Origin of the sequence: Bacillus sp. GB_SG_008 (assembly GCF_052038115.1) — a bacterium.
Taxonomy (GTDB): Bacteria; Bacillota; Bacilli; order Bacillales; family Bacillaceae_G; genus Bacillus_A; species Bacillus_A rhizoplanae.
Map to the genome: position 1 here is coordinate 1 of NZ_JBPZSK010000012.1, position 57074 is coordinate 57074.

The following is a 57074-nucleotide window of genomic DNA, read 5'->3' on the forward strand; positions in this document are numbered from 1 at the left end:
TAAAGTGTTTGTCTAGCATCATAAATAAAAATTGACGTTTCACGTTGTTTGTTTCGTTCAGTTTTCAAAGAACTTGTTAGCCGCTCATTTGCGACTTCCTTATGTTAACATCTCAACCATCTGATGTCAACAATGTTTTTTATTTCTTTTTTCGCTTGATGAATTCGTTCATCAGCGACGAATATTAATTTATCATATATAAAACTATATCGTCAATACTTTTTAATAAAAAATTCTTTTTCTCATATACCTTGTACAATCTTCAGGTGGAGCAATTCTTGTAAATACAGTAAATAACAATTTATATCGCTCTTCCATCGTCTTTTTTACAATACGATGGATCCTCTTATCCGCAAAGTCAAATAACAATTCATCTAACTCTCTTTTTAATACATATTCTAATTCTTTCTGTTCCTGCTCCGTAATCAATAACCCAATCATTCTGTCACCTCAGCTGTTTCTTATCTACATACCACTTTCCTAATATATGTAAAATTAACTAAAGTTATTTTTTATACTTGGAATCAAGTATCCTCTTCACTTCATACACTTATCTCATCCATTTCTCTAAATATCAAGGCAGGATAAATTATATAAAGCGTTACCGTTCAGTATATCCTTTTCTTACGATGTTAATCGTTTAGTTCTCTTTTCTTCTTTTTCTGCATATAAGTAACTGAAAAGGATTGGACAAAGGGGCGGAGAAACGATGTTTTTCTTCTTTATAACAAGTAAACATAGGTTTAAACAAATTAGTCTTATTATTGTGCTTTCCCTTTTTACGGCATGGCTGCTCTTTTTAAAAACATATTCTTATCAATCGGTTTTTTCAACAACTACTGGTCCAAAAGCAATTTATAAAGGAGACACGACAAAAAAACAGGTTTCTTTAACGTTCGATATTAGTTGGGGGGATGAGAAAGCATTACCTATACTAGATACATTAAAAGAAAAAAAGATTACAAACGCCACATTCTTTCTTTCGGCAGCATGGGCAGAACGCCATCCTGATATTGTGGAGCGTATTATAAAAGATGGTCACGAAATCGGAAGTATGGGATACAATTACAAAGACTATACTTCTTTAGAAGCAGGCGAAATCCGAAGGGACCTCTTAAAGGCACAGGACGTATTTACAAAACTTCAAGTGAAGCAAGTTCAACTTCTACGTCCCCCTAATGGTAACTTTAATAAAACGGTATTAAAAATTGCTGAATCTCTAGGATATACGGTTGTACATTGGAGTAATAATTCAAATGACTGGAAAAACCCTGGAGTCAATAAAATTGTTACCACCGTTTCAGAAAATCTACGCGAAGGAGATATCATTCTACTTCACGCTTCTGATTCGGCACTACAAACAAATCAAGCATTACCAATGCTGCTTCAAAAATTGAAAACGGATGGATTTAAAAACATCCCTGTCTCTCAGCTCATCTCTAATACAAATGCTAAAAGCAAAGACATAGATTGAACTTACACCTTACTAAGGCGTAAGCCTTACTGTCCATTAAACAAAATAAAAGCTGATTCCAATATAGGAATCAGCTTTTTTGTCCTATTAAACGATGTAACATTAGAACTTGATACGCATTGCATAGCAACAACGGCACAACCATTAAGTATAACCAATTTGTATCATTGACCCGCAGCGCTGGAACCCATTCAATAACAGTCACAACAATCATAAAGAATAGGGCCGGGACAAAAGCTTTCTTATTCGTCTCTTTACTTTTTATGTAAGCAACAATTGCTCCAAATACAAAGAGAGTCCCAGCAACTAAAATATTCATCCCAAGTGATTCATTCCCATTTGCAATCAATACAGAGCGCAAATATACAAAATCAAATAATACAAATGCAATTAAGAAAATTTGTATTGCATTCCAAAGAGATGGAGAGCGAAACATCCCTAGTCCAAACCGGTGAATTGTTAAATACGCAAAGAAACCCATCTGACTAATGACACTAAAAATAAAACCTATCCCAAGCAACCAAAAAGAAATCATTAAAATTTCCTTTCCGTCGAAATTTTGAAAAAATTTATTATACTTGTCCCACCCTAAAATAAAACCGATAAAGATTGTACTGCTTCCCCCAAGAAACAATGTCGTCAAAAAGAGTCGTACCCATTTTCGGCTATTCACAGACATATCCCCCATTATCTATATATTTTTACTTAAATTGTAACAATGTCATTTTTAAAAAGCTAGCTATCAATATGTATAAATTCCTTCAAGATATTTATATTAAAAAAGAGAAATATGCGAAAGGAGCCCCGGCTGATGAAACGGATTCTGCTCATTTTGGTCTCTTTTATCCTTTTTATCGGAATAGTTGCATGTGCACAAGAAAAAGAAGCGAAATCCCAATTAGACTATGATCAAACGAAAAAAATGATTATTGATATCTTAAAAACGGATGAAGGCAAAAAAGCAATCCAAGATGTACTAACCGATGAAAAAATGAAACAAGCTCTTATTTTAGATGAATCTGTAGTGAAAAAAACGATTGAAGATACTATGCTATCAGAGAAAGGGCAACAATTTTGGGAAAAATTATTCAAAGATCCTGAGTTTGCTGCTAAGTTTGCAAAAAGCATGGAGAAAGAACAAACAAGTTTAATGAAAACATTATTAAAAGATCCTGAGTATCAAGCAGGTGTTATAGAGATCATGAAAAATCCGGAAGTTGGAAAAATCATGATGCAAACAATGAAAAGTAAAGAGTATCGTCAATATTTACAGCAAGTCTTAACTGAAACTGCCGAAAGTCCACTATTCCAAGCAAAAATGATAGATATTATTAGTAAAGGTGTTGAAAAGGCTCAGAAAAGTGGCGGTGAGCAGAAAAAAGAAGGCGGATCAGAAGAAGGAAAAAAAGAACAAAAATAGCCCTCGTACTGAGGGTTATTTTTGTTCAATTGCCGCTCTCTCAATTACTTGCTTAGCAATTTGTTTATAGATTACTCCAGTGCTATGCTCCTCATCGTATACGGATGGAGCAAATTCTTCTGCATTCCAATCTGGCTGCTGGAGCGGAATTTGCCCAAGTACTACTGTCTGTAGGTCTGCCGCTAACTTTTCTCCTCCACCTTTACCAAAGACATATTCTTTTTCACCAGTCACTTTACTTTCAAAATAAGACATATTTTCCACAACACCAATAATCTCATGCTCTGTGCGAAGTGCCATTGCACCAGCTCTAGCAGCTACAAAAGCTGCTGTTGGATGAGGTGTTGTCACAATGATTTCCTTACAAGACGGAAGCATAGAATGTACATCTAATGCTACATCACCTGTACCAGGAGGCAAATCTAACACTAAGTAATCTAAATCACCCCACTCTACTTCTGTGAAGAAATGATTTAACATTTTCCCAAGCATTGGGCCTCTCCAAATAACAGGTGCATTGTCTTCTACGAAAAATCCCATCGAAATAACTTTTACACCAAAACGCTCTACCGGAATGATTTTATCACCACGTACAACAGGCCGTTTTTCAATCCCCATCATATCCGGCACACTAAATCCGTATATATCAGCATCAACGATTCCAACCTTTTTTCCTAATCTAGCAAGAGAAATCGCTAAGTTTACAGAAACAGTCGATTTTCCAACTCCGCCTTTTCCACTTGCTATTGCTAGGAAAGTTGTTTTTGAATGCGGCGATAATAAAGATTCACTCTGCTCTTCTTGCGGAGCAAATTGCAATTGTTCCTCTTCGGTAAATTCCGTAAAGCGTAAACCAACTGTTGCTGCTCCTAATTCTTTCACTAATTTCACAATTGCTCCTTGCAGCTGCATTTGTTCGGCTGTTCCTGTTTTCACAATCGCAATTTTAATACTCACATGTTCTTTTTCCGGTTTCACGGTGACTTCTTTAATAGCATTTGTTTCTTTTAATGTTTTATTTAGAAACGGATCTACAATCCCTTCAAGTGCTCCCACTACTTGTTCTTTCGTTACCATAACCTGTCCCGCCCCCTGTTATAAAAATAAGATAAAGTAAATTAAATTAAGTTCTTACAAGCGTGTAATAACTCATTAGAACAAAATAAATGCGTTTTCATTGTAAGTATAGCATATTTTCGGAAAACTCCGTTACAAAGAAGACCCTCCCTTAATCGGGAGGGTTTCCTTTCTCAGTAAAATATCGCAATATCCCACGATATATAGCAGCAGAAACTTTTTGCTGATATTTCTCTGAGTTTAATAAATATCTTTCGTTTACATTGGATAAAAAGCCAGCTTCAACTAATACACCCGGTGTTTTCGCATGCTTCAATAAATAAACACGAGAAATTGTTTTTGCCGAACGCTTCGTATTCTCGAGACTTGTTCGTAATTCAGCTTGAATAAATTTTGCTGCTCGCTCATTTTCTACTAAAGAACGATAATAAAATGTTTGTGCTCCTTTCGAATCACCACTTGGGAGGGCATTCAAATGCACACTAACAAAAAAGTCAACATCAGACTTATTAATGATATCAACACGTTTTTTTAAGTCCTCTGCTTTGCGGCGACTATATCCCTTGGTGCTTTTGTCTGCTAAATCATAGTCTCCATTGCGTGTCAAAATAACGAGCGCTCCTTGTTCTTGTAAATAATCTCGCACTTTTTTTGTAATTTCCAGTGTAATATCTTTTTCAACAATATCTCCCCCGCCAACTGCCCCTCCATCCGGGCCACCATGACCAGCGTCTAATACAATAATTTTTCCAGACAAAGGCAAGTTCCACGCTCTCCACGATTTTGTAATTTGAAAATCCTGCCTTACTAAGAAAAAGAGTACAACCGCTGCTAACATAAAAGAAATAATCCGAATTCTTTTCATACCTTTCCCCCTCTAGCTAGTCCCTCTACTTACTTATATGGGACAAGAGGAAAGTTTATGATTTTCTTAATGCAGCTTCATGCGATATCTTCTCTCACCCTTTTCATATCCTTGTTGCCACCAAGCATTAATAAAGCGCTGGCACAATTGATATAACTGCTCATCTTCATTTTCTTCTAAAGTATGCAAAAGAACACTTGTCAAAAAATGAAACAGCATTTCTGTTAATTGAACTTCTTCATGAGACGACCTGCTTTTCACATCTAAAAGTGATTCTCCATAATAACCAAACTTACTATACCTAGCTCCTAATAAATAGGACTCAATACCTACCTCTATACAATAATCTTCATAATGACGATGGAATGTATCCATAAAAAAGCAATCACGAATATTTTCTCTGAGTGTTTGTAAGGATAATTCTCGCAGTATTTTACGTTCATACTTCAGCTGCTTTTCTCTTTGTTTTTCTTTCAGGCTTACAATAACATTCATAGTACTTAAAACCTCCCTATGTACGTATTAGTCTAAACTTCTCAGTAGGAAGCATACACAAGAAGGCAACACTAAAATATTCCAAAGAAGAGGATGCTAATAAAAGATGTTTACGAACATAATAAAAAAACCCCAGCCAAAAGGCTGAGGTTTGAAGTTCGCAAAAATTAACGTTTTGAGAACTGAGGTGCACGACGAGCACCTTTAAGACCGTATTTTTTACGCTCTTTCATACGTGCGTCACGAGTTAATAGACCTGCACGTTTTAATGTTAAACGGTATTCTGGATCAGCTTTTAATAAAGCGCGAGAAATACCGTGACGGATAGCACCAGCTTGACCAGTGTATCCACCGCCATGTACGTTTACAAGTACATCGTAGTTACCTAAAGTTTCTGTTGCAACTAGAGGTTGTTTCACTACTTCACGTAATGCAGCAAATGGGATATAGTTTTCAAAATCACGACCGTTAATGATAACGCGTCCTTCGCCTGGAACTAGGCGTACGCGTGCTACTGAACTCTTACGACGTCCAGTACCATTGTATTGTACCTGTGCCAAAGTAAGCCCTCCTTTAATTAATTATCCGCGAAGTTCGTAAACTTCTGGTTTTTGTGCTTGGTGTGGATGCTCAGATCCAGCATACACATTTAACTTTTTAGACATTTGACGTCCTAAACGTCCTTTTGGAAGCATGCCTTTAATAGCAAGCTCTAACATTTGTACAGGGTAGTTTGTACGCATTTCTAGAGCTGTTCTTTGTTTAAGTCCACCTGGGTGATTTGTGTGACGGTAGTAAATTTTATCGTTTAATTTATTACCTGTTAAGTGAACTTTCTCAGCGTTAATAATAATTACATGATCACCAGTATCAATATGTGGTGTAAATGTTGGTTTGTTTTTACCGCGTAAAATGGATGCTACTTCAGTAGCAAGGCGACCTAAAGTTTTATCTTCAGCATCAACCACATACCATTTACGCTCAACTTCGTTAGCTTTTGCCATAAAAGTCGTACGCATTTGTTTCCCTCCTACTCAATATCTTTTCATAGAAAAAATTCTATTGTTTATCTTAAACACGATTTCCTTCCGGGGCTAATCGTGGTCTTAGAAACAATACCATATGTTATGATATCCTTTTGAGTTTCTAATGTCAAGCAAATGTTACACCAGGATTAGTTGTTATAGTTTACCTGCCATAAATAAAGGCCTTGCCCCGGTACCATCTTCCCAGCAAAACGGCGGTCTTGTTTTTTAAAAATATCTGGAATGCTTTCAGGAGCAATCTTTCCTTTACCGACGCTAAGCAGCGTACCAACAATAATTCGAACCATGTTATATAAAAAACCATTTCCAACAAAACGAAAGACTAGCTCATCACCTTGTTCTATTAAATCTATTTCATAAATTGTTCGCACTTTATCCTTTTTATCAGTTTTTGCCGAACAAAATGAAGTAAAATCATGCGTTCCAATAAAATAAGGAATTGCTTTTCGGATGGATTCTACTTCTAATGCATATGGATACTGATATACGTAATTTCTACGGAATACATCAGCTTTTTTAGATAATAATACACGATAGCGATATTCCTTTTTTACAACACCATATCGTGCGTGAAAATCTAAAGTTTTTTGCTCAGCCTGCTCCACAGCAATATCATCTGGCAGCATTGTATTTAAAGCTGCCATCCATTGCTCTCCTGTTAATGATAGTGGTGTATCAAAATGAATGACTTGGCCTTTGGCATGGACAGTGGAATCTGTTCTTCCTGACGCTTGTACACGAACAGCTTCCCCTTTATGCACCTTTTGCAAAGCTTTCTCTATTTCTTGTTGAACAGTACGTTGATTCGGTTGAATTTGATATCCGCAAAAGTTAATTCCATCATACGAAACTGTGCATTTTATTCTTTCCATATTCATACTCTCCATTACGATCGAACTAAAATTAAAATACACGCTAAACCAAATAGGCTTAAGAGTGTTAATGTATCGATCCATTTCCATTCTAGCTGCCGGAATTTCGTACGGTATCCGTTGCTTTGATAACCTCGTGCTTCCATAGCAATCGCTAAGTCTTCTGCACGTTTAAACGCACTAATAAATAGTGGTACAAGTAACGAGATAATCGCTTTCAACCTATCTTTCATTGGACCACCTGCAAAGTCTATACCACGAGAAGCTTGTGCTTTCATAATTTTACTCGTTTCATCCATCAAAGTTGGAATAAAGCGCAGTGAAATAGACATCATAAGTGCAATTTCATGAACAGGAACTTTTATACGTTTTAAAGGATGCAACAGCGTTTCCATACCATCTGTAATTTCAATTGGCGTTGTTGTTAACGTTAATAGAGTGGTCATTAAAATAATGACCAAAAAACGAATGGAAATATAAATTCCCTGCTCCAACCCTTTCTCATATATAGAAAACCATCCAAATTGAACGAGTACAGCACCTTCTTTTGTTGTAAAAATATGCAGAAAGAAAGTGAATAAGAAAATCCATAAAACAGGTTTTAATCCAGAAAGAACATAGCGAATCGGCACTTTTGCAAAGAACAAAGCAATGAGTGCATACAAAAATAGCAAGCCATATGAAATTGCATTATTTGCTAAAAATACAACAAATACATATAAAAAGACCATTAACAGTTTTGTTCGAGGATCCAGTCTATGAATGGCAGATTCTCCTGGAACATATCTTCCAATAATTAACTGCTGCATGATGAATCCCCACCTTTTCTAAACAGTTGTATGACTTCATCTGCTAAATCTTCTAAAGACAAGGTGGCTTTCGGGATAGAAATGCCTAATTTCTCTTCAATTTCTCGCTTATACTTCAGCGGCATCGGAAGAGACACACCAATTTGTTCAAGCTCATCTGCATACGTAAAGACTTCTTCTGATGTTCCTTGCAAAAAGACCGTTCCTTTATGCATGACAACAATGTTGTCTGCATATTTTGCAGCATCCTCCATATTATGTGTCACAAGAATCACCGTAAGATTGTTTTGCTTGTGAAGATGATAAAACATCTCCATAAGCTCATTCTGGCCCTTCGGATCAAGTCCTGCCGTTGGCTCATCTAATACTAATACCTCCGGCTCCATTGCTAATACACCAGCAATAGCAACACGTCTCATTTGTCCTCCGCTTAATTCAAACGGAGATCGTTCTAATAGTTCTTCTGATAGACCAACCAATCGAATGGCATCTTTTGCTTTTTGTTTCGCTGCTTCTTCAGATACACCAAAATTTGAAGGCCCAAAGCAAATATCTTTTTCTACCGTTTCTTCAAATAATTGATGTTCTGGAAATTGAAAAACAACCCCTACTTTTTTTCGAAGAGGTTTTAATTTCTTCGCTTTTTTTTGAGATGAAATTCTATATTCCCCAATTTGAACAGTACCACTCGTTGGTTGCAATAAGCCATTTAAATGTTGAATCATCGTTGACTTACCCGACCCTGTATGACCGATAATGGCATAATAGCCACCACTAGGAAGCGAAATATCTATATCGTAAAGGGCACGTTTTTCAAATGGGGTTTTATATTGATAACGATGCTCTACTTTTTGGAATGTAATCTCCAAAGTTCGCTCACCAAACTTTCCATTGTAAGATGCATTGATTGTAAAGGAATTTTATTGCTTTTCAATAATTCTGCCATTTTCACTGAAAATGGCACATCTAAACCGATTTCTTGCAGCATTTTCGGTGATTGAAAAATGTGCTCAGGTGTTCCTTCTTCTAATAGTTCTCCGCGATTTAAAATAATAATACGATCTGACTGCGCCGCTTCTTCTAAATCGTGAGTAATCGAAAGAACTGTAATTCCTTTCGTACGAACAAGATCTCTTACTGTTTCTACCACTTCTTTACGGCCTTGTGGGTCAAGCATAGATGTTGCCTCATCTAATACTAAAATAGACGGCTGAAGTGCTAATACACCTGCAATTGCAACGCGCTGCTTTTGTCCACCCGATAAGTAGTGAGGTTCTTCATTTTGAAAATCTTCCATTCGAACGAGCTCTAAAGCGTGCTTCATACGTTCTACCATTAGCTCCCTGGGTATTCCGGCATTCTCAAGTCCAAAGACAACATCATCCTGTACAGTTGTTCCGACAAATTGATTATCTGGGTTTTGAAAAACCATTCCAATCTGTTTTCGAATATCCCATACAGTTTCTTCAGATAAAACAAGAGTTTCATTTACAGTAATTGTTCCTGCTGATGGTAAAAACAAGCCATTTAATAACTTTGCAAGCGTGGATTTTCCTGACCCATTTTGCCCAATAACAGATACCCATTCTCCTTCATATAAAGAGAATGAAACGTCATGCAGGGCGTAAGAAGCAGCTTGAGGATATTGAAATGATATGTTCTCAGCACGAAGCTTCTCTTTTTTCACTCGTGGGCACCCTCTTCCATTATTCAGCCGAATAAAGTTCAACTAACCATCAGTGAGGGGTTTTTCATCCCCCACTGATGGTTAGTTGAACTAATCGGGCTTTTACGGGCAGTTATCTCCCGCCTAGCTTCCCCGCTTCTCTCTGAGTCTTGAGGTGGGAGTCTTACTACCCGCAAATAGCGGGATAAGCGTTTTCTTCTATACTTAAAAAAAAGGGCCATGACCAGTTACTTAAAAAGTACTGTCCTGCCCTTTTGCTTGTCATTATACTAACTCGATAATTACCATTGGTGCAGCGTCACCGCGACGTGGACCAATTTTTGCAATACGAGTGTATCCGCCTTGACGCTCAGCATAGCGTGGAGCTACATCAGCGAATAATTTTTGTAATGCATCTTGACCAGTCTCAGCATTAGCAACTTCATTACGAATGTAAGAAGCTGCTTGACGACGAGCATGAAGATCTCCGCGTTTACCTAAAGTGATCATTTTTTCCACTACAGAACGAAGTTCTTTTGCACGAGTTTCTGTCGTTTGGATGCGCTCGTTGATAATTAAATCAGTAGCTAAGTCACGTAACATAGCTTTACGCTGCGCACTTGTACGGCCTAATTTTCTGTATGCCATTCGTAGTTCCCTCCTTTGTTGATGAGTTTAAATCCTCAGTCGTCTTTACGTAAGCCTAAACCTAGTTCTTCTAGCTTATGCTTAACTTCTTCTAAGGATTTACGTCCTAAGTTACGAACTTTCATCATATCTTCTTCTGTTTTGTTCGCAAGCTCTTGTACAGTGTTAATACCTGCACGTTTTAAGCAATTATAAGAACGAACAGAAAGATCAAGTTCTTCAATTGTCATTTCTAGAACTTTTTCTTTTTGATCTTCTTCCTTCTCGACCATAATCTCAGCATTTTGCGCTTCGTCAGTTAAACCAACAAAGATGTTTAAATGCTCTGTTAAGATTTTGGCACCTAAAGAGATAGCTTCTTTTGGCCCGATGCTTCCATCCGTCCATACATCAAGCGTAAGCTTATCATAATTTGCCACTTGTCCAACACGTGTCTTTTCCACTTGGTAAGTCACACGTGATACTGGAGTATAAATAGAATCAATAGGAATTACACCTATTGGTTGATCCTCGCTCTTATTTGCATCAGCTGGCGTATACCCACGGCCACGCTTTGCAGTTAAACGCACGCGGAAATGCGCATCCTTTGCTAACGTTGCAATGTATAAATCTGGATTTAAGATTTCAACATCACTATCGTGAGTAATATCAGCAGCTGTGACAATACCTTCGCCCTGTACATCGATTTCGAGTGTCTTCTCTTCTTCAGAGTAGATTTTGAGAGCTAACTTTTTCAAGTTTAAGATGATCGTTGTAACATCTTCTACTACACCCTCAACTGTCGAAAATTCGTGTAATACGCCATCGATTTGGATGGCAGTAACAGCGGCACCAGGGAGTGAGGATAAAAGGATACGACGTAAGGAGTTACCCAAAGTAGTACCATATCCACGCTCAAGCGGTTCAATAACGAATTTACCATACTTAGCATCTTCGTTAAGCTCAACCGTTTCGATTTTCGGTTTTTCAATTTCAATCATTAACTAAACCCTCCTTCAAAACGTCGAAACCTCGGCTAAACAAAGGAAAAAACCTCTGTCTAACCGAAAGTCCCCCTTAGGCAGTTCCCGATTGTGCACAACAAGCGATGTTTCTGTACGAAATTTCTCGATAATGCATCATATCCATTATAGACAATAGGGAAAAATCTATACAGAAAAATTATACACGACGACGTTTTGGCGGACGACATCCATTATGAGGTACTGGAGTAACATCTCTAATTGCTGTTACTTCTAGACCTGCAGCTTGAAGCGCACGAATTGCAGCCTCACGACCAGCACCAGGGCCTTTTACAGTAACCTCTAAAGTTTTTAAACCATGCTCCATTGCAACTTTAGCAGCAGTTTCAGCAGCCATTTGTGCAGCGAATGGAGTAGATTTACGAGACCCACGGAAACCAAGTGCACCAGCACTAGACCAAGAAAGCGCGTTACCATGAGTATCTGTAAGAGTTACGATTGTGTTGTTGAAAGTAGAACGAATATGAGCGATACCAGCTTCAATATTCTTTTTCACACGTTTTTTACGAGTGTTTGTTTTACGTGCCATTGTTAGTTCAACCTCCTTTACTTATTATTTCTTTTTATTTGCTACTGTACGACGTGGACCTTTACGTGTACGAGCATTGTTTTTAGAGTTTTGACCACGAACTGGTAAACCACGACGGTGACGAAGACCACGGTAAGAACCGATCTCCATTAGACGTTTAATGTTAAGAGAAACTTCACGACGAAGGTCTCCTTCAACTTTGATACGATCGACGATATCACGGATACGTCCTAATTCGTCTTCAGTTAAATCGCGAACTCGTGTTTCTTCAGAAACACCAGCTTCAGCAAGAATTTTTTCAGCAGTTGTGCGACCAATGCCGAATACGTAAGTTAAAGAAATAACAACGCGTTTGTCACGAGGAATATCTACACCTGCGATACGTGCCATTCCGAATGCACCTCCTTCTGATTAACCTTGTTTTTGTTTATGTTTAGGGTTTTCACAAATAACCATTACTTTTCCACGTCTACGAATAACTTTACATTTTTCGCAGATCGGCTTAACTGACGGTCTTACTTTCATGTCTCGAACCTCCTTAAAGATTACGGAGTGCTATATTATTTAAAGCGGTACGTGATACGACCACGATTTAAATCGTACGGTGATAATTCTACCGTAACTTTATCTCCTGGTAAAATACGAATGAAGTTCATACGGATTTTACCAGAAACGTGAGCCAACACAACATGCCCATTCTCTAATTCTACTTTGAACATAGCATTTGGCAACGTTTCAATAACGGTACCTTCGACTTCAATTACATCATCTTTAGCCATTCAATGTTCTCCCTTCTTCAAATCAGTAACATTCTACACTGTTCTGAAATTCCGGAGAGCCAGCTACCTATAAAGTGGTAAGGATTTCGTATCCTGCTTCTGTAAGAGCAATCGTGTGCTCAAAATGCGCACACCATTTACCATCTACCGTTACCACTGTCCAGTCATCAGATAGTGTTTTTACATATCGTCTTCCTTGGTTCACCATCGGCTCAACACAAATGACCATTCCCGGTTTTAATCTAGGCCCTTGGTTTGGTGGACCATAGTGCGGGATTTGTGGGTCTTCATGTAAGTCTTGCCCGATTCCGTGACCGACATACTCCCTAACGATCGAGAATCCATTATCTTCGACATACGTTTGAATCGCATGTGAAACATTAGATAATCGTTCGCCCGGTTTTGCTTGTTCTAAACCAAGATACAACGATTTTTCTGTGACATCAAGTAGCTTTTGAACAGATTCGGAAATGTTTCCTACTGGATACGTCCATGCAGAATCTCCATGGTATCCATTATATTTCGCACCAATATCGATACTAATAATATCGCCTTCTTGGAGCTTGCGCTTTCCTGGAATCCCGTGTACAAGCTCTTCGTTTACCGAAGCACAAATGCTTCCCGGAAATCCGTTGTATCCTTTAAAAGATGGCGAACCGCCATATTTTAGAATCGTTTTTTCCGCTATTTGATCGAGCTCTTTCGTTGTAATTCCTGGGGCAATATGCTTTTTTAACTCTTGATGAGTTAAAGCAACAATCTTGCCAGCTTCTCGCATAATCTCGATTTCGCGAGGAGTTTTGCAAATAATCATTACGCTAAGCCTCCGATGAGAAGATCGACATCAGCAAATACTTTATCGATATCTTGCTCACCATTAATGCTTTTTAAGTAACCAAGCTCTTCGTAGAAATCAAGCAACGGCTTTGTTTGCTTAATATTCACTTCTAAACGATTTGCTACAGTTTCTTCATTGTCATCAGAACGCTGATATAACTCGCCACCACATTTATCACATACGCCCTCTTTTGCTGGCGGATTGAATTCTAAGTGGTAAGTCGCACCGCACTCTTTACAAATGCGACGACCTGTTAAACGTTTTAACAACAATCCTGAATCCACATTAATGTTTAAAACATAATTAATCTTTTTGCCAAGATCTTTCATGATTTCTTCAAGAGCTGAAGCTTGTGCAACTGTTCGCGGAAAACCATCTAATAAGAAGCCTTTTACGCAGTCTTCTTGACTTAAACGCTCACGCACGATTCCGATTGTAACTTCATCTGGTACAAGTGCTCCTTTATCAATAAAGGACTTCGCTTGTAAACCAAGTTCAGTTTCATCTTTCATAGCAGCACGAAACATATCTCCTGTTGAAATGTGAGGGATGTCATACTTGGCAACAATCTTTTCGGCTTGTGTACCTTTACCAGCACCTGGAAGCCCCATTAAAATTAAGTTCATCTGTATTCCCCCTCATGAATGAGCATGTAGGGAAGATGCCTCTTCCCACTTACTCACTGTTTGATAAACCCTTTGTAATGGCGTCTCACTAATTGACTTTCGAGCTGTTTCATTGTCTCTAAAGCAACACCGACAACAATTAGTAAACTTGTTCCACCAATCTGCGCAGATTGTGGCAGGTTTGCAAATTGAATAAATAAAACAGGTAGAATTGCAATTGCCGCTAAGAAAATTGCACCTACAAAGGTCAAACGATACAAGATTTTTGTTAAATATTGTTCTGTATTCTTACCCGGACGAATACCAGGAACATATCCACCTTGTTTATTTAAGTTTTCAGCCATCTGTTCAGGATTCACTTGAACAAATGCATAGAAATATGCAAAGGCAATAATTAGTGCAACATATATTGTCATACCCACTGGATGAGTATAGTTAAAGTTCTTAATAATCCACTGCGATATTTCATATTTCGGGAAAAACTGTGCAATAGTCGGAGGCGTAATCAAGAATGAAACAGCAAAAATTACTGGAATAACACCAGCACTATTTACCTTAAGTGGTAAATGAGTGTTTTGTGCTCCAGTATAACCACCATTTCCAGTTACGCGCTTCGCATATTGAATCGGGATCTTTCTAACAGCTTGTTGAATGTAAATAACACCAACAATAACCGCTAACACAGCTAACAAAATTAAACCAACTTTTACGATACTAATGAACAAGTCATCTCCGGCATTTTGGAACTGCTGTGCATACACTTGACTTATAGTATTTGGGATAGCTGCGGTAATACCTGCAAAGATAATAATAGAAATACCATTTCCTACTCCCTTTGCCGTAATCTGCTCACCTAACCACATTAGAAATGCAGTTCCGGCAGTCAGTACCGTAGCAATATATAAGTATGTTGACCAGCTAGGATCCGTAATTAACTGTCCACCTGCCATACCGTTAAAACCGATTGACATACCGAGTGCTTGAATAAAAGCAAGAACAATTGTAAAGTAGCGGGTAAACTGATTTAACTTACGACGACCCATTTCCCCTTGTTTTGACCATTCCGTAAATTTAGGAACAACATCCATCTGCAATAATTGCACGATGATGGATGCTGTAATGTACGGCATGATTCCCATCGCAAAGATGGAGAATTTTTTCAAGGCTCCGCCGCCAAATGTATTCAGAATACCCAATACATTCAACTGGTCTTGCGCTCTCAGTACATCTGCATTTGTATGAGGCACTGGGATGAACGTGCCAATCCGAAACACGATTAACATCGCTAAAGTGAACAATATTTTATTTCTTATCTCAGCAACGCGCATAAAGTTGGAGATTGTGCGAAACATTAGATCACCTCAACTGTTCCGCCAGCCGCTTCAATCGCTTCTTTTGCAGTTGAAGAGAACTTGTGAGCTTTAACAGTAAGCTTTTTCTCTACCGCACCGTTTGCAAGAATTTTAACACCGTCATTTAATTTGCTGATAACGCCAGTCTCAAGCAATAATTCAGGTGTTACTTCTGTACCGTCTTCAAAACGATTTAACGTTGTTAAGTTAACGATAGCAAACTCTTTACGGTTAATGTTTGTAAAGCCGCGTTTTGGTAAACGACGGAATAATGGAGTTTGACCGCCTTCAAAACCAAGACGAACACCGCCACCAGAACGTGCGTTTTGTCCTTTATGACCTTTTCCAGCAGTTTTACCGTTACCAGAACCGATACCACGACCTACACGGTTACGAACTTTACGAGAACCTTCTGCAGGTTGTAATTCATGAAGTTTCATTCCCAGGCACCTCCTTATATTGATGAGTTATCATTAAGCTTCTTTTACAGTTACAAGGTGAGAAACTTTGTTGATCATACCGCGAATAGCAGGAGTTTCTTCCTTAACTACAGTTGAATTCAACTTTTTAAGACCTAAAGCTTCTACAGTCGCACGTTGATCTTGTGGACGACCAATTACACTACGAGTGAGGGTAATTTCTAACTTTTTCGCCATTATGTTTTCCCTCCTTCTTAACCTAGTAGCTCTTCTACAGATTTACCGCGTAATTTTGCAACATCTTCAGCACGCTTAAGATCTTTTAATCCATTTACAGTAGCACGGATCATGTTAATTGGTGTGTTAGAACCAAGAGATTTAGAAAGAATATCTTGTACACCAGCTAATTCAAGAACCGCACGAACTGGACCACCAGCGATAACTCCAGTACCTTCTGCAGCAGGTTTTAAGAATACTTCACCCGCTCCAAATTGACCGATAATTACGTGTGGAATTGTTGTACCAACTAATGGTACTTCGATTAAGTTTTTCTTAGCATCTTCGATAGCCTTGCGGATTGCATCTGGTACCTCTTGCGCTTTACCAGTACCGAATCCAACATGACCGTTTTTATCGCCAACTACAACTAGTGCAGCGAAGCGGAAACGACGACCACCCTTAACAACTTTCGCAACACGGTTTATCGTAACTACACGTTCTTCAAGTTCAAATTTACTTGGGTCAATGCGACGCATCTATTTTCCCTCCTTTGACCATTAAAATTGTAAGCCAGCCTCACGAGCAGCTTCAGCTAAAGCTTTAACACGACCATGGTATAAGTAACCGCCGCGATCAAATACTATTTCTTTAACGCCTTTCTCTACAGCACGTTTAGCAACTAATTCGCCAACTTTAGTAGCAGCTTCAGTGTTGCCTGTACCGTTAAGAGTAAGTTCTTTATCAAGAGTAGACGCGCTTGCTAATGTTACACCGTTTACATCATCAATTACTTGAGCGTAAATGTGTTGATTAGAACGGAACACGTTTAAACGTGGACGCTCAGCAGTACCAGCAAGCTTTGCACGTACACGTGCATGTCTTTTCCTACGAACCGCATTTTTATCAGGTTTAGTGATCATTCTTGTCACTCCTTTCTTTCACCTAACGGGTTTACTTAGCAGTTTTACCTTCTTTACGACGTACAACTTCGCCTTCGTAACGAATACCTTTGCCTTTGTATGGCTCTGGAGCACGTACAGCGCGAACGTTAGCAGCGAATTCGCCAACACGTTGCTTGTCGATACCTTTGATTACGATCTTTGTTGGAGCAGGAACTTCAACTTCAAGACCAGCTTCTGGAGTCATCTCAACTGGGTGAGAGTAACCTACGTTTAATACAAGTTTGTCACCTTGTTTTTGTGCACGGTAACCAACACCGATTAATTCAAGTCCGCGAGCGAAACCTGTTGTTACACCTTCAACCATGTTTCCAAGAAGAGCACGAGTTGTTCCGTGTAATGCACGGTGTTCCTTCTGTTCAGAAGGGCGTTCTACTGTTAAGATATTTTCTTCAATCTTGATAGACATATCAGCATTGAAAGTACGAGTTAATTCACCTTTAGGTCCTTTTACAGTTACAGTATTATTTTCTGCTACTGTAACTGTAACACCTGCAGGGATTTCAAGAATCTTTTTACCAATACGAGACATGTGGTCACACCTCCGTTCGTTTAAATATTAATTACCAAACGTATGCTACTACTTCTCCACCAGTTTGTAATTGACGAGCGTCTTTGTCCGTCATTACTCCCTTAGATGTAGAAACAAGTGCAATACCTAATCCGTTAAGTACACGTGGTACTTCATCAGCTTTTGCATAAACGCGTAAGCCAGGCTTACTGATACGCTTTAATCCAGTGATTACACGCTCATTGTTTACACCGTATTTTAGGAAAATGCGAAGGATACCTTGTTTGTTATCCTCGATGTATTCCACATCACGAATGAAACCTTCACGTTTTAGGATTTCAGCGATTTCTTTTTTGATTTTAGAAGCAGGAACTTCTAATTTCTCATGACGTACCATGTTCGCATTACGGATGCGAGTAAGCATATCTGCAATTGGATCTGTCATCACCATGTGTTTTACCTCCTTCCCATTTGTGGGTATTACCAACTAGCTTTTTTAACGCCAGGAATTTGTCCTTTATATGCAAGTTCACGGAAACAAATACGGCAAAGTTTAAATTTGCGGTATACAGAATGCGGACGACCGCAGCGCTCGCAACGTGTATAATCTTGCACTTTAAACTTAGGAGTACGCTTTTGTTTCGCAATCATAGATTTTTTAGCCACGTTTTCGCCTCCTCTACTTAGCGTTGGCTTCCATTATTTTTGGAATGGCATACCGAATTGTGTTAAAAGTTCACGAGCTTCTTCATCAGTTTTCGCTGTAGTAACGATTACGATGTCCATACCACGAACTTTGCTTACTTTATCATAATCAATCTCAGGGAAAATTAATTGCTCTTTAACACCTAATGTGTAGTTACCACGACCATCGAAAGATTTCTTAGAAACACCACGGAAATCACGTACACGTGGTAAAGAAACTGATACTAATTTGTCGAAGAACTCATACATTTGCTCACCGCGTAAAGTAACCTTTGCACCGATAGGCATACCCTCACGAAGACGGAAACCTGCGATAGATTTTTTAGCGCGAGTTACAACAGGCTTTTGACCTGCGATTTGTGTTAATTCTTCTACAGCACTGTCTAATGCTTTAGAATTGGATACCGCGTCACCAACACCAGTGTTGATTACGATCTTTTCGATTTTCGGTACTTCCATTACAGATTTATAGTTAAACTTGCTCATAAGAGCAGGAGTAATTTCTTTTTGGAATTTCTCTTTAAGGCGATTCAATGAAGGGACCTCCTTTCATATAGAACTTATTTATCTAATAATTCACCAGATTTTTTTGCAAAACGAACTTTGTTACCATCTTCCACTTTGTAACCTACGCGAGTAGGCACACCTGTTTTAGGATCTAATGGCATAACATTAGATACGTGGATAGGTGCTTCTTTCGTGATAATTCCACCTTGTGGATTTAACTGAGATGGCTTAGAGTGCTTCTTAACGATGTTAACACCCTCAACGATAACACGGTTTTCTTTTGGGAAAGCTGCAAGGATAACACCTTGTTTTCCTTTGTCTTTACCACTGATTACCTGTACTTTATCACCTTTTTTTACATGCATCTTACTTCTGCACCTCCTTAGCAAGGCAAGACCTTAAATTATAGAACTTCTGGAGCTAAAGAAACGATCTTCATGAAGTTGTTATCACGTAATTCACGAGCTACTGGTCCGAAGATACGAGTACCACGTGGGCTCTTATCATCTTTAATGATAACCGCTGCGTTTTCATCAAATTTGATATAAGAACCGTCTGGACGACGAGCACCGCTCTTCGTACGTACTACTACTGCTTTAACAACGTCACCTTTTTTAACAACGCCACCTGGTGTTGCTTGTTTTACCGTAGCAACGATAATATCACCGATGTTTGCGTATTTACGACCAGAGCCGCCTAATACTTTAATTGTTAAAAGTTCACGTGCGCCAGAGTTGTCAGCTACTTTCAAACGAGATTCTTGTTGGATCATGTTATGAAACCTCCCTTCGGACTTAAAATTCCGATTCGTCTATTTAGATAATAACCGCTTCTTCAACGATTTCAACTAAACGGAAACGCTTAGTAGCAGAAAGCGGGCGAGTTTCCATGATTTTTACGATATCGCCAACTTTTGCTTGGTTTTGCTCATCATGCGCTTTGTACTTCTTAGAATACTTAACGCGCTTTCCGTACAAGGAATGAGTTTTGTAAGTTTCAACTAAAACTGTAATCGTTTTGTCCATTTTGTCAGAAACAACACGACCAGTATAAACTTTGCGTTGGTTACGTTCGCTCACTTTGCAAACCTCCCCTCAATTTATCGATTAATTCCGATCTCTCTTTCGCGAACTACAGTTTTCATACGAGCGATCGCTTTACGCACTTCACGGATGCGTGTTGGATTCTCTAATTGTCCTGTAGCAAGCTGGAAGCGAAGATTAAACAACTCTTCCTTTAAAGCTTTAACTTTTGTTTCGATTTCGGCAGTGGTTAATTCACGAATATCATTAGTTTTCATTAGATTCACCACCATTTTCTTCACGTTTTACGAATTTACATTTCACTGGTAATTTGTGAGCTGCAAGACGTAATGCTTCGCGTGCTACCTCTTCAGATACACCCGCAATTTCAAACATAACCTTTCCAGGTTTTACTACTGCTACCCAACCTTCTGGAGCCCCTTTACCGGAACCCATACGTACTTCTAGAGGTTTAGCAGTGTAAGGTTTAGAAGGGAAAATTTTAATCCAAACTTTACCGCCACGTTTCATATAACGAGTCATTGCACGACGAGCTGCTTCGATTTGACGGTTTGTAATCCAAGAAGCCTCTTGAGACTGTAAACCAAACTCACCAAAATGTACTTCAGCGCCACCTTTTGCACGACCACGCATTTTACCACGATGTTCTCTACGATATTTTACGCGTTTAGGCATTAACATATTATTTTCCTCCTTCCTCAGAAGCTTTCTTTTTTGTAGGAAGGACTTCTCCACGGTAGATCCATACTTTTACACCTAATTTACCGTACGTTGTATCAGCTTCAGCTGTTGCATAGTCAATATCAGCGCGAAGTGTATGAAGTGGAACAGTTCCTTCACTGTAAGATTCTGCACGAGCGATATCAGCTCCGCCAAGACGACCAGAAACCTGTGTTTTAATACCTTTAGCTCCTGCACGCATAGCACGTTGAATTGCTTGCTTCTGTGCACGACGGAAAGATACACGGTTTTCTAATTGACGAGCAATGTTTTCGCCTACTAATTTAGCGTCAAGATCAGCTCTCTTAACTTCTAAAATGTTGATGTGTACACGTTTACCTGTTAACTGGTTAAGAGCTTTACGAAGTGCTTCAACTTCTGTACCACCTTTACCAATTACCATACCAGGTTTTGCAGTGTGAATTGTAACATTTACACGATTTGCTGCACGCTCGATTTCTACTTTAGAAACAGCAGAATCTTTTAAGCGAACATTGATGTACTCACGAATTTTGATGTCTTCATGTAAGAATGTAGCATAATCTTTTTCAGCGTACCAACGAGATTCCCAATCACGAATGATACCGACACGAAGACCAACTGGACTAACCTTTTGACCCATCGATTATCCCTCCTTCTTTTCTGATACCACAACTGTGATGTGGCTTGTGCGTTTGTTAATTTGGCTTGCACGACCCATTGCACGTGGACGGAAACGTTTTAACGTTGGACCTTCGTCAACGAAAACTTTTTCAACAACTAAGTTGTTTATGTCCATTTCATAGTTATGTTCTGCATTTGCAATTGCAGATTTCAAAACTTTTTCTACAACTGGAGAAGCAGTTTTTGGCGTGTGGTTAAGGATAGCAATCGCTTCACCCACTTGCTTACCTCGGATTAAGTCTACTACTAAACGAACTTTACGAGGAGCAATACGAACTGTTCTCGCTACTGCTTTAGCTTGCATTGAAGTGCCTCCTCTCATTATCTTCTAGTTTTCTTATCGTCAGCATCATGACCTTTGTACGTACGAGTTGGTGCGAACTCACCTAACTTGTGGCCAACCATATCCTCAGTTACGTATACAGGAACGTGTTTACGACCATCATATACAGCGATTGTATGACCAATAAACTGTGGGAAGATCGTTGAACGACGAGACCAAGTTTTTACAACTTGTTTTTGCTCAGTTTCATTTAACTTTGCAATTTTGTTCATTAAATGATCATCAACAAATGGTCCTTTTTTCAAGCTACGAGCCATTTTGGTGCCTCCCTTCGTGATTGCCGTACGGCTCTAGAAATGAACCGTACTACAACCCCATTATTTTTTACGACGACGAACGATGAATTTGTCAGACGCTTTATTTTTCTTACGAGTTTTGAATCCAAGAGTTGGTTTACCCCATGGAGACATTGGAGACTTACGTCCGATTGGTGAGCGACCTTCACCACCACCGTGTGGGTGATCAACTGGGTTCATTACAGAACCACGAACAGTTGGGCGCTTGCCTAACCAGCGAGAACGACCCGCTTTACCAATTTTAATAAGTTCATGGTGCTCATTACCTACTTGACCTACTGTAGCGCGGCAAGTAGCTAGAACTAAGCGTACTTCACCAGAAGTTAAACGTACAAGTACGTATTTACCTTCTTTACCAAGTACTTGAGCAGATGTACCAGCAGAACGAACTAATTGTCCACCGCGACCTGGTTTAAGCTCGATGTTATGAACAACTGTACCTACTGGAATGTTGATTAATGGTAATGCGTTACCGATTTTAATGTCCGCTTCTGGGCCAGACATGATTTCCATACCTACTTCTAAGTTTTTAGGAGCAAGGATGTAACGTTTTTCACCGTCAACGTAGTTAATTAATGCGATATTCGCAGAGCGGTTCGGATCGTATTCGATCGTAGCAACGCGTCCAGGAATTCCATCTTTGTTACGTTTAAAGTCGATGATACGGTATTGACGCTTGTGTCCGCCACCTTGGTGACGTACAGTGATTTTACCTTGGTTATTACGTCCAGCCTTTTTACTTAAAGGCGCAAGTAATGATTTTTCCGGTCTATCAGTCGTGATTTCAGCGAAATCATTCGTAGTCATGTTACGACGACCGTTAGTAGTTGGATTATACTTTTTGATTGCCATCTGATTTTCCCTCCTTCTTTAGTAAGAATTAAACTCCTTGGAAGATCTCGATTTCTTTGCTGTCAGCAGTAAGCTTAACGATTGCCTTACGACGACGGTTAGTAAAACCAGCGTGACGACCAACACGTTTTGCTTTTGGCTTGTAGTTCATGATATTTACTTTATCAACTTCAACACCAAAGATAGCTTCTACAGCATCTTTAACTTCCGTTTTATTAGCTTTAACGTCCACATCGAACGTGTATTTTTTTTCAGCCATCATTTCCATAGAACGTTCAGTGACAACTGGGCGCTTAATAATATCACGAGGATCTTTCATTATGCAAGCACCTCCTCTACTTTTTCCACTGCCGCTTTTGTCATGATTAGCTTATCATGATGAAGCACGTCTAAAACGTTTACGCCATCAGCAGTGATTACTGTTACTCCAGGAATATTGCGAGCAGATAACTCAACTGCTTCGTTTACATCAGCAGTTACGATAAGAGCTTTCTTCTCAACAGTTAATCCTTTAAGAACTGCTACCATGTCTTTTGTTTTTGGTGCATTTAACACTAAGTCTTCAAGAACTACGATGTTGTTCTCAACTACTTTAGTAGCTAATGCAGATTTAATAGCTAAGCGACGAACTTTTTTAGGTAGTTTGTATGCATAGCTTCTTGGTGTAGGTCCGAATACCGTACCACCACCACGCCATTGAGGAGAGCGGATAGAACCTTGACGAGCACGTCCAGTTCCTTTTTGACGCCATGGTTTACGACCTCCACCGCGCACTTCAGAGCGAGTTTTTACTTTATGTGTACCTTGACGTAAAGATGCGCGTTGCATCATTACTGCTTCAAAAAGTACAGCTTCATTTGGTTCGATACCGAAAACAGTTTCAGCTAATTGGATTTCACCAACTTCAGAACCAGTTTGGTTAAATAACTTTACTATTGGCATTGGGGTTCCTCCTTTCTTATAGAGAATTATTTGCTAGCCTTAACAGCACTACGAACAACTACAAGAGATTTCTTAGCGCCAGGAACGTTGCCTTTTACTAACAGTAAGTTGCGTTCAACATCAACTTGAACGATTTCTAAGTTTTGGATAGTAACTTGGTCTCCACCCATACGTCCAGCAAGTTTTTTGCCTTTGAATACACGGTTCGGAGCAACAGGGCCCATTGAACCAGGACGACGATGATAACGAGAACCGTGAGACATAGGTCCGCGAGATTGTCCGTGGCGTTTAATAGCACCTTGGAAACCTTTACCTTTAGAAATACCTGTTACGTCTACAGTTTCACCTGCAGCGAAAACTTCTACTTTTACCTCTTGACCAACTTCTTGTCCTTCCACGTCTGCATCGCGAAGTTCGCGAATGAAGCGCTTAGGAGCAGTAGTTGCTTTAGCAACGTGACCTTGTTCAGGTTTGTTAGCTAATTTTTCGCGCTTGTCATCAAAACCTAACTGAATTGCATTGTAGCCATCAGTTTCAACAGTTTTCTTTTGAAGAACAACGTTTGGAGTTGCTTCGATAACAGTTACAGGAATTAGCTCGCCGTTTTCAGCAAATACTTGAGTCATACCGATCTTTTTTCCTAAGATTCCTTTGGTCATGAGTTACACCTCCTACATTTTAACTTATATAAATTATAGTTTGATTTCGATATCTACACCAGATGGTAAGTCTAAACGCATTAAAGAGTCTACTGTTTGTGGAGTAGGGCTCACGATGTCGATTAGACGTTTGTGCGTGCGCATTTCGAATTGCTCACGAGAATCTTTGTATTTATGAACCGCACGAAGAATCGTGTAAACAGTTTTTTCAGTTGGTAATGGGATTGGACCAGAAACTGTCGCCCCAGAACGCTTAGCTGTTTCTACAATTTTCTCAGCTGACTGATCAAGAATACGGTGATCGTAAGCTTTTAAACGAATACGAATTTTTTCTTTTGCCATTATTTTCCCTCCTTCGTTCGCCTATTTTAAAAATAGACATTCTCCATGGAAATTTCCACACACTCGCCATGGCAAAGCGGCCGGGTGTGTCAGCAACCTTCCACTTCATCGCAGTCAAAGACCAACATTGTTTATTATACAATGTTATTCGTCTAGATGCAAGCATCTTTTTCTTTGCATCTGCTTTTCTCTACTTTTGCTATTATACATGGCACTTTAAAGAATTTCAAGTTTTCATCTGTTGTAATTATTTTTACAGTTTCTGGATGAATAATTTTACAATTTATATACTATAGAAGAAACTCGTCAAAACTTAAAAATAGATCTTTATCTATTATAAATTGAAACTTCCATCAGTAGATTTTCTTCCTCTGCCCGTCTTCCTCACTTCTCTCTCAATTTTGAGGTGAAGGCTTACTGCCCACAAATAGCAGGATAAATAAAAAACCCAAGGGAAAATCCCTTGGGTCTCATATATCAGTTAAGATTACTCAACGATAGTTGCAACTACGCCGTAACCTACTGTACGTCCACCTTCACGAATAGAGAACTTAGTTCCTTCTTCGATCGCGATTGGAGCGATAAGCTCGATAGTCATTTCAATGTTATCGCCAGGCATTACCATTTCAGTACCTTCTGGTAATTGGATGATACCAGTTACGTCAGTTGTACGGAAATAGAATTGTGGGCGGTAGTTAGCGAAGAATGGAGTGTGACGTCCACCTTCTTCTTTAGATAAAACGAAAACTTCAGCTTTGAATTTAGCGTGAGCTTTTACAGAGCCAGTTTTAGCAAGAACTTGTCCACGTTGGATATCTTCACGAGCAACCCCACGAAGTAGAGCACCGATGTTGTCTCCAGCTTGAGCTTGGTCAAGAAGCTTACGGAACATTTCTACACCAGTTACAGTTGTAGATTTGTTTTCTTCAGTGAAACCGATGATTTCTACTACGTCACCAACTTTAACTACACCGCGCTCTACGCGACCAGTAGCAACTGTACCACGACCTGTGATAGAGAATACGTCCTCAACAGGCATTAAGAATGCTTTTTCAGTGTCACGTTCTGGAGTTGGGATGTAAGCATCAACTTCGTTCATTAATTCGATGATTTTTGCTTCCCACTCAGCATCTCCTTGAAGAGCTTTAAGAGCAGAACCTTTAATTACAGGGATATCATCGCCTGGGAAGTCGTATTCAGATAATAGATCGCGAACTTCCATTTCTACTAATTCTAATAACTCTTCGTCGTCAACCATGTCGCATTTGTTTAAGAATACAACGATGTAAGGAACACCTACTTGACGAGAAAGAAGGATGTGCTCACGAGTTTGAGGCATTGGGCCATCAGCAGCAGATACTACTAAGATACCGCCGTCCATTTGAGCAGCACCAGTGATCATGTTTTTAACATAGTCAGCGTGACCTGGGCAGTCAACGTGTGCATAGTGACGAGTTTCAGTTTCGTACTCAACGTGTGCAGTTGAGATTGTGATACCGCGCTCTCTTTCTTCTGGAGCAGCATCGATTTGGTCGTAACCTTTCGCTTCAGCACCACCAGCTTTTGCAAGAACTGTAGTGATAGCAGCAGTTAATGTAGTTTTACCATGGTCAACGTGGCCGATTGTACCAATGTTAACATGTGGTTTAGAACGTTCGAATTTAGCTTTTCCCATTCTAAATTCCTCCTTGGTTATATAGATTATTTTATATTCAGACTAGAAAGTAAGGGGCCTAAGCCCCGCTGCTTTCTAAGCTTACATAAGTAGTTATACTTGAACAATCGATAAAAATCAATTATTCACCTTTATTTTTTTTAATAATTTCTTCTGAAATAGACTTCGGTACTTCTTCATAATGATCAAATGTCATTGAGAATGTTCCGCGTCCTTGCGTGTTAGAACGTAATGACGTTGCATAACCGAACATTTCAGAAAGTGGAACCATAGCGCGAACAACTTGCGCGTTACCGCGAGCTTCCATACCTTCTACACGTCCACGGCGAGATGTTACGTCACCCATAATGTCACCCATGTACTCTTCAGGAATTACAACTTCAACTTTCATCATTGGCTCAAGAATTACTGGGTTACATTTAGAAACCGCAGCTTTAAGTGCCATAGATGCAGCGATTTTGAACGCCATCTCAGAGGAGTCAACATCATGGTAAGATCCGTCAACTAATGCAGCTTTAATGTCTACTACAGGATATCCTGCAAGTACACCATTTTTAAGTGCATCTTCAAGACCTGCTCCAACAGCTGGGATGTATTCACGTGGAACTACACCACCGACGATCTTGTTTTGGAATTCGAATCCTTTACCTTCTTCGTTAGGTTCAAACTCAATCCAAACGTGACCGAATTGTCCACGACCACCAGATTGACGAGCGAACTTACCTTCAACTTTCGCAGAAGCGCGGAAAGTCTCACGGTATGCTACCTGAGGAGCACCAACGTTTGCTTCCACTTTGAATTCACGGCGCATACGGTCAACGATGATATCAAGGTGAAGTTCACCCATACCAGCGATGATTGTTTGGCCAGTTTCTTGGTCAGTGTGAGCACGGAATGTTGGATCTTCTTCAGAAAGCTTAGATAACGCTGTACCCATTTTATCTTGGTCAGCTTTAGATTTTGGTTCGATAGCTACAGAGATAACTGGCTCTGGGAATTCCATAGACTCAAGGATAACAAGGCTCTTCTCGTCACAAAGAGTATCACCAGTTGTAGTATCTTTTAAACCTACAGCAGCAGCGATGTCACCAGCATAAACTGTTGAAATCTCTTCACGGCTGTTTGCGTGCATTTGTAGGATACGACCTACACGCTCACGCTTACCTTTAGTTGAGTTTTTCACGTATGATCCAGAGTTTAACACACCAGAGTACACACGGAAGAATGTTAACTTACCAACATAAGGGTCAGTCATGATTTTGAATGCTAATGCTGCGAAAGGCTCTTCATCGCTAGAATGACGTTCTACTTCTTCCTCTGTATCCGGAAGAGTACCTTTAATAGCAGGTACGTCTAATGGAGATGGTAGGTAGTCGATAACTGCATCTAACAGAATTTGAACACCTTTATTTTTGAATGCAGAACCACAGATTACTGGGAAGAATTCTACAGAAGTTGTAGCCTTACGGATACCAGCTTTAAGCTCTTCTACAGTGATTTCTTCACCTTCTAGGTACTTCATCATCATTTCTTCATCAAGCTCTGCTACCGCTTCGATAAGTTTTCCACGGTATTCATCAGCTAGCTCTTTATGTTCTGCAGGAATTTCAATACGTTGAATATCTGTTCCTAAGTCGTTTGTGTACATGTATGCACACTCTTCTACTAGGTCGATAATTCCCGTAAACTGATCCTCAGCACCGATTGGTAACTGAATTGGATGTGCGTTTGCTTGTAAACGGTCATGAATTGTTCCTACAGAGTATAAGAAGTCTGCACCGATCTTGTCCATTTTGTTAACGAACACGATACGTGGTACACCGTAAGTAGTAGCCTGACGCCAAACAGTTTCTGTTTGTGGTTCTACACCAGATTGCGCGTCAAGTACTGCTACCGCACCGTCAAGTACGCGTAAAGAACGTTCTACTTCTACAGTGAAGTCTACGTGTCCTGGAGTGTCAATGATGTTTACACGGTGACCTTTCCATTGAGCAGTAGTTGCTGCAGAAGTAATTGTGATACCACGCTCTTGCTCTTGCTCCATCCAGTCCATCTGAGATGCACCTTCGTGAGTTTCACCGATTTTGTGAATGCGTCCTGTATAGTACAAGATACGCTCAGTTGCTGTTGTTTTACCAGCATCGATGTGAGCCATGATACCAATATTACGAGTGTTTTCTAAGGAGAACTCTCTTGTCATTTGGTGTCTTTCTCCTTCCTAATATGGATTGGATTTTTTTATTTTAAGTAGCAAAAAAGCCACTTTATTTTGTTACATATGTCAGTATGTCTAGTACCCTCATTATGTAAAACGAGCGCCCATTGAAAGGGAGAGGAATTCTCCCTCTCCACACTTCCATAAGCGACAAATAAAGCGGTTTATGCTTATAGTTATTTTTCGTTGAATCCTACCAACGGTAATGAGCAAATGCTTTGTTAGCTTCTGCCATTTTGTGAGTGTCTTCACGTTTCTTAACAGATGCACCACTGTTGTTAGCTGCATCTAAGATTTCGTAAGCTAGACGCTCTTCCATAGTTTTTTCACCACGAAGACGAGCGTAGTTTACTAACCAGCGAAGACCTAAAGTTGTACGGCGTTCTGGACGAACCTCAACTGGAACTTGGTAGTTAGCACCACCAACACGACGAGCGCGTACTTCAAGAACAGGCATGATGTTCTTAAGAGCTTGCTCGAATACTTCCATTGGTTCATTACCAGTACGTTCACGAACGATATCGAACGCATTATAAAGAATTGTTTGAGATTTACCTTTTTTACCGTCAACCATCATTTTGTTGATTAGGCGTGTTACAAGTTTAGAATTGTACATTGGATCTGGTAACACGTCACGTTTCGCAACAGGTCCTTTACGAGGCATATTGAGTTCCTCCTTTCAGTTCAGTTTTATTATTTCTTAGCAGCTTTTGGTCTCTTAGTACCATATTTAGAACGTCCTTGCATACGTTTGTCAACACCAGCTGTGTCAAGCGCACCACGAACGATGTGGTAACGTACCCCTGGTAAATCTTTTACACGACCACCGCGAATTAATACTACGCTGTGTTCTTGTAGGTTATGACCGATACCTGGGATGTAAGCAGTAACCTCGATACCATTTGTTAAACGTACACGAGCGTATTTACGTAACGCTGAGTTCGGTTTCTTTGGAGTCATTGTACCAACACGAGTACATACACCACGTTTTTGAGGTGCAGAGATATCAGTTGCTTTTTTCTTTAAAGAGTTGAAACCTTTGTTTAACGCAGGTGATTTAGATTTCCATACTTTATCAGTACGTCCATTTCTCACTAATTGGTTAATAGTAGGCATTAATTTATCCTCCCTTCGCATGTTTGTATGACCACATATCCAGGTGGTTCATTATTAGTTGAAAACAAAGTTTTTGCAAGGGAGAGCAAATGCTCTCTCCTCACAAAAACAGTTTTAACTTGTTATTCCTATTGCTGAAGCTCCTACCGTATCTCATTCATTTTCATGTTGAGATCCAGTTTTTAAAAAGTACGTTATGTTGCATCGCAAAAGCTACTGCAACGTTCTAACTATACCGTGTTGAATTACATTCAACGTTTATTTAGGAGCAACCTTGCTTATATTAACATTTCGCATTGCATAATGTCAACTAGGATTATCTGTTTTTATACAAAATTTACGACGGAAAATTTTAGTTTTCTACGTAAACCTCGTCATTTTCTACATTTATTTCTTCTTTTGCTGTTTTTACAAGATCTACTCTGCGGTAATGATTCATACCTGTACCAGCCGGAACAAGTTTACCGATAATAACATTTTCTTTCAGACCAAGAAGTTCATCGCGCTTACCTTTAATTGCCGCATCAGTTAACACACGAGTTGTTTCCTGGAATGATGCTGCAGATAAGAATGAATCTGTTTCAAGTGAAGCCTTTGTAATACCAAGAAGGATTGGACGTGCTGTTGCTGGTTGTTTACCTTTAAGCAACACTTTTGCATTTGCATCTGTGAACTGATGAATATCCAGTAATGTTCCTGGTAATACATCTGTTTCACCAGCATCGATTACACGAACTTTGCGAAGCATTTGACGAACCATTACTTCAACGTGTTTATCACCAATTTCTACCCCTTGCATACGGTATACTTTTTGTACTTCACGAAGCAGGTATTCTTGGACTGCTGTAATATCTGTTACTTTCAGTAATTCTTTCGGATCGATAGAACCTTCTGTAAGTTCTTTACCGTGTTCAATGCGATGTCCTGGAGCTACTTTTAGACGAGCGCCATAAGGAATTGCATACGTACGAGCTTCTACATCACCTTGTACAACAACTTCTTGGCGATCTTTCACATCGTTAACCGCTGCAACAACACCGTCGATTTCACTGATAACCGCTTGACCTTTCGGATTACGCGCTTCGAAAATCTCTTGAATACGTGGTAAACCTTGTGTGATATCGTCTCCAGCAACCCCACCGGTATGGAATGTACGCATCGTTAACTGTGTACCTGGCTCACCGATAGATTGAGCTGCGATAATACCAACCGCTTCGCCCACTTCTACATCTGTGCCAGTAGCTAAGTTACGACCGTAACATTTCTTACATACGCCGTGGCGTGTGTTACATGTAAATGCAGAACGGATGTACAACTGTTCAACGCCTGCTTTTTCAATGATATGAGCAATATCTTCTGTAATTAATTCATTTTCACTAACTAACACTTCGCCTGTTTCTGGATGCTTCAAAGTTTTTCTTGCGAAACGTCCTACAAGACGATCGTATAAGGACTCGATAATTTCGTTTCCTTCTTTAATTGCACCGATTAATAAGCCGCGGTCTGTTCCACAATCGTCTTCACGAACGATAACATCTTGTGCAACGTCAACAAGACGACGAGTTAAGTAACCAGAGTCCGCAGTCTTAAGTGCTGTATCGGCAAGACCTTTACGCGCACCGTGTGTAGAGATGAAGTACTCGAGTACCGTTAAACCTTCGCGGAAACTTGATTTGATTGGAAGTTCGATAATACGACCAGATGGGTTAGCCATCAAACCACGCATACCAGCAAGCTGAGTAAAGTTCGATGCGTTACCACGGGCACCAGAGTCACTCATCATGAAGATCGGGTTGCGCTTATCTAAGGTTTTCATCAGTTTTCCTTGGATAACATCTTTTGCATTACTCCAAATAGAGATAACACGATCATAACGTTCTTCCTCTGTAATTAAACCGCGACGGAATTGCTTAATTACTGTATCTACTTTTGCTTGCGCTTCATGCAAGATTTCTTCTTTTTCACCTAATACAAGGATATCCGCCACACCAACTGTAATACCAGCTTTTGTAGAGTATTTAAATCCTAGATTTTTCATGCGGTCAAGCATGCGAGATGTTTCAGTAATTTTGAAACGTTTAAATACTTCAGCAATGATATTACCAAGAATTTTCTTGCTAAATGGTGCCACTTCTTCGCGACTAGCAATAATTTCTCTTACGTTAGCGCCTTTTTCAACAAAGTATTCCACTGGAGTTTCTTTCTCCAAGTTTGTTTTTGTTGGTTCGTTAATGTAAGGGAAAGATTTCGGTAAGATTTCATTGAATATTAACTTACCAACTGTTGTTAACAACAGCTTGCTGTTTTGCTCTTCTGTAAACGTTTCGTTGTTTACAGAGCTTGCTGCAACAGCAACACGAGTATGCAAGTGTACATATCCGTTTTGGTATGCAATTAATGCTTCGTTCGTATCTTTGAAAACCATACCTTCACCAATTGCATCTGCACGTTCAAGCGTTAGGTAGTAGTTACCTAATACCATATCCTGAGATGGTGTAACAACTGGTTTTCCGTCTTTCGGGTTCAAGATATTTTGTGCAGCTAACATAAGAAGACGAGCTTCTGCTTGTGCTTCTGATGATAACGGAACGTGAACCGCCATTTGGTCACCGTCAAAGTCCGCGTTGTATGCAGTACATACAAGTGGATGAAGACGAATTGCACGACCTTCTACTAATGTAGGTTCAAATGCTTGAATACCAAGACGGTGAAGCGTTGGAGCACGGTTTAGAAGTACAGGGTGTTCTTTAATTACAGACTCTAAAACATCCCAAACTTCAGGTTGTACTCGCTCGATTTTACGTTTAGCACTCTTAATGTTGTGTGCTAATCCTTTTCCTACTAACTCTTTCATTACAAAAGGTTTGAACAATTCAAGCGCCATTTCTTTTGGCAGACCGCATTGGTACATTTTTAAGTTCGGTCCTACAACGATAACGGAACGACCAGAGTAGTCAACACGTTTACCTAATAAGTTTTGACGGAAACGTCCTTGCTTACCTTTTAACATATGAGAAAGAGATTTTAATGGACGGTTACCAGGTCCAGTAACTGGACGGCCACGACGACCATTATCGATTAAAGCATCTACTGCTTCTTGTAACATACGCTTTTCGTTTTGGACGATGATGCTTGGTGCACCTAAGTCTAATAAACGTTTTAAACGATTGTTACGGTTAATTACACGACGGTATAAGTCGTTTAAGTCAGAAGTTGCAAAACGTCCACCATCCAACTGTACCATTGGGCGAAGTTCTGGTGGGATAACTGGAAGAACATCTAGAATCATCCAAGATGGTTCGTTTCCAGAGTTACGGAATGCTTCTAATACTTCTAGACGTTTAATAGCACGAGTACGACGTTGTCCTTGTGCTGTTTTTAACTCTTCTTTTAAGAAGTCTACTTCTTTATCTAAATCGATATCTTGTAATAACTTCTTAATCGCCTCTGCGCCCATAGAAGCTTGGAAAGAGTTTCCGTATCTGTCGCGATACGCACGGTATTCCTTCTCCGAAAGAAGTTGCTTCTTATCAAGCGGTGTATCACCGCTTTCTGTTACCACATAAGAAGCGAAATAAATTACTTCTTCAAGCGCGCGAGGGGACATGTCTAAGACAAGTCCCATGCGGCTTGGGATACCTTTGAAATACCAAATATGAGATACAGGAGCAGCTAATTCGATATGACCCATACGTTCACGACGAACTTTCGCACGCGTTACTTCAACGCCGCATCGATCACAAACTACACCTTTATAACGGACACGTTTATATTTACCACAATGACATTCCCAGTCTTTTGTTGGACCGAAAATACGCTCACAGAACAAACCGTCTTTCTCTGGTTTCAATGTACGATAGTTAATCGTCTCGGGTTTTTTAACTTCCCCATATGACCAAGAGCGAATTTTGTCTGGTGATGCAAGTCCAATCTTCATATATTCAAAGTTGTTTACATCTATCAAGGGGCCTACCTCCCTTTTAGTCTACAGGTTATCCCAATTATTCCTTCGTTGTCTCAACTTCGACATTTAATTTATCTGCAGATTGATGATCATCGTCATCAGTATCACGCATTTCAATTTCAGTATCGTCGCTAGACATCATCTTAACATCCATACCTAAGCTTTGTAATTCCTTAATCAATACTTTGAATGATTCAGGAACACCTGGTTCTGGAACATTTTCGCCTTTTACAATCGATTCGTACGTTTTCACACGACCAACAACATCATCGGACTTAACTGTTAAGATTTCTTGAAGAGTATAAGCAGCACCGTAAGCTTCAAGTGCCCAAACCTCCATCTCACCGAAACGTTGTCCACCGAACTGTGCTTTACCTCCAAGAGGTTGTTGCGTTACAAGTGAGTATGGTCCAGTAGAACGAGCATGAAGTTTATCATCAACCATGTGTGCAAGTTTAATCATGTACATGACACCAACAGATACACGGTTGTCGAATGGTTCACCAGTACGTCCATCGTATAGAATTGTCTTTGCATCACGTGCCATACCAGCTTCTTCGATTGTTCCCCATACATCTTCCTCGCGAGCGCCATCGAATACCGGTGTTGCAACGTGGATACCAAGATATCTTGCTGCCATACCAAGATGAAGCTCTAACACCTGACCGATATTCATACGAGATGGTACCCCTAATGGGTTTAACATGATATCGATTGGTGTGCCATCTGGTAAATAAGGCATATCTTCTTCCGGTAAAATACGGGAGATAACACCTTTGTTACCGTGACGACCGGCCATCTTGTCGCCTTCAGAAATTTTACGTTTTTGAACGATATATACACGTACAAGTTGATTCACACCTGGTGGTAATTCATCGCCATCTTCACGGTTGAATACTTTTACGTCTAAGATAATACCGCCGCCACCGTGTGGTACGCGTAGTGATGTATCACGTACTTCACGAGCTTTCTCACCGAAGATTGCATGCAATAGACGCTCTTCTGCTGTTAATTCTGTTACACCTTTTGGCGTTACTTTACCAACAAGAAGGTCTCCGTCTTTTACTTCTGCACCGATGCGGATAATACCGCGCTCATCAAGGTTGCGAAGTGCATCTTCCCCTACGTTTGGAATGTCCCGTGTAATTTCTTCTGGTCCTAGCTTCGTATCACGAGCTTCAGATTCATATTCTTCAATATGAATAGAAGTATACACATCATCTTTTACAAGGCGCTCACTCATAATGATCGCATCCTCGTAGTTATAGCCATCCCATGTCATAAAGCCAACAAGCACGTTACGACCAAGTGCAAGTTCACCTTTTTCCATAGAAGGGCCGTCTGCAAGAATCTCACCTTTTACAACTTCATCGCCAACACTTACGATTGGACGTTGGTTGTAACAAGTTCCTTGGTTAGAACGGATGAATTTTAACATTTTATAGCGATCTAAATCACCTTTTACTTTTTGGCCGTCTACTTCGATGTAACGACGTACCCAAACTTCGCGAGCTTCTACGCGTTCAACGATACCAGGATGTTTACAGATTACCGCAGCACCTGAGTCCTTCGCTGATACGTACTCCATACCAGTACCTACAATTGGAGATTCTGGGTTCAGAAGTGGAACTGCTTGACGTTGCATGTTCGCACCCATTAGCGCACGGTTCGAGTCATCGTTTTCTAAGAACGGAATACAAGCTGTCGCAGCAGACACAACCTGTTTCGGAGAGATATCCATGTAGTCAATACGTTCGCGTTTTACTACAACGTTCTCATCGCGGAAACGCGCTACAACATCCTCATCAAGGAAATCTCCATCTTCAGATAAACGTGCGTTTGCTTGGGCAACAACATAGTTATCTTGTTCATCAGCTGTTAAATAATCTACACGTGTTGTTACACGTCCAGTTTCTGGATCAACACGACGGTATGGTGTTTCAATGAAGCCAAATTCATTTACTTTCGCAAATGAAGATAAAGAGTTAATCAAACCGATGTTTGGTCCCTCTGGCGTTTCAATTGGACACATACGACCATAGTGAGAGTAGTGAACGTCACGCACTTCAAAGCCAGCGCGCTCACGCGTTAAACCACCAGGTCCTAATGCAGATAGTCTTCGTTTATGCGTTAACTCTGCTAATGGGTTTGTTTGATCCATAAACTGAGATAACTGCGAGCTTCCGAAGAACTCTTTAATAGATGCAATAACCGGGCGAATGTTAATTAACGCTTGTGGTGTAATTGCATTTGTATCTTGAATCGACATTCTCTCACGAACAACACGCTCCATACGAGAAAGACCGATACGGAATTGGTTTTGTAACAATTCACCTACAGAACGTAGACGACGGTTTCCTAAATGGTCAATATCGTCTGTGTCTCCTACTTTGTATAGAAGGTTAAAGAAATAGCTAATAGATGCAATAATATCGCCTGGTGTAATATGTTTTACTTCGCGATCAATGTTCGCGTTACCAATGATATTGATGGAACGCTCTCCATCTGCATCCGGAGCATAAATTTTAATAGATTGTAATTCAACATTACCTTCTACCACTCCGCCTAACGGCTTCGCTGTTTTAAAACCAATGTTCTTTTCTAAGTAAGGTAAAATGCGATCTAATGTACGACGATCTAAGATTGTTCCTTCTGCCGCTAAAATTTCACCTGTTTCAGGATCCACTAAAGTTTCAGCTAAACGTTGGTTAAACAATCTGTTTTTAATGTGTAATTTCTTATTAATCTTGTAACGACCTACATTTGCTAGATCATAACGTTTTGGATCGAAGAAACGAGAAACAAGCAAGCTCTTCGCATTTTCTACTGTTGGCGGTTCACCTGGACGTAGACGCTCATAAATTTCAAGCAATGCTTTCTCTGTGCTATCCGTGTTATCTTTTTCTAGCGTATTGCTTAAGTACTCGTTATCACCTATAAGCTCGGTGATTTCTTGATCAGAGCCAAACCCTAATGCGCGTAACAAAACAGTTACAGGTAGTTTACGCGTACGGTCGATACGCACATAAACAACATCCTTAGCATCTGTTTCATATTCCAACCAAGCTCCGCGGTTTGGAATTACAGTAGCAGTAAATCCGCGTTTTCCGTTTTTGTCCACTTTGCCGCTGTAGTATACGCTTGGTGAACGAACTAACTGAGAAACAATAACGCGCTCTGCACCGTTAATTACGAATGTTCCTGTCTCTGTCATGAGCGGGAAATCCCCCATGAACACATCTTGTTCTTTCACTTCACCAGTTTCTTTATTGATTAGACGCACTTTTACACGAAGTGGTGCTGCATACGTCACATCACGCTCTTTACATTCTTCTACAGAATATTTCGGTTCGCCTAAACTGTAGTCGATAAACTCAAGCGATAGATTTCCCGTAAAGTCTTCAATCGGAGAAATGTCTTGGAACATTTCTCGCAAACCCTCATCAAGAAACCACTGATAAGAAGAGGTTTGAATTTCGATAAGATTTGGTAATTCTAAAACCTCACTAATACGGGCATAACTTCTTCGTTGGCGGTGTCGTCCGTATTGAACTAGTTGACCTGTCAACTGCTTCACCCCTCAAATCAAGAGTATTATAAATGCACAAAAATGTGCAAAATCACAACTAAATACGACTAACGCAAATTACGTAGCCTTTTTTCTCTAAAAAGATAGATACGTTGAGTATTTCCACCTACTCAAAAAAGAAAAATGGCTTCTAAAAGAAAACCATCATTCTGTTTCATAATCTGCTGATTTTACTATCTTTTCCAAGAAAAGCAAAAATATACATCGTTCTCAACGCAGAAAATCATATATTGGCATTTTATAATGTTAACACAACCAAAAATAACCGTCAACGTTTTTTTGATTTTATGATATAATACCCTTTTTTCTTTTCTGCGACTTCCACAAAATCGAACACATCTTCTAATTTTTTCATTGCAGATGGTGCACCTTGTTTTTTCTGAATCACAATCCAAAGCTCGCCGCCTGGCACAAGATACTCCACTGCTTTTTCTAGAATTTCATGCACGACTTGTTTCCCTGCACGAATTGGCGGATTAGATAAAATAGCAGCGTATTGACCTTTTACACTTTCATATACACTACTTTGATAAATCTGGATATTTTCAATTCGGTTATTAGCGGCATTTTCTTTCGCAAGCCCAAGTGCCCTTTCATTCACATCCACCATGTGAACCACACGCTCTTGGAACTCCTTCGCTAGAGATAAACCAATCGGGCCATATCCACACCCAACATCTAATACATCACCTTGGGCATCTGGCATCTGAAACGCTTCAATTAAAAGACGAGAACCGAAGTCCACTTCGTTTTTCGAAAACACCCCACGGTCTGATAAGAAAACAAAACGCGATCCTCTCAATGTATATTCCCATTGTTTACGATCACTTTTACTAGAGGGGTCGTTAGAAAAATAATGGTCTGCCATATGGCCACCTCTTTTCTTTACGGTTAAAAAAAAAGCTCGCTTGAGAGCGAGCTTTTTTCAAAAGCCTCAAAAGTTAATTACTTAACTTCTACAGCAGCGCCAACTTCTTCAAGTTTAGCTTTGATTTCTTCAGCTTCTTCTTTAGAAACGCCTTCTTTAACTGCTTTTGGAGTGTTATCAACTACTTCTTTAGCTTCTTTTAAGCCAAGACCAGTGATTTCACGAACAACTTTGATAACTTTGATTTTTTGTGCGCCTGCGTTAGCAAGTACAACATCAAATTCAGTTTGCTCAGCAGCAGCTTCACCAGCGCCACCAGCTACAGCTACAGGAGCAGCAGCAGTTACGCCGAATTCTTCCTCGATAGCTTTTACTAAGTCGTTAAGTTCTAATACAGTCATAGATTTAACTGCTTCAATGATTTGTTCTTTAGTCATTGTAAATATCCTCCCTTAAATAGGTTTGTATTGTTTTATCGATAACACGTAATTATCTTTTAAAAAATTAAGCGCCTTGCTCTTCTTTTTGATCTGCAACTGCTTTAGTAGCGATTGCAAGACCGCGCATTGGAGCTTGAAGAACGCTAAGAAGCATAGAAAGTAAGCCTTCACGTGATGGAAGAGTAGCGATAGCTTTAACCTCATCAAGTGATACAAGTTTACCTTCGATTACGCCTGCTTTAATTTCTAAAGCTTCATGATTTTTAGCGAAGTCGTTTAATACTTTCGCAGGAGCAATTACATCCTCGTTACTGAATGCGATTGCGTTTGGTCCTGTTAAGAATTCGTTTAACTCAGCCATTTCAGCAGATTCTGCAGCACGACGAGTTAAAGAGTTTTTGTAAACTTTGAACTCAACGCCAGCTTCACGTAAGTTTTTACGTAATTCAGTTGCTTCAGATACTGTTAAACCACGGTAGTCAACAACGATTGTAGATTTACTATCGCGAAGTTTTTCAGCGATTTCAGTTACAACTTGTTGTTTAGATTCGATTGCTTTGCTCATGTTATTACACCTCCTGTAGATTATATAGAAGATGTACCGAAAGTGCACTAAAAAGCCTCCATGCCCAATTGTAGACATGGAGGCATATAGTCACAGAAAAAAATTCCGTTTCGTATATTCACACCTAGGTAGGAAATTAAGCCACATTGGCACCTACTGTCTACGGTACACTATTTAAATTCACAACATAAATGATTATATTAAAACTTCTTCACGAAGTCAACTTCCAATTTTTACGCAATAGTAGAAACTTCAACGCGTACGCCAGGTCCCATTGTAGAAGCAACTGTTACGTTCTTCATGTAAGTACCTTTTGCAGCAGCTGGCTTAGCTTTTAAAAGAGCATCAGCAACTGTCTCTAAGTTTTCAACTAATTTTGCATCTTCGAAAGATACTTTACCGATTGGCACATGAATGTTACCAGCTTTATCAACGCGGTATTCTACTTTACCAGCTTTGATTTCGTTAACTGCTTTTGTTACGTCGAAAGTAACTGTTCCAGTTTTAGGGTTTGGCATTAAACCTTTAGGTCCTAATACACGACCAAGTTTACCAACTTCACCCATCATATCAGGAGTTGCTACTACTACGTCAAAGTCAAACCAACCTTGTTGGATTTTGTTGATGTAGTCTGTATCACCTACGAAGTCAGCTCCAGCAGCTTCAGCTTCTTTTAGTTTTTCGCCTTTAGCGAATACTAATACACGTTGTACTTTACCAGTACCGTGTGGAAGAACAACTGCACCACGAATTTGTTGGTCAGCTTTCTTAGGATCAACACCTAAACGAAATGCAGCTTCTACAGTTGCATCAAATTTAGCTGTGTTTGTTTTCTTTACTAATTCTACTGCCTCTGTTGCAGAGTAAGCAGTTGTACGATCAACAAGCTTCGCAGCTTCTACGTACTTTTTACCTCTTTTAGCCATTTTTATTTCCTCCTCAATGTGGTTTTAGCGGAATAACCTCCCACGTTTACGCCTTCTTTTCGATGTAATCGAGGATGTGCGCCCATCCTTTTATTTAAAAAATGACACTCATTTACGATAATAAAGGTTGCGAATTGGAATTCCAGACCCGCAACCTCTTTTACAAAAAAAGCAAATCGAATTAGTCTTCGATAACAATGCCCATACTGCGTGCAGTACCTTCAACCATACGCATTGCAGCTTCTACGCTAGCAGCGTTTAGGTCAGGCATTTTAGTTTCAGCGATTTCGCGAACCTTATCACGCTTAACAGTTGCCACTTTATTACGGTTTGGTTCACCAGAACCAGACTCAATACCAGCTACTTTCTTAAGAAGAACAGCAGCAGGAGGAGTTTTAGTAATGAAAGTGAATGAACGGTCTTCAAATACTGTAATTTCAACAGGAATGATTAGACCAGCTTGATCTGCTGTACGAGCGTTGAACTCTTTACAGAAGCCCATGATGTTAACACCCGCTTGTCCTAATGCTGGACCAACTGGTGGAGCTGGGTTAGCTTTACCTGCAGGAATTTGAAGTTTTACCATTTTAATTACCTTTTTAGCCACGAGACACACCTCCTTAAGTCCGTGATGTGGTCAATTGGGCAGTGATTTGCCCTCCCACTTCATATTTTATCTTTAGCGATAAAATCTTTCTCAAAAAACGTCTCCGTTTCCGAAGACGTATTGACTTAAAAGATATTATCACTTTTTACAATTCATTTCAAGTTTCATTTTATAATTTTTCAATTTGGTGGAAATCTAGCTCAACTGAAGTTTCGCGACCAAACATATCAACAAGTACTGTTACTCTTTGTTTTTCTAGGTCAATTTCATTAATAGCACCTGTGTAATTCGCAAATGGGCCTTCGTTCACACGTACAGTCTCATGAAGTTCAAAGTCAAAGTCAACTACTTCATTTTCCATTCCCATGTGTTTTAAGATTGTAACTACTTCTTCTTCTAATAACGGAGATGGCTTCGAACCCGATCCAGAAGATCCAACAAATCCTGTTACACCCGGTGTATTGCGAACAACATACCAAGAATCATCTGTCATGATGATTTCTACCAACACGTAGCCAGGAAATACTTTCCTCTTTGTTACTTTTTCTTTTCCGTTTTTCATTTCTACTTCTGTTTCCTCTGGAACAATAACACGGAAAATTTTATCTTGCATAGCCATTGTTTCTACGCGTTTCTCTAGGTTTGTTTTTACTTTATTTTCATATCCAGAATAAGTATGGACAACATACCAACTTTTTTCCATTAATTTAGGACGACCGTCCTTCCCTCCCTGACGTACATTTTTTCGTGCAAATGAAAAAACCCGTTCACCGGGCTTTTACACAGTTCATATAAATAACATTAACATTATATCATGTATTAGCGCTTCTTATTCAAGAATTAAACGAATTAAAGAAGAAATCCCCATATCCACTACCGCAAAGAAAATTGCACAGAAAGCAACTGTTGCAATTACAGTAAGTGTCGAACGGATTAATTCATCTTTTTTCGGCCAGCTTACTTTTTTCATTTCACGACCTACGTCGCCAAAAAAGTTCGTCAAACGCATTTCCGGGACCTCCAGTGCATAATTACAATTATTTATTTTGTTTCCTTATGAATCATGTGCGCATTACACGTTTTGCAAAATTTCTTTATCTCAAGACGCTCTACTGAGCTTGTATCTTTCATTGTGGAATAGTTTCGATTATTGCACTTTTCACATGCGAGTACAACCTTTTTTCTCATCTGTTACACCAGCCTTGTAACATTATTTCTTTAAAAATGTATCATACAATAAAAGGCAATGTCAATGACACTCCCCGCCTTACTGTAAAAAGAGAAGGAGAGGAAAAAAACCTCTCTTTTATATTTCTCTATTAACCTAATACATTTTTAAAAAACCAACTATTTAAACATCTTAACGTTTGAGTGAAGGTGAGTGAACAGTTGCCGTTTCTCTCATTTCCATATAACGCTCAAGCTTCCTTTTCACTCGTTGCAGAGCATTATCAATGGATTTTACATGGCGATTCAATTGCTCTGAAATCTCTTGATACGATCTTCCATCTAAATATAAAGAAAGCACCTTTCTTTCTAAATCGCTTAATAATTCAGATATTTTTAATTCTATATCAACATACTCTTCCTGACTAATAATCATTTCTTCAGGATCCGTCACCTTCGCTTCAGATATAACATCTAGCAGAGTTCGATCAGATTCTTCATCATAAATTGGTTTATCTAAAGAAACATATGAATTTAAAGGGATATGTTTTTGTCTTGTCGCTGTTTTAATCGCGGTAATAATTTGACGTGTAATACACAATTCCGCAAAAGCTTTAAAGGAAGACAGCTTGTCCTCTTTATAATCACGAATCGCTTTAAATAATCCAATCATACCTTCTTGAATAATATCTTCACGATCAGCGCCAACCAAAAAGTAAGATCTTGATTTTGCACGAACAAAATTTTTGTACTTATGAATTAAATACTCTAGTGCATCAACATTACCTTGTCGTACTAATTCAACTATCTCTTCATCCTCTAAATCACTAAATGTAACATTGTTGCCGCTTACGAAGTCTGTTTCCAATCTGATCCCTCCGACCGCTAATTATTTAGCAATATTATACAGTAAACACTTGAAGAGCGTCAATGTTTCAACGCCCTCCTCGCCTTAATTTTTCTAATTTTTCTGTAACTTCTTCACTAAATATCGTCCGCATTGCCGGTTGTTCTTCTTTCGTTTTCTTCGTTTCATGACGTACTCTTCGTTCCATCGCTTGAACTTCTATCTCTAACTCACGCGCCGATTTACGCAGAGCACCCTGCCCAAAAATGGCCCACTGCTCTGTGTAATCAGACGTCGCAACATAAATACGTGTATTAATATTGCGCAACTCAATTGCGAGTTGCTCAATTTTTTCATCCGCCGTTTGGTTTTTCCTTGTAAAGATTACATCTACAGACGCTTGTTTCATCTTCTTTTCAATTCCATAAACAGAATACGCATCAAAAACAATCATTACTTTCGTACCTGTATACCCTTGATAATCTGCCATTTTATCAATAAGCGAGTCTCGCGAAGCTTGTAAGTCTACATCCCGTAGTTTTTTCAAGTCTGCCCAAGCTCCGATAATATTGTAACCGTCAACGATTAAAATATCATTCATTTTTATTCACCGATTGGGTGACGTTTCCGATACACTTCATACATTAACAAGCTAGCAGCAACTGAAGCATTTAAGGATGTAACTTTACCAGCCATCGGTAAATGAATCAAGAAGTCACATTTCTCACCGATAAGACGGCTCATACCTTTCCCCTCACTACCAATCACTAAACCAATTGGCATCTTTCCATCTAAATTACGGTAGTCATCTTTCCCTTTTGCATCTGTGCCTGCGATCCAAAGCCCGCGCTCTTTTAATTCATCAATCGTTCTCGATAAATTTGTAACACGAGCTACTGGAACATACTCAATTGCTCCTGTCGAAGCCTTTGCAACCGCCGCTGTTAAACCAACCGCCCTGCGCTTTGGAATAATAATACCATGGGCTCCTACTGCATCTGCCGTACGCATAATAGAGCCTAAGTTGTGCGGATCTTCAATCTCATCAAGAATTAAGAAAAATGGATCTTCATTTCGCTTAGCTGCCAACGCAAATAAATCCTCTAAGTCCGCATATTCATATGCTGCCACTTGTGCGATTACACCTTGATGATTCCCCTCTACAAGTTGATCTAATTTTTTCTTCGGTGAATTCTGCACTAAAATTTTGTTTTCTTTCGCTAATGCTAGTACAATTTGCACTTGTCCTTTCGCAGCACCTTCTGCAATCCAAATCTTATTAATATCACGACCTGCTCTTAATGCTTCAATTACAGGGTTACGTCCAATAATATATTCACTGTTCACGCTCACGCGCCTCCTTCCTTATCCTCTAACACACGAATTGCTTCAAATACAAGCTCTTCTATTCGTGTCTGATCATTTAATAAATAATGATATCCAATCAGCGCCTCAAAAGCAGTACTATATCGATATGTTTGTACATCTGTATTTTTCGGAACAGAACCTGATTTTGCATTGCGCCCTCTTCTTAATACAGCTTCCTCTTCTTCAGTAAGAAATGCAGCCTCTAGTAAATGATGAACAACTTTCGCTTGCGCTTTTGCAGAAACAAAGCTTGTCCCCAAACGATGTAATTGATGTGGACGAACTGTTCCTTTTTGAAGCAGGTGATAGCGGATATATTGTTCGTATACCGCATCACCCATATATGCTAACGCTAAGCTATTTAATTGCTTTGCATCAATCATGTTTAGCCTCTTTTCCATCTTGTACCTTGTGGTGTATCTTCTAAAATAATGTTACGCTCTTTTAATTCATCGCGAATTTGATCAGATAATGCAAAATCACGATTTTTACGAGCCTCAATACGCTTTTGAATTAGTGCTTCAATTTCTTCATCAAGCAATTCTTCTTTCGTTAATTCTAATCCTAAAATTCCAAATAGCGTTTCAAGCTGTTTTATATACGCCACAATCACTGTTTTTGATGTATGCTCTTCTAATAAATATTGATTTGCATGATTTGCTAAGTTATATAACTCTGTTACTGCATTTGCCGTATTAAAGTCATCATCCATCGCTGCTTCAAATGCAGCTTGGAATTTTTTCATCTCATCTAACCATTTCTCGTTATGATCCGTTAAATCAGTACTACTTTCCATACGATGTTTTAAATTACCATAAGCTGTTTTAATGCGCTCTAATCCGTTATTTGTATGCTGTAATAATTCTTCACTAAAGTTAATTGGATGGCGATAGTGTACAGATAACATAAAGAAACGAATTAATTGTGGATCGTACTGCTTGATAATATCGTGAACTAGGACAAAGTTACCTAGTGATTTAGACATTTTCTCATTATTAATATTAATATATCCATTATGCATCCAGTAACGTGCAAATGGTTTCCCAGTCAATGCTTCTGATTGCGCAATTTCATTTTCATGATGCGGGAATGTTAAATCTTGACCGCCAGCATGAATATCAATTGTATCACCTAAATATTTACGTGCCATCGCAGAGCATTCAATATGCCAACCTGGACGACCTTTTCCCCATGGACTATCCCAGAAAATTTCTCCTTCTTTAGCAGCTTTCCATAATGCGAAGTCTAGCGGATCTTGTTTCTTTTCACCAATCTCAATGCGGGCACCATGACGCAAATCTGCAATTGGTTGATGAGATAATTTACCGTATCCTTCAAATTCCTTCGTTCTGTAATACACATCCCCTTCAGATTCATATGCATATCCTTTATTCACAAGTTCCTGAATAAACTCAATAATGATATCCATATTTTCTGTTACACGAGGATGAACTGTCGCATGTTTGCAGCCTAGTGCCGTTACATCTTCAAAGTATGCTTCAACAAAGCGATCTGCAATTGTTGGAACATCTTCTCCTAATTCATTAGCAGCTTTAATCAGCTTATCATCTACATCCGTGAAGTTAGATACATATTGCACATCGTAACCACGGTGTTCCATATAACGGCGCACTGTATCAAATACGATTGCCGGTCTTGCGTTACCGATATGAATGTAGTTATATACGGTCGGTCCGCATACATACATTTTCACTTTATTTTCCTCTAATGGAATAAACTCTTCTTTTTGACGCGTTAGCGTATTATAAATGTGAATAGTCATTTTTATCCTTCCTTTCTGTTTTCACTACCATTTGTTTTTTCAATTGTTCGAGCTCTTCTTCCACTGCTTTCAACTTATCAAAAATCGGATCCGGAAGATCACAATGATTTAATTCTTGACCTACTTTTATCCCATTTTGAATCACGACGCGACCAGGAATACCTACAACTGTAGAATGTGCAGGTACTTCCTTTAACACAACCGAACCAGCACCAACTTTAGAATTTTCTCCAACCGTAATCGATCCAAGCACTTTCGCACCTGTTGCAATCAACACATTGTCTTTAATTGTTGGATGACGTTTCCCTTTTTCTTTTCCCGTACCGCCTAACGTAACACCTTGATAAATTGTCACGTTATCTCCAATTTCACACGTTTCTCCAATTACAACTCCCATGCCATGATCAATAAAAAACTTACGACCAATTGTTGCCCCCGGATGAATTTCAATACCCGTAAAAAAACGACTCATTTGTGAGATAACACGAGCAAAAAAGAAAAACTTTCGTTTATAAAAGGCATGTGCAATACGATGCGCCCAAATTGCGTGCAATCCAGAGTAAGTTAAAATCACTTCGATGTAACTTCTCGCTGCTGGATCCTGTTCAAAGACGACTTCAATATCCTCCCGAAGCCTCTTAAACATTTTTGTTCCCCCTTTTTGTTTAAAGTGAAACTTCCATCAGTGGATCTCTTTACCACTAATAGTGAGTTGAACCAATAAGGTTTTTAATTTCTACTTCCTTACAAAGTTTTTCCAACTATTTATACCAAAAACTCTCCCCCATACCTGTAGGTATAGAAAAAAGGCGTCTCTGTCTATAGACAGAGACGCCTTACTAGCGCGGTTCCACTCTGTTTAGGCCTAAAAAAGCCTCAAACTCAAACATGATAACGGTGTATACCGCTTCTGCTTACTTTGCGTCGCCATGACGCTTCTCGAAATACATTCGTTGTTCAGCAGAAGACTCAAAGGGGCACTTCAAAAATCTGCTTTTAAACCACTTCCAGCCAAATGGTGGTTTTCTCTGTGAAAAGCATGATTTTCTACTTCTCCTTCTCGTCGCTTTCGTTTATTTCATTTTGAAGTATTCTTATTATATTTCTAAATCCGTAAAAAGTTAACCAATTACTTTACGAACACGATTTAAAACTTTTTCTTTTCCAAGAAGCGCAATTGCATTTGGAAGTTCTGGTCCGTGTGTTTGGCCAGTTGTCGCAACGCGAATTGGCATAAATAAATTTTTCCCTTTTTGACCTGTTTGCTTTTGAACAGCTTTAATTGCTGCCTTAATTGCTGCAGGTTCTACTTCTTCTAATGCTTCTAGCTCTGCCGCAAACGCACGAAGAACTTCTGGTACTTGTTCGCCTTTTAATACTTCTTGTCCTTCTTCTTCATAATCCACATGATCTTTAAAGAACATATCAGATAGCTCAACAATTTCAGCTCCGAAGCTCATTTGATCATGATATAAAGCAATCACATCGCGAATCCAAGCTAGTTCTTGCTCACTTGGATTTTCACCTACACGACCAGCTTTTACTAAGTGCGGTAAGCTTAATTCCACAACGCAATCTAAGTCTTGCTTTTTCATATATTGGTTGTTCATCCATTTTAATTTTTGAGAATCGAATAATGCCGGTGATTTCGATAAACGAGCTGCATCAAACATTTCAATAAACTCATCCTTAGAGAAGATTTCTTCTTCTCCTACTGGTGACCAACCTAGTAATGCGATAAAGTTAAAGATTGCTTCTGGAAGATATCCCAGCGCTTCATATTGTTCAATAAATTGAATAATAGATTCATCACGTTTACTTAACTTTTTACGGCTTTCATTCACAATTAACGTCATATGACCAAATTGTGGTACATCCCAACCAAATGCTTCATAAATCATCATTTGTTTTGGTGTATTAGAAATATGGTCATCACCACGAAGAACGTGTGAGATTTCCATGAAATGATCATCTGCCGCTACTGCAAAGTTGTAAGTTGGGATGCCATCTTTCTTCACGATAACGAAATCGCCGAAATCGTTTGAGTTGAAAGATACGTCTCCTTTTACAATATCATTAAATACATATTCACGGTTTTCAGGTACACGGAAACGAATACTTGGAATGCGTCCTTCTGCCTCGAACTGTTTTACTTGCTCATCTGTTAAATCACGGTGACAACCCGCATAACGAGGTGTTTCACCACGAGCGATTTGTCCTTCACGTTCTGCTTCTAACTCTTCTTCTGTCATATAGCACTTATACGCTAAGCCACGCTCTAATAAATCTTCATATAACTTTTTATAAATATCTAAACGCTCCATTTGACGGTACGGACCATATTCACCACCAACGTCGATGCTTTCATCCCAGTCCATGCCAAGCCATTTTAAATACGTTAATTGGCTTTCTTCGCCGCCAGCAATATTACGCTTTACGTCTGTATCTTCAATACGGATAATAAATTTACCGTTTTGACTACGAGCGAATAAATAGTTAAATAATGCCGTACGTGCATTTCCGATATGTAAGTGTCCTGTTGGACTTGGCGCATAGCGCACTCTCACTTGCTTTTCCATAGTTGGTACACCTTCCATTCTTAATGTCAACAGATTCCTTAATTGTACACCAAAAAATTACGATTATCCATCTTACGAATCAAAAACAACTATTTTTTCTGTAATAATACAATAGCCTGTGAAGCAATTCCTTCTTCTCGCCCTGTAAATCCTAATTTTTCTGTCGTCGTTGCCTTTACATTGACATTCTCCATGTCTGTTTGTAAAAGCTCGCTGATTCTCTTGCGCATACTTTCAATATGCGGTGCCATTTTTGGTTTTTGGGCAATAATTGTACAATCTAAGTTTCCGAGTACATACCCTTGCTCTGTAACAAACTCCCACACTTTCTGTAAAAGCACAGCTGAATCCGCATCTTTAAATGCAGGATCTGTATCTGGAAAGTGCTTACCGATGTCACCAGCAGCAATTGCACCTAAACAAGCATCAGCAATAGTATGTAAAAGGACATCCGCATCGGAGTGCCCAAGTAATCCTTTTTCATATGGAATTGTAATACCACCAATAATTAATGGTCTTCCTTCTGCAAATGCATGTACATCAAAACCTTGTCCAATTCGAAACATTTCCAATTCCTCCTCAAACTACACTAGTAAACTTTATATCATTCTTACGGACATATAAAAGCTCCGCCTGTTGAAGTTTCTGCTCTATATATAGAAAAGCTCGGTAGCTACCGAGCTTTTCTATTATAACATTGCTATTGTATTTTCAAAACTCGTAGAAAGCTTTCAGCAATCACTAAATCTTCAGGTGTTGTCACCTTTATATTGTGATAGCTTCCTCCTACAACTCCTACCTCTTTAGGAAGGCGTTCCACCAAACTAGCATCGTCAGTTCCGAGAAAGCTCGCTTGTTTTGCACTCTCATGTGCCTCTAACAGAATGGGAACATGAAATCCTTGCGGCGTTTGAACTGCTCGCAAATGAGAACGTTCTACTGTTTCAACAACAGTATCATGCGTCACTTTTTTAATTGTATCTTTCACAGGTACCGCACAAATGGATGCACCTTTTTCTTTAGCCATTTGCAATACATCTTCAATCATCTTTTTCGTTACAAATGGACGCGCCCCGTCGTGGACAAGTACATACTCTACATCTCTTACATACATAAGAGCATTGTATACACTATCCTGGCGCTCACTTCCACCTTGGATAAGTTGGATGTCCTTTTGAATATGATAAGTTTGGAGAAGTTCTTCAAAGTAAGAACGCTCTCCCTCATTAATCGCTAAAATAATCTGTTTACATTGTTCATCTTTTTCAAAAGCTCGTAATGTATGAATGATAATGGGAACAGAATCTATTTGTAAAAATAATTTATTTTTATCCGCTCCCATACGCTTACCTTGTCCTGCTGCAGGAATAATTAATGTATATATCATCGCAATCCTCTACTTATAATGCTTTCTCTAACAACTTACGCTTAGCAAAGATCATACGGCCCGCAGATGTTTGCAGTACACTTGTAACAAGTACATCAAGTTGGTGACCAACATGCTCTCTACCATCTTCGACTACGATCATTGTACCGTCGTCCAAATAAGCAACACCTTGATTCTGCTCTTTTCCATCCTTCACAACGTATACGCTTAACTCTTCACCCGGAAGTACAACAGGCTTAATGGCATTTGCTAAATCATTAATGTTTAAAACTGTCACACCTTGCAATTCGGAAACTTTATTTAAGTTAAAATCATTCGTAACAACAGTGCCACCTGTTAACTTCGCTAACTTCACAAGCTTACTATCGACTTCTTGAATATCTTCAAAATCACCTTCATAAATCTCTACTGGAATAGATAACTCTTTTTGAATACGATTTAAAATATCCAAACCTCTTCGTCCGCGATTACGCTTTAATGCATCCGAAGAATCAGCAATATGCTGTAGTTCTTCTAACACAAATTGCGGAATGACAATTGTGCCTTCCAAAAATTTTGTTTGGCAAATATCCGCAATACGCCCATCAATAATAACACTAGTATCCAATATTTTCCAACCAGAAGTTAACGTTTCTACTTCCTCATTTTCATTGTTCGTATTTTTTTTCTTCCCTCCGCGTTGCGGCAATGTAAACAACCCTAACAATTCATTCCTCTTTTTAAACCCTACTTGGAACCCTAAGTAACCAAGTAATAGCGTGAAAAAGATTTGCAATACTGTACTAATGACTTGAATGGTAAATTCGCGAATCGGAATCAAGATCAAATACGCAACAATTAGTCCTGAGATTAATCCTAATGTTCCAAATAACACATCTGTAACAGGTGCTTTTACAAGCGCTTCCTCAATATGTTTAATAAGCTGAACAATATAATCTACAAGCCAAAATGTTGTTAAAAATAAAATGATTGCACCAATAATTGCACGAATATAAGAACCTTCAAGCCAAGGAACTGCACCTATATCCAACATATCGATTACTTTTGGAATAAGAAAAATTCCCAATGCTCCTCCAATAACTAAAAAGAAAAGCTGCACGATTCGTTTTAACATTCAACCACCTCCTACTCATTATTAACCATTACTTCGTCACTCAAAACGTCGAGTGCAAAAGTGGACGTGTTTTTTTTATAATTTGTTTTATTTACCAATATATCATATCATATATGAAAAATCTTTGAGTGTCGCTATATTGTGAAATCAATGTAATATTCTTAATTGTGCCTGCTCATATACAAGTGTTCTTGAATTCGTTTTAAACCCTCTCGTATCTTTTTCGCCCGTACTTCTCCAATTCCTTCCACATCATCCAAATCAGCAATTGTTGCACGGCAAATTCCTTGTAAGTTCTTAAAACGATTAATTAAGTTCTCAATAATAAGAGGCGGAACTCTAGAAATTTTACTCGCGATCCGATAACCTCTTGGTGTAATGCTTTCTTCTAATTTCATTTGTCCGGAATATCCAAGTAATTTCACTAAATCGCTATCTTCTAGAAGTTGTGCATTCGCAAGCTCTTGTAATTTTTTTAAAACTTGATAGTGCTCTTGTGTTTTTTCATGATAGTAGTCTTTAATTAATAGTGCAGCCTCTGCTTCCACGTCAGCAAGCAATTCTGTCAATTGTAAACGAATAAGTCTTCCTTCTGTTCCTAATTCATGAATGTAACTGTAGATTTCATTTTTAATCCGTAGCATCATTTCAACACTATGTAGTACATGCACAACTTCAGACATTGTAACCACTTCTTCAAACTCTAAAATACCAAGGTTCGTTATGCCCTCATTCCATACAGCTTTATATTTTTCTAATGTTTGAATCGCTTGGTTTGCCTTTGTTAAAATAACCCCAATATCTTTTAATGTGTAACGTAAGTTTCCTTGATATAACGTAATTACATTTCGTCTTTGTGAAATAGCAACAACAAGACTACCCGTTTGCTTCGCCACTCGCTCTGCTGTTCGGTGGCGCATACCTGTTTCAATAGAGTCAATAGATGAATCAGGAACCAACTGTCCATTAGCGATTAAAATTTTACTTCCCGTTTCATTTAAAATAAGAGCACCATCCATTTTTGCTAGTTCGTATAGACTAGCAGGAGAAAAAGCACAATTAATATGAAATCCTCCATCAACAATACTTTTAATTTGCTCGTTGTATCCGAGTACAATAAGGCCACCTGTTTGCGCACGGAGCACATTATCAATTCCTTCTCTTAGCGGTGTCCCCGGTGCAACAAGCTGCAAAATATTAATAATACTTTTGGAACGTTGCTTGTTTTCTTCCATATCTTATCCTCCTAGTGCAAATCGAAGAGCCTCTCCTATATTCGATACTCCAACTACCTCAATACCTTCTGGAATCGTCCATCCACCCAAATTTTTACTTGGGATAATAACACGCTGAAATCCTAATTTTGCTGCTTCTTGTACACGCTGTTCGATACGAGAAACACGGCGAACTTCTCCCGTTAAACCAACTTCACCAATGACTGCATCACCCGGAAAAGTCGGTTTATCGCGAAAACTTGATGCGATACTTAAAGCAACTGCCAAATCAACTGCTGGTTCATCTAATTTAATTCCCCCAGCAACTTTTAAATAAGCATCTTGGTTTTGGAGCAATAACCCTGCTCTTTTTTCTAGTACTGCCATAATAAGAGAAACACGGTTATGGTCAATTCCTGTTGCCATTCTTCTTGGATTCCCGAAACTTGTAGGAGAAATTAATGCTTGTATTTCTACTAAAACAGGCCTTGTTCCTTCCATAGAAGCAACAACCGTTGAGCCAGCAGCACCCACAGGTCTTTCTTCTAGAAAAATTTCAGAAGGATTCAATACCTCTGAAAGGCCAAGCTCCTTCATTTCAAAAATCCCCATCTCATTGGTTGAACCAAAACGGTTTTTTACCGCTCGTAAAATTCGATATGTATGATGACGATCTCCTTCAAAATAAAGAACGGCATCCACCATATGCTCTAACATACGTGGACCAGCTATAGCTCCTTCTTTCGTTACATGCCCTACAATAAAAATAGGGATTCCTTTCGTTTTTGCAAGCTTCATGAGTTCTGCTGTACATTCACGTACTTGCGCTACGCTTCCTGGCGCTGAAGTTACTTCCGGTAAATGAATGGTTTGAATAGAATCAATTACTACAAATGATGGATTCATTTCATCTATATATGCTGCGATTCGTTGTAAATCTGTTTCTGATACAACAAATAAATTATCTCCATTTACATGAAGACGATCTGCTCTAAGTTTAATTTGTTTTGCAGATTCCTCACCTGATATGTATAAAACATCATAAGCACGATCTGCTAGTTGTGATGATATTTGCAATAATAATGTTGATTTCCCAATACCAGGATCTCCCCCTATGAGCACGAGAGAGCCATCTACAATTCCACCACCAAGCACCCGGTTAAATTCCTGAAAATTCGTTTCAATACGCGCCTCTGTTTTCGTTTCCACCTCTTTCAGGCGGCGAGGCTTCGTTAATTCAGTTTGGATTGCACTTGCATAGTTCAGGCGGCGTGATGATACAACTGGTTCCATCTCTTCCACTAGTGTATTCCATTGTCCGCACCCCGGACACTTTCCCATATACTTTGGTGACTGATAACCACATTCTTGACATGTAAATTTCGTTTTCTTTTTAGCCATCGTTTTTTACACTTCACTTCGCTTTCATATGAAACAAAAATATTTCTTTTTTGTACAAGAAAGAGGGCTATTGTTTAGCCCCCCTTTGTTTATCTATACTTATTTTACCTTTTCTGCACTACGAATGACAAATGATTCTCCTTCTGCATCAAAAACAACTTTTTGACCTTTCTCAATAACCCCTTTAAGAAGTTCCTCTGATAATCGATCTTCTACATGTTTTTGAATTGCACGGCGTAGTGGACGAGCACCATACTCTGGGTCAAATCCTTTATCCGCAATCGCTTCAATTGCTGCATCCGTTAACTCTAACTCAATGTCTTGTTCTTTTAAACGTTTAACCAACAGTTCTACCATAAGTGTAACAATTTCTTTAATATGTTTCTTCTCTAATGTATGGAAAACAATAATTTCGTCAATACGGTTTAAAAACTCAGGGCGGAATGCTTTTTTCAACTCATCCATTACTTTACCCTTCATATCTGCATAATCACGACTTTCATCTTGTACATTAAATCCAAGATGTTTGTTTCGTTTTAATGCATCTGCACCTACGTTAGAAGTCATAATAACAATTGTATTACGGAAATCAACTGTACGACCTTTTGAATCTGTTAAACGACCATCTTCTAGCACCTGCAGTAAAATATTGAATACATCTGGATGTGCCTTTTCCACCTCGTCAAGTAAGACAACGGAGTATGGTTTGCGACGAACCTTTTCTGTTAACTGGCCACCTTCTTCATATCCAACATATCCTGGAGGAGAACCAACTAAACGAGAAGTAGAATGTTTCTCCATGTACTCCGACATATCAATACGAATCATTGCATCTTCGTCACCAAACATAGATTCCGCTAATGCGCGTGCAAGTTCCGTTTTACCAACACCAGTTGGTCCTAAGAAAATAAAAGAACCGATTGGACGTTTTGGATCTTTTAAACCTGCTCTTGCGCGGCGCACTGCTTTTGCAACCGCAACAACCGCTTCATCTTGCCCAATTAAACGATCATGTAAAATATTTTCTAAGTTCAATAGTTTGTCTGTTTCTGTTTGAGCTAGCTTAGAAACCGGAATACGCGTCCACGTTGAAACAACATTTGCAATATCCTCTACTGTTACTTCCGAATTCTCTTTACCTTGTTGCTCTTTCCATTGACGCTTCGTATCTTCTAATTTTTCACGTAGGCGCTGTTCCATATCACGTAAAGAAGCTGCTTTCTCAAATTCTTGACTTTGTACTGCCGCATCTTTTTCTTTTCTTACTTCTTCTAGCTTCGATTCAAGTTCTTTTAAATTTGGTGGTGTTGTATAAGAACGTAAACGAACTTTTGAAGCTGCTTCATCAATTAAGTCAATCGCTTTATCAGGTAAGAAACGATCCGTAATGTAACGATCAGATAATTTTACAGCGGCGTCAATTGCATCGTCTGAGATAGAAACACGGTGATGTGCTTCATAACGGTCACGTAATCCTTTTAAAATTTGAATCGATTCTTCTAAGCTTGGTTCATCAACGTGAATCGGTTGAAAACGTCGCTCTAATGCCGCATCTTTTTCAATATATTTACGATACTCATCTAGCGTTGTCGCCCCAATACATTGTAGTTCCCCGCGCGCTAATGATGGCTTTAAAATATTCGATGCGTCAATCGCCCCTTCTGCACCTCCCGCACCAATTAATGTATGAAGCTCATCAATGAATAAAATAATATTAGCAGCTTGACGAATTTCATCCATGACTTTCTTTAAACGGTCTTCAAATTCACCGCGATATTTCGTACCAGCAACTACAGTCCCCATATCTAATGTCATAACACGCTTATCGCGTAAAGTCTCTGGAACTTCGTTGTTTACAATTTGTTGTGCTAGCCCTTCAGCAATTGCTGTTTTACCAACACCAGGTTCTCCAATTAACACAGGATTATTTTTTGTTCTTCTACTTAATACTTCAATTACACGTTGAATCTCTTTGCTACGACCAATTACTGGATCTAAACGCCCTTCACGTGCTACAGCTGTTAAATCGCGAGCTAAACTATCAAGCGTCGGTGTATTTGCATTAGCCGAACCACCACCTTGATGACCCGAAGCCGTCTCGTTACTACCAAGAAGCTGCAGTACTTGTTGACGCGCTTTATTTAAACTTACACCTAAATTATTTAAAACACGGGCCGCAACGCCTTCTCCTTCACGAATAAGCCCAAGTAAAATATGCTCTGTTCCCACGTAAGAATGACCAAGTTTACGCGCTTCATCCATTGATAACTCTATTACTTTTTTTGCACGCGGTGTGTAGTGAACCGTTTGGGACATCTCCGTGCCGCGCCCAATTAGTGCTTCTACTTCTTTTTGAACTTTCTCTGGGCTTAATCCAAGTGCGACCAATGCTTTTGCAGCAATCCCTTCTCCTTCGCGTACAAGGCCGAGTAAAATATGCTCCGTGCCGATATTATTATGGCCAATACGAATTGCTTCTTCTTGGGATAACGCTAATACCTTTTGTGCTCGCTCTGTAAATCTTCCAAACATCATATGAATCACACTCCTACTTCGCTCGATTTTGTTCAATTCGTAATCTTTCACGAATAAGTGCTGCTCTGCGATAATCTCTTTCATCAGGTTGTAAGGGGCCTCCAGCATATTGCTGCAAGATTCCAGGCTGTGTAAGTACCATTAACTCCGTTAAAATATTCCTAGATATATTTTCGATATAACCAAGATCAATACCAAGTCGAACATCCGATAAACACGTTGCTGCCTCAGCAGATTCAATTAAACGGCTATTCGCTAATACACCATAAGAACGATACACCTTATCTTCAAGCTCAATACTTGAATTTTTCATAATTGATTCTCTTGCTGTTCGTTCTTGTTGAATGAGTTGCTGAACAACACTCTTTAAATCTTCTACAATATCTTCTTCAGGTTTTCCCAATGTCATTTGATTAGAAAGTTGAAATATATTCCCTAACACTTCGCTACCTTCACCATATATCCCTCTCACAACTAAACCAAGTTGATTAATTGCTTGAACGATACGGTTCATTTGTCCTGTTAAAACGAGAGCTGGCAAATGTATCATCACTGAGGCTCGTAAACCTGTTCCTATATTTGAAGGACAGCTCGTTATATAACCAACTTGTTCATCAAATGCATATTCAACCTGATTTTCTATCCAATCATCAATTCGATTTGCACTATGCAACGCTTCTGATAATTGTAATCCCGGAAATAAACATTGAATCCGAATATGATCTTCCTCATTAAGCATAATACTTACTTGTTCATTCTCAGATAATAAACAAGCACCATATTCTGTTCCCACTAAATCCGGACTTACAAGGTGCTTTTCGACTAATACTCTGCGCTGCAAAGGTTCAATCCTATTCATTTGTAAAAGTTCAAGTACCCCGAAAGGTGCAACTGCTTGATTAGCAAATTTTTCTTGAAATACATGAATCATTTGCTCCGCTTCCTTATTTGTTAACATAGTCGGGAACTGATAGTCTCGTAAATTCCGAGCCAATCGAACACGACTGCTTAAAACA

General features: G+C 39.2%; 71 protein-coding genes and 2 other annotated features (1 of these 73 running past the window's edge). Of the genes, 2 read left to right on the plus strand and 69 right to left on the minus strand.

Translation table 11 applies throughout. The annotated features are described in order from the left end of the window. Positions 1-222: 222 nt before the first annotated feature. Positions 223-441 carry a hypothetical protein gene (locus tag ACTDJC_RS20755; protein ID WP_098310024.1) on the minus strand — a complete coding sequence of 73 codons (219 nt, stop codon included), beginning with the start codon at positions 439-441 and terminating at the stop codon, positions 223-225. Between the two features lie 268 nt (positions 442-709). On the opposite strand from ACTDJC_RS20755, the gene pdaB reads away from it, so the two are divergent. Beyond that, a complete protein-coding gene (pdaB, locus tag ACTDJC_RS20760; RefSeq protein WP_098310023.1) occupies positions 710-1474 on the plus strand; it encodes a polysaccharide deacetylase family sporulation protein PdaB in 765 nt (254 codons plus the stop codon). Between the two features lie 70 nt (positions 1475-1544). On the opposite strand, the gene ACTDJC_RS20765 is transcribed toward pdaB, so the two are convergent. Continuing rightward, on the minus strand, positions 1545-2147 hold the full coding sequence (locus tag ACTDJC_RS20765) for a KinB-signaling pathway activation protein (RefSeq protein ID WP_098310022.1): 603 nt from the start codon (positions 2145-2147) through the stop codon (positions 1545-1547). Between the two features lie 138 nt (positions 2148-2285). Here ACTDJC_RS20765 and gerD point away from each other — a divergent pair, with 138 nt between their 5' ends. Continuing rightward, entirely contained in the window at positions 2286-2894 is a 609-nt protein-coding gene (gene gerD / locus ACTDJC_RS20770; RefSeq protein ID WP_098310021.1) for a spore germination lipoprotein GerD, read from the plus strand. A gap of 15 nt (positions 2895-2909) precedes the next feature. On the opposite strand, the gene ACTDJC_RS20775 is transcribed toward gerD, so the two are convergent. The 67 genes from ACTDJC_RS20775 to ACTDJC_RS21105 form a co-directional block, all read right to left on the minus strand. Continuing rightward, on the minus strand, positions 2910-3971 hold the full coding sequence (locus ACTDJC_RS20775) for a P-loop NTPase (RefSeq protein ID WP_440604577.1): 1062 nt from the start codon (positions 3969-3971) through the stop codon (positions 2910-2912). A 151-nt stretch (positions 3972-4122) separates the two neighbouring features. Beyond that, a complete protein-coding gene (gene cwlD / locus ACTDJC_RS20780) occupies positions 4123-4836 on the minus strand; it encodes an N-acetylmuramoyl-L-alanine amidase CwlD (RefSeq protein ID WP_098310019.1) in 714 nt (237 codons plus the stop codon). A 66-nt stretch (positions 4837-4902) separates the two neighbouring features. After that, positions 4903-5331, minus strand: coding sequence for a DUF2521 family protein (locus ACTDJC_RS20785; RefSeq protein WP_098310018.1), 429 nt, complete (start codon positions 5329-5331; stop codon positions 4903-4905). Between the two features lie 167 nt (positions 5332-5498). After that, positions 5499-5891: a 30S ribosomal protein S9 gene (gene rpsI, locus ACTDJC_RS20790; RefSeq protein WP_020063209.1), complete on the minus strand. Its 393-nt coding sequence runs from the start codon at positions 5889-5891 to the stop codon at positions 5499-5501. A 21-nt stretch (positions 5892-5912) separates the two neighbouring features. Continuing rightward, positions 5913-6350 (minus strand): 50S ribosomal protein L13, encoded by a 438-nt coding sequence (gene rplM / locus ACTDJC_RS20795; RefSeq protein WP_098310017.1) that lies wholly within the window; start codon positions 6348-6350, stop codon positions 5913-5915. Between the two features lie 155 nt (positions 6351-6505). Continuing rightward, the gene (gene truA / locus ACTDJC_RS20800; protein WP_098310016.1) at positions 6506-7249 is read right to left on the minus strand and encodes a tRNA pseudouridine(38-40) synthase TruA; all 744 of its coding nucleotides are present in this window, start codon (positions 7247-7249) and stop codon (positions 6506-6508) included. Between the two features lie 14 nt (positions 7250-7263). After that, complete coding sequence (locus ACTDJC_RS20805; protein ID WP_253628365.1) at positions 7264-8058, minus strand: energy-coupling factor transporter transmembrane component T family protein; 795 nt, start codon at positions 8056-8058, stop codon at positions 7264-7266. Next, positions 8046-8927, minus strand: coding sequence for an energy-coupling factor ABC transporter ATP-binding protein (locus ACTDJC_RS20810; protein WP_098310014.1), 882 nt, complete (start codon positions 8925-8927; stop codon positions 8046-8048). Before ACTDJC_RS20810 ends, ACTDJC_RS20805 begins: the two co-directional genes overlap by 13 nt. After that, the gene (locus ACTDJC_RS20815; protein ID WP_098310013.1) at positions 8903-9745 is read right to left on the minus strand and encodes an energy-coupling factor ABC transporter ATP-binding protein; all 843 of its coding nucleotides are present in this window, start codon (positions 9743-9745) and stop codon (positions 8903-8905) included. The genes ACTDJC_RS20810 and ACTDJC_RS20815 overlap by 25 nt, the downstream gene beginning before the upstream one ends. A gap of 264 nt (positions 9746-10009) precedes the next feature. Then, positions 10010-10372 (minus strand): 50S ribosomal protein L17, encoded by a 363-nt coding sequence (gene rplQ / locus ACTDJC_RS20820; RefSeq protein WP_098310011.1) that lies wholly within the window; start codon positions 10370-10372, stop codon positions 10010-10012. A gap of 35 nt (positions 10373-10407) precedes the next feature. After that, positions 10408-11352, minus strand: coding sequence for a DNA-directed RNA polymerase subunit alpha (locus tag ACTDJC_RS20825; RefSeq protein ID WP_000569645.1), 945 nt, complete (start codon positions 11350-11352; stop codon positions 10408-10410). A 181-nt stretch (positions 11353-11533) separates the two neighbouring features. Further along, a complete protein-coding gene (rpsK, locus tag ACTDJC_RS20830; protein WP_003194384.1) occupies positions 11534-11923 on the minus strand; it encodes a 30S ribosomal protein S11 in 390 nt (129 codons plus the stop codon). Between the two features lie 24 nt (positions 11924-11947). Next, positions 11948-12313, minus strand: coding sequence for a 30S ribosomal protein S13 (gene rpsM / locus ACTDJC_RS20835; protein ID WP_035433696.1), 366 nt, complete (start codon positions 12311-12313; stop codon positions 11948-11950). 21 nt (positions 12314-12334) lie between these two features. Continuing rightward, the gene (gene rpmJ, locus ACTDJC_RS20840) at positions 12335-12448 is read right to left on the minus strand and encodes a 50S ribosomal protein L36 (RefSeq protein WP_000868344.1); all 114 of its coding nucleotides are present in this window, start codon (positions 12446-12448) and stop codon (positions 12335-12337) included. A 35-nt stretch (positions 12449-12483) separates the two neighbouring features. Next, entirely contained in the window at positions 12484-12702 is a 219-nt protein-coding gene (gene infA / locus ACTDJC_RS20845; protein WP_020062312.1) for a translation initiation factor IF-1, read from the minus strand. A gap of 67 nt (positions 12703-12769) precedes the next feature. Further along, entirely contained in the window at positions 12770-13516 is a 747-nt protein-coding gene (map, locus tag ACTDJC_RS20850; protein ID WP_098310010.1) for a type I methionyl aminopeptidase, read from the minus strand. After that, positions 13516-14166 (minus strand): adenylate kinase, encoded by a 651-nt coding sequence (locus ACTDJC_RS20855; protein WP_098310009.1) that lies wholly within the window; start codon positions 14164-14166, stop codon positions 13516-13518. Before ACTDJC_RS20855 ends, map begins: the two co-directional genes overlap by 1 nt. A gap of 53 nt (positions 14167-14219) precedes the next feature. Further along, the gene (gene secY / locus ACTDJC_RS20860) at positions 14220-15518 is read right to left on the minus strand and encodes a preprotein translocase subunit SecY (protein ID WP_098310008.1); all 1299 of its coding nucleotides are present in this window, start codon (positions 15516-15518) and stop codon (positions 14220-14222) included. Next, positions 15518-15958, minus strand: coding sequence for a 50S ribosomal protein L15 (gene rplO, locus ACTDJC_RS20865; RefSeq protein WP_098310007.1), 441 nt, complete (start codon positions 15956-15958; stop codon positions 15518-15520). The genes secY and rplO overlap by 1 nt, the downstream gene beginning before the upstream one ends. Positions 15959-15991: 33 nt before the next feature. Then, positions 15992-16174: a 50S ribosomal protein L30 gene (rpmD, locus tag ACTDJC_RS20870; protein WP_020062307.1), complete on the minus strand. Its 183-nt coding sequence runs from the start codon at positions 16172-16174 to the stop codon at positions 15992-15994. Between the two features lie 17 nt (positions 16175-16191). Continuing rightward, positions 16192-16692, minus strand: a complete 501-nt coding sequence (rpsE, locus tag ACTDJC_RS20875) for a 30S ribosomal protein S5 (protein WP_230576174.1) — start codon at positions 16690-16692, stop codon at positions 16192-16194. 21 nt (positions 16693-16713) lie between these two features. Continuing rightward, on the minus strand, positions 16714-17076 hold the full coding sequence (rplR, locus tag ACTDJC_RS20880; protein ID WP_230576173.1) for a 50S ribosomal protein L18: 363 nt from the start codon (positions 17074-17076) through the stop codon (positions 16714-16716). Positions 17077-17107: 31 nt separating this feature from the next. Further along, complete coding sequence (gene rplF, locus ACTDJC_RS20885; RefSeq protein ID WP_154710860.1) at positions 17108-17647, minus strand: 50S ribosomal protein L6; 540 nt, start codon at positions 17645-17647, stop codon at positions 17108-17110. A gap of 31 nt (positions 17648-17678) precedes the next feature. Beyond that, the gene (gene rpsH / locus ACTDJC_RS20890; protein WP_020062303.1) at positions 17679-18077 is read right to left on the minus strand and encodes a 30S ribosomal protein S8; all 399 of its coding nucleotides are present in this window, start codon (positions 18075-18077) and stop codon (positions 17679-17681) included. Between the two features lie 29 nt (positions 18078-18106). Then, positions 18107-18292 (minus strand): 30S ribosomal protein S14, encoded by a 186-nt coding sequence (gene rpsN / locus ACTDJC_RS20895; protein ID WP_020062302.1) that lies wholly within the window; start codon positions 18290-18292, stop codon positions 18107-18109. 33 nt (positions 18293-18325) lie between these two features. After that, entirely contained in the window at positions 18326-18865 is a 540-nt protein-coding gene (gene rplE, locus ACTDJC_RS20900; protein ID WP_020062301.1) for a 50S ribosomal protein L5, read from the minus strand. A 26-nt stretch (positions 18866-18891) separates the two neighbouring features. Next, entirely contained in the window at positions 18892-19203 is a 312-nt protein-coding gene (gene rplX / locus ACTDJC_RS20905; RefSeq protein ID WP_440604578.1) for a 50S ribosomal protein L24, read from the minus strand. Positions 19204-19241: 38 nt separating this feature from the next. Continuing rightward, entirely contained in the window at positions 19242-19610 is a 369-nt protein-coding gene (gene rplN / locus ACTDJC_RS20910; RefSeq protein WP_035433708.1) for a 50S ribosomal protein L14, read from the minus strand. Positions 19611-19653: 43 nt separating this feature from the next. Beyond that, the gene (gene rpsQ / locus ACTDJC_RS20915; RefSeq protein WP_011983253.1) at positions 19654-19917 is read right to left on the minus strand and encodes a 30S ribosomal protein S17; all 264 of its coding nucleotides are present in this window, start codon (positions 19915-19917) and stop codon (positions 19654-19656) included. Positions 19918-19937: 20 nt separating this feature from the next. Next, positions 19938-20138 (minus strand): 50S ribosomal protein L29, encoded by a 201-nt coding sequence (gene rpmC, locus ACTDJC_RS20920; protein WP_000855718.1) that lies wholly within the window; start codon positions 20136-20138, stop codon positions 19938-19940. Then, positions 20128-20562 carry a 50S ribosomal protein L16 gene (gene rplP / locus ACTDJC_RS20925; protein ID WP_020062298.1) on the minus strand — a complete coding sequence of 145 codons (435 nt, stop codon included), beginning with the start codon at positions 20560-20562 and terminating at the stop codon, positions 20128-20130. Before rplP ends, rpmC begins: the two co-directional genes overlap by 11 nt. 1 nt (position 20563) lies before the next feature. Beyond that, positions 20564-21223, minus strand: coding sequence for a 30S ribosomal protein S3 (gene rpsC / locus ACTDJC_RS20930; RefSeq protein ID WP_020062297.1), 660 nt, complete (start codon positions 21221-21223; stop codon positions 20564-20566). Between the two features lie 3 nt (positions 21224-21226). Next, positions 21227-21568: a 50S ribosomal protein L22 gene (rplV, locus tag ACTDJC_RS20935; RefSeq protein ID WP_001148024.1), complete on the minus strand. Its 342-nt coding sequence runs from the start codon at positions 21566-21568 to the stop codon at positions 21227-21229. 17 nt (positions 21569-21585) lie between these two features. Next, complete coding sequence (gene rpsS / locus ACTDJC_RS20940) at positions 21586-21864, minus strand: 30S ribosomal protein S19 (protein WP_020062296.1); 279 nt, start codon at positions 21862-21864, stop codon at positions 21586-21588. A gap of 60 nt (positions 21865-21924) precedes the next feature. Further along, entirely contained in the window at positions 21925-22755 is an 831-nt protein-coding gene (rplB, locus tag ACTDJC_RS20945) for a 50S ribosomal protein L2 (RefSeq protein WP_098310002.1), read from the minus strand. A 28-nt stretch (positions 22756-22783) separates the two neighbouring features. Next, positions 22784-23074 (minus strand): 50S ribosomal protein L23, encoded by a 291-nt coding sequence (rplW, locus tag ACTDJC_RS20950; protein WP_098310001.1) that lies wholly within the window; start codon positions 23072-23074, stop codon positions 22784-22786. After that, positions 23074-23697: a 50S ribosomal protein L4 gene (gene rplD / locus ACTDJC_RS20955; RefSeq protein ID WP_098310000.1), complete on the minus strand. Its 624-nt coding sequence runs from the start codon at positions 23695-23697 to the stop codon at positions 23074-23076. The genes rplW and rplD overlap by 1 nt, the downstream gene beginning before the upstream one ends. Before the next feature lie 26 nt (positions 23698-23723). After that, a complete protein-coding gene (gene rplC / locus ACTDJC_RS20960; protein ID WP_253628363.1) occupies positions 23724-24356 on the minus strand; it encodes a 50S ribosomal protein L3 in 633 nt (210 codons plus the stop codon). 33 nt (positions 24357-24389) lie between these two features. Continuing rightward, positions 24390-24698: a 30S ribosomal protein S10 gene (gene rpsJ, locus ACTDJC_RS20965; protein WP_001040596.1), complete on the minus strand. Its 309-nt coding sequence runs from the start codon at positions 24696-24698 to the stop codon at positions 24390-24392. Between the two features lie 487 nt (positions 24699-25185). Further along, positions 25186-26373, minus strand: a complete 1188-nt coding sequence (gene tuf, locus ACTDJC_RS20970; RefSeq protein ID WP_098309998.1) for an elongation factor Tu — start codon at positions 26371-26373, stop codon at positions 25186-25188. 121 nt (positions 26374-26494) lie between these two features. Next, positions 26495-28573: an elongation factor G gene (gene fusA / locus ACTDJC_RS20975; RefSeq protein WP_098309997.1), complete on the minus strand. Its 2079-nt coding sequence runs from the start codon at positions 28571-28573 to the stop codon at positions 26495-26497. Between the two features lie 208 nt (positions 28574-28781). Then, positions 28782-29252, minus strand: coding sequence for a 30S ribosomal protein S7 (gene rpsG / locus ACTDJC_RS20980; protein ID WP_035433720.1), 471 nt, complete (start codon positions 29250-29252; stop codon positions 28782-28784). A 29-nt stretch (positions 29253-29281) separates the two neighbouring features. Continuing rightward, a complete protein-coding gene (gene rpsL / locus ACTDJC_RS20985; RefSeq protein ID WP_098309996.1) occupies positions 29282-29704 on the minus strand; it encodes a 30S ribosomal protein S12 in 423 nt (140 codons plus the stop codon). Between the two features lie 352 nt (positions 29705-30056). Next, positions 30057-33668 carry a DNA-directed RNA polymerase subunit beta' gene (rpoC, locus tag ACTDJC_RS20990; protein WP_253628362.1) on the minus strand — a complete coding sequence of 1204 codons (3612 nt, stop codon included), beginning with the start codon at positions 33666-33668 and terminating at the stop codon, positions 30057-30059. A gap of 37 nt (positions 33669-33705) precedes the next feature. Continuing rightward, positions 33706-37236, minus strand: a complete 3531-nt coding sequence (rpoB, locus tag ACTDJC_RS20995) for a DNA-directed RNA polymerase subunit beta (protein WP_098309994.1) — start codon at positions 37234-37236, stop codon at positions 33706-33708. Between the two features lie 289 nt (positions 37237-37525). Then, positions 37526-38125, minus strand: a complete 600-nt coding sequence (locus tag ACTDJC_RS21000; RefSeq protein ID WP_440604579.1) for a class I SAM-dependent methyltransferase — start codon at positions 38123-38125, stop codon at positions 37526-37528. 77 nt (positions 38126-38202) lie between these two features. Further along, positions 38203-38562, minus strand: a complete 360-nt coding sequence (rplL, locus tag ACTDJC_RS21005) for a 50S ribosomal protein L7/L12 (protein WP_098309992.1) — start codon at positions 38560-38562, stop codon at positions 38203-38205. A 67-nt stretch (positions 38563-38629) separates the two neighbouring features. Beyond that, positions 38630-39130, minus strand: a complete 501-nt coding sequence (gene rplJ, locus ACTDJC_RS21010) for a 50S ribosomal protein L10 (RefSeq protein WP_098309991.1) — start codon at positions 39128-39130, stop codon at positions 38630-38632. A 40-nt stretch (positions 39131-39170) separates the two neighbouring features. Beyond that, positions 39171-39314: a sequence feature (ribosomal protein L10 leader region), on the minus strand. 49 nt (positions 39315-39363) lie between these two features. Further along, positions 39364-40056, minus strand: coding sequence for a 50S ribosomal protein L1 (rplA, locus tag ACTDJC_RS21015; RefSeq protein WP_098309990.1), 693 nt, complete (start codon positions 40054-40056; stop codon positions 39364-39366). A gap of 181 nt (positions 40057-40237) precedes the next feature. Then, entirely contained in the window at positions 40238-40663 is a 426-nt protein-coding gene (gene rplK, locus ACTDJC_RS21020) for a 50S ribosomal protein L11 (protein WP_001085872.1), read from the minus strand. Between the two features lie 169 nt (positions 40664-40832). Continuing rightward, positions 40833-41366, minus strand: coding sequence for a transcription termination/antitermination protein NusG (gene nusG, locus ACTDJC_RS21025; RefSeq protein ID WP_098309989.1), 534 nt, complete (start codon positions 41364-41366; stop codon positions 40833-40835). Positions 41367-41492: 126 nt separating this feature from the next. Beyond that, on the minus strand, positions 41493-41672 hold the full coding sequence (gene secE / locus ACTDJC_RS21030) for a preprotein translocase subunit SecE (protein WP_098309988.1): 180 nt from the start codon (positions 41670-41672) through the stop codon (positions 41493-41495). A 32-nt stretch (positions 41673-41704) separates the two neighbouring features. Next, positions 41705-41851, minus strand: a complete 147-nt coding sequence (gene rpmG, locus ACTDJC_RS21035; protein WP_081625682.1) for a 50S ribosomal protein L33 — start codon at positions 41849-41851, stop codon at positions 41705-41707. Between the two features lie 172 nt (positions 41852-42023). Continuing rightward, positions 42024-42698, minus strand: coding sequence for an RNA polymerase factor sigma-70 (locus ACTDJC_RS21040; RefSeq protein ID WP_429717775.1), 675 nt, complete (start codon positions 42696-42698; stop codon positions 42024-42026). A gap of 67 nt (positions 42699-42765) precedes the next feature. After that, the gene (locus tag ACTDJC_RS21045) at positions 42766-43278 is read right to left on the minus strand and encodes an NYN domain-containing protein (RefSeq protein WP_098309986.1); all 513 of its coding nucleotides are present in this window, start codon (positions 43276-43278) and stop codon (positions 42766-42768) included. Between the two features lie 2 nt (positions 43279-43280). Continuing rightward, positions 43281-44024 carry a 23S rRNA (guanosine(2251)-2'-O)-methyltransferase RlmB gene (gene rlmB / locus ACTDJC_RS21050; protein ID WP_336484558.1) on the minus strand — a complete coding sequence of 248 codons (744 nt, stop codon included), beginning with the start codon at positions 44022-44024 and terminating at the stop codon, positions 43281-43283. 2 nt (positions 44025-44026) lie between these two features. Then, positions 44027-44428: a Mini-ribonuclease 3 gene (locus ACTDJC_RS21055; protein WP_098309984.1), complete on the minus strand. Its 402-nt coding sequence runs from the start codon at positions 44426-44428 to the stop codon at positions 44027-44029. 2 nt (positions 44429-44430) lie between these two features. Continuing rightward, entirely contained in the window at positions 44431-45828 is a 1398-nt protein-coding gene (gene cysS, locus ACTDJC_RS21060) for a cysteine--tRNA ligase (RefSeq protein WP_440604580.1), read from the minus strand. Further along, positions 45809-46474, minus strand: coding sequence for a serine O-acetyltransferase (gene cysE / locus ACTDJC_RS21065; RefSeq protein WP_098309982.1), 666 nt, complete (start codon positions 46472-46474; stop codon positions 45809-45811). The genes cysS and cysE overlap by 20 nt, the downstream gene beginning before the upstream one ends. Positions 46475-46652: 178 nt before the next feature. Then, positions 46653-46901 (minus strand) — a binding site (T-box leader). Between the two features lie 48 nt (positions 46902-46949). Continuing rightward, the gene (gene gltX, locus ACTDJC_RS21070; protein ID WP_098309981.1) at positions 46950-48407 is read right to left on the minus strand and encodes a glutamate--tRNA ligase; all 1458 of its coding nucleotides are present in this window, start codon (positions 48405-48407) and stop codon (positions 46950-46952) included. A gap of 89 nt (positions 48408-48496) precedes the next feature. Continuing rightward, entirely contained in the window at positions 48497-48973 is a 477-nt protein-coding gene (gene ispF, locus ACTDJC_RS21075; RefSeq protein WP_098309980.1) for a 2-C-methyl-D-erythritol 2,4-cyclodiphosphate synthase, read from the minus strand. A 134-nt stretch (positions 48974-49107) separates the two neighbouring features. Next, positions 49108-49791 carry a 2-C-methyl-D-erythritol 4-phosphate cytidylyltransferase gene (gene ispD, locus ACTDJC_RS21080; protein ID WP_098310025.1) on the minus strand — a complete coding sequence of 228 codons (684 nt, stop codon included), beginning with the start codon at positions 49789-49791 and terminating at the stop codon, positions 49108-49110. Positions 49792-49807: 16 nt separating this feature from the next. Continuing rightward, positions 49808-50908, minus strand: coding sequence for a PIN/TRAM domain-containing protein (locus ACTDJC_RS21085; RefSeq protein ID WP_098309979.1), 1101 nt, complete (start codon positions 50906-50908; stop codon positions 49808-49810). Positions 50909-51069: 161 nt separating this feature from the next. Beyond that, entirely contained in the window at positions 51070-52143 is a 1074-nt protein-coding gene (disA, locus tag ACTDJC_RS21090; RefSeq protein ID WP_098309978.1) for a DNA integrity scanning diadenylate cyclase DisA, read from the minus strand. Between the two features lie 3 nt (positions 52144-52146). Continuing rightward, a complete protein-coding gene (gene radA, locus ACTDJC_RS21095) occupies positions 52147-53523 on the minus strand; it encodes a DNA repair protein RadA (protein WP_098309977.1) in 1377 nt (458 codons plus the stop codon). 99 nt (positions 53524-53622) lie between these two features. Then, positions 53623-56058, minus strand: coding sequence for an ATP-dependent protease ATP-binding subunit ClpC (gene clpC / locus ACTDJC_RS21100; RefSeq protein ID WP_098309976.1), 2436 nt, complete (start codon positions 56056-56058; stop codon positions 53623-53625). Between the two features lie 13 nt (positions 56059-56071). Continuing rightward, a protein-coding gene (locus ACTDJC_RS21105) for a protein arginine kinase (protein ID WP_253628353.1) crosses the window boundary here: on the minus strand, positions 56072-57074 show its 3' portion. 71 nt of this gene lie beyond the right edge of the window; 1003 of the gene's 1074 nt are visible here — the last part of the coding sequence; its start codon lies beyond the right edge, outside the window; it ends in the stop codon at positions 56072-56074.

Bases quoted from the DNA above. Each gene is read 5' to 3' on its own strand.
- nusG (WP_098309989.1), bottom strand. From the start codon at position 41,366: ATGGAAAAAAGTTGGTATGTTGTCCATACTTATTCTGGATATGAAAAT.
- rpsK (WP_003194384.1), bottom strand. From the start codon at position 11,923: ATGGCACGTAAAACAAACACTCGTAAAAAACGTGTGAAAAAGAATATT.
- map (WP_098310010.1), bottom strand. From the start codon at position 13,516: ATGATTATTTGCAAAACTCCTCGCGAAATCGAGATTATGCGAGAAGCT.
- rplC (WP_253628363.1), bottom strand. From the start codon at position 24,356: ATGACCAAAGGAATCTTAGGAAAAAAGATCGGTATGACTCAAGTATTT.
- ACTDJC_RS20775 (WP_440604577.1), bottom strand. From the start codon at position 3,971: ATGGTAACGAAAGAACAAGTAGTGGGAGCACTTGAAGGGATTGTAGAT.
- rplV (WP_001148024.1), bottom strand. From the start codon at position 21,568: ATGCAAGCTAAAGCAGTAGCGAGAACAGTTCGTATTGCTCCTCGTAAA.
- rplX (WP_440604578.1), bottom strand. From the start codon at position 19,203: ATGCATGTAAAAAAAGGTGATAAAGTACAGGTAATCAGTGGTAAAGAC.
- rplR (WP_230576173.1), bottom strand. From the start codon at position 17,076: ATGATCACTAAACCTGATAAAAATGCGGTTCGTAGGAAAAGACATGCA.
- rpsM (WP_035433696.1), bottom strand. From the start codon at position 12,313: ATGGCACGTATCGCAGGTGTAGATATTCCTCGTGACAAACGCGTTGTT.
- ispF (WP_098309980.1), bottom strand. From the start codon at position 48,973: ATGTTTCGAATTGGACAAGGTTTTGATGTACATGCATTTGCAGAAGGA.
- rplB (WP_098310002.1), bottom strand. From the start codon at position 22,755: ATGGCAATCAAAAAGTATAATCCAACTACTAACGGTCGTCGTAACATG.
- rplW (WP_098310001.1), bottom strand. From the start codon at position 23,074: ATGAAAGATCCTCGTGATATTATTAAGCGCCCAGTTGTCACTGAACGT.
- rpmD (WP_020062307.1), bottom strand. From the start codon at position 16,174: ATGGCGAAAAAGTTAGAAATTACCCTCACTCGTAGTGTAATTGGTCGT.
- rplM (WP_098310017.1), bottom strand. From the start codon at position 6,350: ATGCGTACGACTTTTATGGCAAAAGCTAACGAAGTTGAGCGTAAATGG.
- secY (WP_098310008.1), bottom strand. From the start codon at position 15,518: ATGTTTCGCACAATCTCCAACTTTATGCGCGTTGCTGAGATAAGAAAT.
- ACTDJC_RS21000 (WP_440604579.1), bottom strand. From the start codon at position 38,125: ATGGCAGACCATTATTTTTCTAACGACCCCTCTAGTAAAAGTGATCGT.
- rplJ (WP_098309991.1), bottom strand. From the start codon at position 39,130: ATGAGCAAAGCAATCGAATCTAAACAACAAGTTGTAACTGAAATCGCT.
- rpmC (WP_000855718.1), bottom strand. From the start codon at position 20,138: ATGAAAACTAATGATATTCGTGAATTAACCACTGCCGAAATCGAAACA.
- rplL (WP_098309992.1), bottom strand. From the start codon at position 38,562: ATGACTAAAGAACAAATCATTGAAGCAGTTAAATCTATGACTGTATTA.
- clpC (WP_098309976.1), bottom strand. From the start codon at position 56,058: ATGATGTTTGGAAGATTTACAGAGCGAGCACAAAAGGTATTAGCGTTA.
- ACTDJC_RS20785 (WP_098310018.1), bottom strand. From the start codon at position 5,331: ATGAATGTTATTGTAAGCCTGAAAGAAAAACAAAGAGAAAAGCAGCTG.
- fusA (WP_098309997.1), bottom strand. From the start codon at position 28,573: ATGACAAGAGAGTTCTCCTTAGAAAACACTCGTAATATTGGTATCATG.
- ACTDJC_RS21055 (WP_098309984.1), bottom strand. From the start codon at position 44,428: ATGATTGATGCAAAGCAATTAAATAGCTTAGCGTTAGCATATATGGGT.
- secE (WP_098309988.1), bottom strand. From the start codon at position 41,672: ATGCGTTTGACGAACTTTTTTGGCGACGTAGGTCGTGAAATGAAAAAA.
- cwlD (WP_098310019.1), bottom strand. From the start codon at position 4,836: ATGAAAAGAATTCGGATTATTTCTTTTATGTTAGCAGCGGTTGTACTC.
- rplF (WP_154710860.1), bottom strand. From the start codon at position 17,647: ATGTCTCGTATTGGTAAAAAGATTCTTGAAATCCCTGCAGGTGTTACA.
- rplP (WP_020062298.1), bottom strand. From the start codon at position 20,562: ATGTTAATGCCTAAACGCGTAAAATATCGTAGAGAACATCGTGGTAAA.
- rpsL (WP_098309996.1), bottom strand. From the start codon at position 29,704: ATGCCTACTATTAACCAATTAGTGAGAAATGGACGTACTGATAAAGTA.
- infA (WP_020062312.1), bottom strand. From the start codon at position 12,702: ATGGCTAAAGATGATGTAATTGAAGTCGAAGGTACCGTTATTGAAACG.
- ACTDJC_RS20755 (WP_098310024.1), bottom strand. From the start codon at position 441: ATGATTGGGTTATTGATTACGGAGCAGGAACAGAAAGAATTAGAATAT.
- rpsC (WP_020062297.1), bottom strand. From the start codon at position 21,223: ATGGGTCAAAAGGTTAGTCCAGTTGGTCTTCGTGTCGGTATCATTCGT.
- ACTDJC_RS21045 (WP_098309986.1), bottom strand. From the start codon at position 43,278: ATGAATGATATTTTAATCGTTGACGGTTACAATATTATCGGAGCTTGG.
- rplN (WP_035433708.1), bottom strand. From the start codon at position 19,610: ATGATCCAACAAGAATCTCGTTTGAAAGTAGCTGACAACTCTGGCGCA.
- rplA (WP_098309990.1), bottom strand. From the start codon at position 40,056: ATGGCTAAAAGAGGTAAAAAGTACGTAGAAGCTGCGAAGCTTGTTGAT.
- ACTDJC_RS21085 (WP_098309979.1), bottom strand. From the start codon at position 50,908: ATGTTAAAACGAATCGTGCAGCTTTTCTTTTTAGTTATTGGAGGAGCA.
- rpsH (WP_020062303.1), bottom strand. From the start codon at position 18,077: ATGGTGATGACAGATCCAATTGCAGATATGCTTACTCGCATCCGTAAT.
- cysS (WP_440604580.1), bottom strand. From the start codon at position 45,828: ATGACTATTCACATTTATAATACGCTAACGCGTCAAAAAGAAGAGTTT.
- truA (WP_098310016.1), bottom strand. From the start codon at position 7,249: ATGGAAAGAATAAAATGCACAGTTTCGTATGATGGAATTAACTTTTGC.
- rpsJ (WP_001040596.1), bottom strand. From the start codon at position 24,698: ATGGCAAAAGAAAAAATTCGTATTCGTTTAAAAGCTTACGATCACCGT.
- disA (WP_098309978.1), bottom strand. From the start codon at position 52,143: ATGGAAGAAAACAAGCAACGTTCCAAAAGTATTATTAATATTTTGCAG.
- gerD (WP_098310021.1), top strand. From the start codon at position 2,286: ATGAAACGGATTCTGCTCATTTTGGTCTCTTTTATCCTTTTTATCGGA.
- tuf (WP_098309998.1), bottom strand. From the start codon at position 26,373: ATGGGAAAAGCTAAATTCGAACGTTCTAAACCACATGTTAACATTGGT.
- rplQ (WP_098310011.1), bottom strand. From the start codon at position 10,372: ATGGCATACAGAAAATTAGGCCGTACAAGTGCGCAGCGTAAAGCTATG.
- rplO (WP_098310007.1), bottom strand. From the start codon at position 15,958: ATGAAACTTCATGAATTACAACCTGCAGAAGGTTCTCGTAAAGTTCGT.
- ACTDJC_RS20805 (WP_253628365.1), bottom strand. From the start codon at position 8,058: ATGCAGCAGTTAATTATTGGAAGATATGTTCCAGGAGAATCTGCCATT.
- gltX (WP_098309981.1), bottom strand. From the start codon at position 48,407: ATGGAAAAGCAAGTGAGAGTGCGCTATGCGCCAAGTCCAACAGGACAC.
- ACTDJC_RS20855 (WP_098310009.1), bottom strand. From the start codon at position 14,166: ATGAACTTAATTTTAATGGGGCTTCCAGGTGCTGGTAAAGGTACACAA.
- ACTDJC_RS20825 (WP_000569645.1), bottom strand. From the start codon at position 11,352: ATGATTGAAATTGAAAAACCGAAAATCGAAACGGTTGAGCTTAACGAA.
- rpsS (WP_020062296.1), bottom strand. From the start codon at position 21,864: ATGGCTCGTAGCTTGAAAAAAGGACCATTTGTTGATGATCATTTAATG.
- radA (WP_098309977.1), bottom strand. From the start codon at position 53,523: ATGGCTAAAAAGAAAACGAAATTTACATGTCAAGAATGTGGTTATCAG.
- pdaB (WP_098310023.1), top strand. From the start codon at position 710: ATGTTTTTCTTCTTTATAACAAGTAAACATAGGTTTAAACAAATTAGT.
- rpsE (WP_230576174.1), bottom strand. From the start codon at position 16,692: ATGCGTCGCATTGACCCAAGTAAATTTGAACTTGAAGAACGTGTAGTT.
- cysE (WP_098309982.1), bottom strand. From the start codon at position 46,474: ATGTTTAAGAGGCTTCGGGAGGATATTGAAGTCGTCTTTGAACAGGAT.
- rplD (WP_098310000.1), bottom strand. From the start codon at position 23,697: ATGCCAATAGTAAAGTTATTTAACCAAACTGGTTCTGAAGTTGGTGAA.
- rpmG (WP_081625682.1), bottom strand. From the start codon at position 41,851: ATGAGAAAAAAGGTTGTACTCGCATGTGAAAAGTGCAATAATCGAAAC.
- rpsG (WP_035433720.1), bottom strand. From the start codon at position 29,252: ATGCCTCGTAAAGGACCTGTTGCGAAACGTGACGTGTTACCAGATCCA.
- rpmJ (WP_000868344.1), bottom strand. From the start codon at position 12,448: ATGAAAGTAAGACCGTCAGTTAAGCCGATCTGCGAAAAATGTAAAGTT.